The organism is Kitasatospora sp. NPDC127067 (genome assembly GCF_042724755.1).
Classification (GTDB): domain Bacteria; phylum Actinomycetota; class Actinomycetes; order Streptomycetales; family Streptomycetaceae; genus Kitasatospora; species Kitasatospora lactacystinica.
Map to the genome: position 1 here is coordinate 1 of NZ_JBHXEM010000032.1, position 57671 is coordinate 57671.

The 57671-nt window shown below is 72.9% G+C and carries 40 protein-coding genes and 2 pseudogenes (1 of these 42 running past the window's edge); 24 read left to right on the top strand and 18 right to left on the bottom strand.

Translation table 11 applies throughout. The features are described 5' to 3' along the window. Both ACFWJ4_RS16010 and ACFWJ4_RS16015 read right to left on the bottom strand, forming a co-directional pair. Positions 1-1031 (bottom strand): hypothetical protein (locus tag ACFWJ4_RS16010; RefSeq protein WP_380544075.1); only part of this gene is annotated, 1031 nt, incomplete at its 3' end. A 144-nt stretch (positions 1032-1175) separates the two neighbouring features. Beyond that, positions 1176-3044 (bottom strand): transglycosylase domain-containing protein, encoded by a 1869-nt coding sequence (locus ACFWJ4_RS16015; protein ID WP_380544078.1) that lies wholly within the window; start codon positions 3042-3044, stop codon positions 1176-1178. Between the two features lie 530 nt (positions 3045-3574). Between ACFWJ4_RS16015 and ACFWJ4_RS16020 the strand changes: the two genes are divergently transcribed. Continuing rightward, positions 3575-4705 carry a hypothetical protein gene (locus ACFWJ4_RS16020; RefSeq protein WP_380544081.1) on the top strand — a complete coding sequence of 377 codons (1131 nt, stop codon included), beginning with the start codon at positions 3575-3577 and terminating at the stop codon, positions 4703-4705. After that, positions 4696-4912: pseudogene (locus ACFWJ4_RS16025) on the top strand (GNAT family N-acetyltransferase); the annotation flags it as partial. The gene ACFWJ4_RS16020 and the pseudogene ACFWJ4_RS16025, both read left to right, overlap by 10 nt. Before the next feature lie 148 nt (positions 4913-5060). On the opposite strand, the gene ACFWJ4_RS16030 reads toward ACFWJ4_RS16025, so the two are convergent. From ACFWJ4_RS16030 to ACFWJ4_RS16045, 4 genes are all read right to left on the bottom strand, one after another. Beyond that, positions 5061-5960 (bottom strand): Gfo/Idh/MocA family oxidoreductase, encoded by a 900-nt coding sequence (locus ACFWJ4_RS16030; RefSeq protein ID WP_359901043.1) that lies wholly within the window; start codon positions 5958-5960, stop codon positions 5061-5063. 168 nt (positions 5961-6128) lie between these two features. Continuing rightward, positions 6129-6800 carry an O-methyltransferase gene (locus tag ACFWJ4_RS16035; protein ID WP_380544084.1) on the bottom strand — a complete coding sequence of 224 codons (672 nt, stop codon included), beginning with the start codon at positions 6798-6800 and terminating at the stop codon, positions 6129-6131. A 161-nt stretch (positions 6801-6961) separates the two neighbouring features. Further along, positions 6962-7627: a DedA family protein gene (locus ACFWJ4_RS16040; protein WP_380544087.1), complete on the bottom strand. Its 666-nt coding sequence runs from the start codon at positions 7625-7627 to the stop codon at positions 6962-6964. A gap of 208 nt (positions 7628-7835) precedes the next feature. Next, positions 7836-8642 (bottom strand): class I SAM-dependent methyltransferase, encoded by an 807-nt coding sequence (locus tag ACFWJ4_RS16045; RefSeq protein WP_380544090.1) that lies wholly within the window; start codon positions 8640-8642, stop codon positions 7836-7838. A 493-nt stretch (positions 8643-9135) separates the two neighbouring features. Between ACFWJ4_RS16045 and ACFWJ4_RS16050 the strand changes: the two genes are divergently transcribed. The 13 genes from ACFWJ4_RS16050 to ACFWJ4_RS16110 all read left to right on the top strand — a co-directional run bounded on the left by ACFWJ4_RS16050 (position 9136) and on the right by ACFWJ4_RS16110 (position 38014). Further along, positions 9136-10947: a glycoside hydrolase family 15 protein gene (locus ACFWJ4_RS16050; RefSeq protein ID WP_380544093.1), complete on the top strand. Its 1812-nt coding sequence runs from the start codon at positions 9136-9138 to the stop codon at positions 10945-10947. Continuing rightward, positions 10944-11408 carry a HEAT repeat domain-containing protein gene (locus ACFWJ4_RS16055; RefSeq protein ID WP_380544096.1) on the top strand — a complete coding sequence of 155 codons (465 nt, stop codon included), beginning with the start codon at positions 10944-10946 and terminating at the stop codon, positions 11406-11408. Before ACFWJ4_RS16050 ends, ACFWJ4_RS16055 begins: the two co-directional genes overlap by 4 nt. A gap of 276 nt (positions 11409-11684) precedes the next feature. Next, a complete protein-coding gene (locus tag ACFWJ4_RS16060) occupies positions 11685-12770 on the top strand; it encodes a response regulator (protein ID WP_380544099.1) in 1086 nt (361 codons plus the stop codon). Positions 12771-13111: 341 nt separating this feature from the next. Continuing rightward, the gene (locus ACFWJ4_RS16065) at positions 13112-13348 is read left to right on the top strand and encodes a DUF5988 family protein (RefSeq protein ID WP_380544102.1); all 237 of its coding nucleotides are present in this window, start codon (positions 13112-13114) and stop codon (positions 13346-13348) included. A gap of 134 nt (positions 13349-13482) precedes the next feature. After that, positions 13483-26679: a type I polyketide synthase gene (locus tag ACFWJ4_RS16070; protein WP_380544105.1), complete on the top strand. Its 13197-nt coding sequence runs from the start codon at positions 13483-13485 to the stop codon at positions 26677-26679. Further along, positions 26676-28970 (top strand): zinc-binding dehydrogenase, encoded by a 2295-nt coding sequence (locus ACFWJ4_RS16075; protein WP_380544108.1) that lies wholly within the window; start codon positions 26676-26678, stop codon positions 28968-28970. The genes ACFWJ4_RS16070 and ACFWJ4_RS16075 overlap by 4 nt, the downstream gene beginning before the upstream one ends. A gap of 138 nt (positions 28971-29108) precedes the next feature. Next, positions 29109-31985 (top strand): type I polyketide synthase, encoded by a 2877-nt coding sequence (locus tag ACFWJ4_RS16080; protein ID WP_380544111.1) that lies wholly within the window; start codon positions 29109-29111, stop codon positions 31983-31985. Between the two features lie 5 nt (positions 31986-31990). Continuing rightward, positions 31991-33118, top strand: coding sequence for a phosphopantetheine-binding protein (locus tag ACFWJ4_RS16085; protein ID WP_380544114.1), 1128 nt, complete (start codon positions 31991-31993; stop codon positions 33116-33118). A 30-nt stretch (positions 33119-33148) separates the two neighbouring features. Beyond that, the gene (locus ACFWJ4_RS16090; protein WP_380544117.1) at positions 33149-33580 is read left to right on the top strand and encodes an ester cyclase; all 432 of its coding nucleotides are present in this window, start codon (positions 33149-33151) and stop codon (positions 33578-33580) included. 6 nt (positions 33581-33586) lie between these two features. Then, positions 33587-34132, top strand: a complete 546-nt coding sequence (locus tag ACFWJ4_RS16095) for a heme NO-binding domain-containing protein (protein WP_380544120.1) — start codon at positions 33587-33589, stop codon at positions 34130-34132. A gap of 37 nt (positions 34133-34169) precedes the next feature. After that, positions 34170-36773 carry a response regulator gene (locus ACFWJ4_RS16100; RefSeq protein WP_380544123.1) on the top strand — a complete coding sequence of 868 codons (2604 nt, stop codon included), beginning with the start codon at positions 34170-34172 and terminating at the stop codon, positions 36771-36773. Positions 36774-37155: 382 nt separating this feature from the next. Then, on the top strand, positions 37156-37362 hold the full coding sequence (locus tag ACFWJ4_RS16105; RefSeq protein ID WP_380544216.1) for a cold-shock protein: 207 nt from the start codon (positions 37156-37158) through the stop codon (positions 37360-37362). Positions 37363-37432: 70 nt separating this feature from the next. Beyond that, the gene (locus ACFWJ4_RS16110) at positions 37433-38014 is read left to right on the top strand and encodes a hypothetical protein (protein ID WP_380544126.1); all 582 of its coding nucleotides are present in this window, start codon (positions 37433-37435) and stop codon (positions 38012-38014) included. An 87-nt stretch (positions 38015-38101) separates the two neighbouring features. On the opposite strand, the gene ACFWJ4_RS16115 is transcribed toward ACFWJ4_RS16110, so the two are convergent. Further along, positions 38102-38584, bottom strand: coding sequence for an SRPBCC family protein (locus tag ACFWJ4_RS16115; RefSeq protein WP_380544129.1), 483 nt, complete (start codon positions 38582-38584; stop codon positions 38102-38104). Positions 38585-38649: 65 nt separating this feature from the next. Here ACFWJ4_RS16115 and ACFWJ4_RS16120 point away from each other — a divergent pair, with 65 nt between their 5' ends. The 4 genes from ACFWJ4_RS16120 to ACFWJ4_RS16135 all read left to right on the top strand — a co-directional run bounded on the left by ACFWJ4_RS16120 (position 38650) and on the right by ACFWJ4_RS16135 (position 42096). Further along, positions 38650-39303: a helix-turn-helix domain-containing protein gene (locus ACFWJ4_RS16120; RefSeq protein WP_380544132.1), complete on the top strand. Its 654-nt coding sequence runs from the start codon at positions 38650-38652 to the stop codon at positions 39301-39303. A gap of 66 nt (positions 39304-39369) precedes the next feature. Next, on the top strand, positions 39370-40044 hold the full coding sequence (locus ACFWJ4_RS16125) for a hypothetical protein (RefSeq protein ID WP_380544135.1): 675 nt from the start codon (positions 39370-39372) through the stop codon (positions 40042-40044). A gap of 68 nt (positions 40045-40112) precedes the next feature. Further along, positions 40113-41387, top strand: coding sequence for a hypothetical protein (locus ACFWJ4_RS16130; protein ID WP_380544138.1), 1275 nt, complete (start codon positions 40113-40115; stop codon positions 41385-41387). Further along, positions 41326-42096: a hypothetical protein gene (locus ACFWJ4_RS16135; protein WP_380544141.1), complete on the top strand. Its 771-nt coding sequence runs from the start codon at positions 41326-41328 to the stop codon at positions 42094-42096. Before ACFWJ4_RS16130 ends, ACFWJ4_RS16135 begins: the two co-directional genes overlap by 62 nt. 27 nt (positions 42097-42123) lie before the next feature. Here the strand turns inward: ACFWJ4_RS16135 and ACFWJ4_RS16140 are convergent, their stop codons facing one another. From ACFWJ4_RS16140 to ACFWJ4_RS16155, 4 genes are all read right to left on the bottom strand, one after another. Then, complete coding sequence (locus ACFWJ4_RS16140) at positions 42124-42672, bottom strand: hypothetical protein (RefSeq protein WP_380544144.1); 549 nt, start codon at positions 42670-42672, stop codon at positions 42124-42126. A 269-nt stretch (positions 42673-42941) separates the two neighbouring features. Then, entirely contained in the window at positions 42942-43358 is a 417-nt protein-coding gene (locus ACFWJ4_RS16145; RefSeq protein WP_380544147.1) for a lipocalin/fatty-acid binding family protein, read from the bottom strand. Positions 43359-43415: 57 nt separating this feature from the next. Beyond that, positions 43416-43811, bottom strand: coding sequence for a hypothetical protein (locus tag ACFWJ4_RS16150; RefSeq protein ID WP_380544150.1), 396 nt, complete (start codon positions 43809-43811; stop codon positions 43416-43418). A gap of 119 nt (positions 43812-43930) precedes the next feature. After that, positions 43931-44287, bottom strand: coding sequence for a hypothetical protein (locus ACFWJ4_RS16155; RefSeq protein WP_380544153.1), 357 nt, complete (start codon positions 44285-44287; stop codon positions 43931-43933). A 272-nt stretch (positions 44288-44559) separates the two neighbouring features. Here ACFWJ4_RS16155 and ACFWJ4_RS16160 point away from each other — a divergent pair. After that, positions 44560-45114: pseudogene (locus ACFWJ4_RS16160) on the top strand (GNAT family N-acetyltransferase); the annotation flags it as partial. Positions 45115-45186: 72 nt separating this feature from the next. On the opposite strand, the gene ACFWJ4_RS16165 reads toward ACFWJ4_RS16160, so the two are convergent. The 3 genes from ACFWJ4_RS16165 to ACFWJ4_RS16175 all read right to left on the bottom strand — a co-directional run bounded on the left by ACFWJ4_RS16165 (position 45187) and on the right by ACFWJ4_RS16175 (position 49391). Next, positions 45187-45981, bottom strand: a complete 795-nt coding sequence (locus tag ACFWJ4_RS16165; protein ID WP_359901057.1) for a fused MFS/spermidine synthase — start codon at positions 45979-45981, stop codon at positions 45187-45189. A 107-nt stretch (positions 45982-46088) separates the two neighbouring features. After that, entirely contained in the window at positions 46089-47060 is a 972-nt protein-coding gene (locus ACFWJ4_RS16170; protein ID WP_380544156.1) for an alpha/beta hydrolase, read from the bottom strand. Positions 47061-47078: 18 nt separating this feature from the next. Beyond that, on the bottom strand, positions 47079-49391 hold the full coding sequence (locus tag ACFWJ4_RS16175; RefSeq protein WP_380544158.1) for a tetratricopeptide repeat protein: 2313 nt from the start codon (positions 49389-49391) through the stop codon (positions 47079-47081). Between the two features lie 109 nt (positions 49392-49500). Here ACFWJ4_RS16175 and ACFWJ4_RS16180 point away from each other — a divergent pair, with 109 nt between their 5' ends. Then, the gene (locus tag ACFWJ4_RS16180; RefSeq protein ID WP_380544161.1) at positions 49501-50904 is read left to right on the top strand and encodes a selenium-binding protein SBP56-related protein; all 1404 of its coding nucleotides are present in this window, start codon (positions 49501-49503) and stop codon (positions 50902-50904) included. 64 nt (positions 50905-50968) lie between these two features. Here ACFWJ4_RS16180 and ACFWJ4_RS16185 read toward each other — a convergent pair whose 3' ends face one another. From ACFWJ4_RS16185 to ACFWJ4_RS16200, 4 genes are all read right to left on the bottom strand, one after another. Next, positions 50969-52204, bottom strand: a complete 1236-nt coding sequence (locus ACFWJ4_RS16185; RefSeq protein ID WP_380544163.1) for a globin domain-containing protein — start codon at positions 52202-52204, stop codon at positions 50969-50971. Positions 52205-52491: 287 nt separating this feature from the next. After that, positions 52492-53022, bottom strand: a complete 531-nt coding sequence (locus ACFWJ4_RS16190) for a DUF6114 domain-containing protein (RefSeq protein WP_359900976.1) — start codon at positions 53020-53022, stop codon at positions 52492-52494. Positions 53023-53024: 2 nt separating this feature from the next. Next, positions 53025-53681 carry a DUF6230 family protein gene (locus ACFWJ4_RS16195; RefSeq protein ID WP_359900974.1) on the bottom strand — a complete coding sequence of 219 codons (657 nt, stop codon included), beginning with the start codon at positions 53679-53681 and terminating at the stop codon, positions 53025-53027. 189 nt (positions 53682-53870) lie between these two features. Continuing rightward, complete coding sequence (locus tag ACFWJ4_RS16200; protein ID WP_359900973.1) at positions 53871-54599, bottom strand: TetR/AcrR family transcriptional regulator; 729 nt, start codon at positions 54597-54599, stop codon at positions 53871-53873. Between the two features lie 564 nt (positions 54600-55163). On the opposite strand from ACFWJ4_RS16200, the gene ACFWJ4_RS16205 reads away from it, so the two are divergent. The 3 genes from ACFWJ4_RS16205 to ACFWJ4_RS16215 form a co-directional block, all read left to right on the top strand. Continuing rightward, entirely contained in the window at positions 55164-55832 is a 669-nt protein-coding gene (locus ACFWJ4_RS16205) for a Tat pathway signal sequence domain protein (protein ID WP_380544167.1), read from the top strand. A 185-nt stretch (positions 55833-56017) separates the two neighbouring features. Next, on the top strand, positions 56018-56890 hold the full coding sequence (locus ACFWJ4_RS16210) for a MoxR family ATPase (protein WP_359900970.1): 873 nt from the start codon (positions 56018-56020) through the stop codon (positions 56888-56890). Continuing rightward, a protein-coding gene (locus ACFWJ4_RS16215; RefSeq protein WP_380544170.1) for a VWA domain-containing protein crosses the window boundary here: on the top strand, positions 56887-57671 show its 5' portion. The gene runs 640 nt beyond the window's last position; 785 of the gene's 1425 nt are visible here — the first part of the coding sequence; the start codon lies at positions 56887-56889; the stop codon falls past the right edge of the window. Before ACFWJ4_RS16210 ends, ACFWJ4_RS16215 begins: the two co-directional genes overlap by 4 nt.

Consider the following 57671-nt stretch of genomic DNA (forward strand, 5'->3'; position numbering starts at 1 on the left):
CGGCGGGGGCCGCCGGGCGACCGCGCCCGCTGGGCACTCAGACGGCCGGCGTCTCCGGCCTGCACGGCACCGGCCTCCGACGGCACGGACCAGTTGTTCCAGTGCCAGTCGAAGTACTCCGCGCTCTCGGGCGTGTGAGCGGTGCACCGCCTGCCCTCGAGGGTCTTCGCCACCACGAGGAGGTCGGTGCAGGCCGCGCCCTTCTCCGACACCTCCACGACCCCTTCCGAGGACACCCGGATGAAGCCGTCCTCGAACAGGGCGTCGCAGCCGAGCACACAGGCGGCCATCACGTTCGCCAGGTGGGAGCGCTGCTCGAGGTTGCTCTGCGACCTCTTCCGCACGTGCGCCGCGCGAACGAGCCCCTGGGGCAGCTCCCGTCCACAGAGGTCACAGCGGATGGAGCTCCTGCCGTTGAACTTCTCGCGCCGAAGCCGGGCCTGCTCGCGGCGGGCGAGCGCGACCACGGGGCGGTCCAGGTTGTCGCCCAACTCCAGGTAGCGGTCCTGGTTCTGCGGCGAGCTCGGGCCGTGCCAGCCGACGACGGGCGCCGTCGCTCCGGGCGCGCCCGGCTGGTGCTCGATGGAGTCGACCAGCCTGGTCATCACCTCGGGGTCGGCCACCGGGACCGGGGCCCCCTGCTTGTTCGCGGAGAGCCGGAAGGCCTCCATCGCCGCATCGCCGAGCTGCCCTCCGGCGACGGTGGCCTCGAGGTCCAGGATGTTCAGGCGAACGCGCACCGGGTAGCGGTCGTCTGGCCAGACCTCGGCCTCGTCCTGGTACACGGCTCCGGTGACCTGGGCGACGGCCAGCTCGCGCAGGACCGCATCGGCCCACTGGCCCTGGGGGACACGGGCGTTCGGCCCCCGGTGGCCGAACAGGACGTAGTCACCCGGCTTCAGCCCGGCCAACACCTGTGGAGTTTCGGCCTTTGCCGCGGTGTCGTGCTTCCAACCCCATATGGACTCGCGCAGGCCGATCTGGAAGTTCCGCTTCGAAGCGGCTGGGACGTACACGGCAACGACGGACACGTCGTGCATCCTCCTCGGTTCGACTCCCTGCCGCGTGGGCCGGGGAGTTGCTTGGTTCGGACGGGCGGTGCCGCGTGTCCCGCGGTGGTGGGAGAAGACGGCACAGTGCCTGTCTATCAGACGGCACTGACAGACAGGCCCGGCCTACTGTCCGGCGGCCGTCTTCATGTAGGCGGTCCAGATCCGGGCCGGCACGGTGGCGTCGGAGGTGTCCGGGGTGGCGCCGCCCAGGCCTTCGAGGGAGAGGAGCTTCATGTCCTTCAGGTCCGCGCGGAACACGGTGACCGCCGTCGACAGCTGCCCGTTGTAGCCGACGAACCAGCCCGCCGTGCGGTCCGCGGTGGTGCCGGGTTTGGCGGCCAGGTTCGGGCCGGCCTCCGCCGCCGGCTTGGCGGCCCCGTCGCGGACGGAGCCCTTGAGTGCCGCGTCCACCTCGCCCGCGACCGCCGGGGTGAGTGCCTGGGTGGCGGCGGGCAGGCGCAGGGGGAGCTGGACGCCGTTGCGGGAGATCCTGAGCACCGAGTACGGGTCGGTGTGGGAGCCGCCGGCCGCGAAGGCGGCGTACGCGTCGGCGGTGCGCAGGGCGCTGGGGGTGGAGTTGCCGACGCCGAGGGCCGGGACGAGTTCGCCGAGGCTGTTGGGGAGCAGGCCGAGGTCGGTGGCGGTCTTCTGCACCTTGTCCAGGCCGACGTCCATGCCGAGCTGCATCAGCGGCCCGTTGACGGACTGTTCGACCGCGTTCCGCAGGGTGACGCTGCCCCAGTTCCGCTTGCCGTCGTTGGCGGTCTTGACGATCTTCCCGTCCCGTCCCCAGTACGGCCCTTCCGGGGTCATCACGTTCACCCCGTCGTCGCCGTTGTAGGTGGTGGTGGGCGCGACCGGGGTGCGGTCTCCGCCGCGCCGGCGCTGCACTCCCTCGCCGAGCCCGGCGGCGTACACCACCGGGGTGAAGGCCGAACCGATCGGCACCGTCGTGGTGTTGGCGTTGTTGAAGCCCTGCTTCAGGTAGTCGGGGCCGCCGTAGAGCGCGACGACCCGGCCGTCCGGGGCCAGCGAGGCGGCGCCGACCTTCAGGAGCTTGTCGGACTCCCGGTTGTCCGGGTCGATCCCCGCGGTGCCCTGCTGGACGGCGGCGACCAGGGCGTCGACCTTCGGCTTCTCGAAGGTGGTGCGGATCTGGTAGCCGCCGAGGTCGAACTGGGCCGGGGTGATGTCGCTGTGGCTCTCCACGTAGGCGCGGGCCGTGTCCACCAGGTACCCGATCTGGCCGCTCAGCCCCGCCGACTTCGGCTGCGGCTTGGGCTCGGGGAACACCGTGTACCGGGCGCGCTCGGCGGCGGACAGCTTGCCCACCTCCACCATCCGGTCCAGGATCCAGGACCAGCGCTCCTCGGCCCGTTCCCGGTTCCCCGCGCTGATCGCCGGGTCGTACTGCCCGGCGCCCTTCAACAGGGCGGCCAGGAAGGCGCCTTCGCTCGGGTCGAGCTGGGAGACGTCCTTGCCGTAGTAGGCGGCCGCGGCGCGCTCGATGCCGTAACTGCCGCGCCCGAACCAGCTGGTGTTCAGGTAGCCGGCCAGGATGTCCTGCTTGCTCATCCGGTCGTCCAGCTTGATCGCGATGGCGATCTCGCTGAGTTTGCGGGACATGTCCTGACGCTGGTTCAGGTAGATGTTCTTGACGTACTGCTGGGTGATGGTGGAGCCGCCCTGGGTGTCGCCGCCGGTGACCATCTGGACGACGGCACGGCCGATGCCGGTCACGGAGATGCCCGGGTCGGTGTAGAAGGTCTCGTTCTCGGCGGCCAGCACCGCCCACTGCACCGGCTCCGGCACCTGGGCGAGCGGCACCTCCTGCCGGTTGGTCGGGCCGATCCGCGCCATCTCGGTGCCGTCCGCCCAGTAGTAGACGTTGTTCTGCTGGGTGGCGAAGGAGTTGAGGTCCTCCGGGACGGCGGTGTTCGTGTAGAACCAGGCCAGCCAGCCCGTCAGCGCCGCCGCCCCGGTCCCGGCCACCAGCACCTGCTGCCGCCAGGAGGGGAGCCAGCGGCGGACTCCGCGCCGTCCGCGGCGCGGGTAGTCGATCCGCAGGAACCGGCGCAGGGGTGAACGCGGGGAGGCACCCGGCTCCGGGGACCGGCACGGGTCCGTCGACCGGCTCGGGGACGGGCTCGGGGAGGGGTCCGGGGACGGGCTCGGGGACGGGCGCCGCCCCCGGAGCGGGCGCCACGCCCGTAACGGCCTCCGACGCGGTGGGAAGCGCCACCGTCGCCGCCCGGGCTTCTCCTCTTCGGCGGCGCTGTCTTGCTGGGCACGCACAGTCCGGTCTCCGATTCGCTCGTGGGCGTGATCCTCCGTACACATAGACGCGGTGGGAACATCAGTACGTATGCCTCGCCTTGGTGTGATCATGGTCATACTCGGTGCGGTGAACCGGGGCGCCCGGTCCACGGACGGCGGGCGGACGGCAGGTGGACGGACGGCCGACGGCCGACCCGCGCGGGCACCGGTCCGCGACAGCCCCGGCCTACCGCCAGAATGACGCCATGAGGATGATCCAGACCGCCCTCGGCGCGACGCTGCTCCTGCTGATCGTCGGCAGCATCCTGCGCACGCTGGTCGTTCCGCGCGGGCTCTACTCGTCGCTGGTGATGCGGCTCTGGCGGATGCTGCGCGGGCTGCTGCGGCTGGCCGCCGGGCCGGGCCGCGGCTACCACGCGCAGGACCGGGCGCTCACCTGGCTTGCGCCGCTGGTGCTGCTGGGCATGCTCGGGGTGTGGCTCAGCTGCATGCTGACCGCCTACACCCTGCTGCTGCACGGCACCTCGGAGCTCAGCTGGTCGGTGGCCGTGCGCGAGGCCGGGTCCAGTCTGTTCACCCTCGGCTTCGCCAGCGGCGACCGGCTGCACCTCTCCGCGATCGACTTCCTGGCCGCCGCCAGCGGCCCGCTGGTGATCGCCCTCCAGATCTCCTACCTGCCGACCCTCTACGCCGCCTACCAGCGCCGCGAGACCGAGGTGACGCTGCTGCAGTCCCGGGCCGGCGAGCCCGCCTGGGGCCCCGAGCTGCTGGCCCGCCAGTCCCTGGTGGACACCGAGACCGCGCTCCCCCAGCTCTACCGGGACTGGGAGCGGCTGGCCGCCGACATCGGCGAGAGCCACTCCAACTACCCGGTGCTGCTCTCCTTCCGCTCCCCGCAGCCCAACCGCAGCTGGGTGGTCGGACTGATCGCCGTGATGGACGCCGCCGCCCTGCACCTGGCGCTCTGCCCGCGTTCGGCCCCGCCCGAGGCCCGGCTGGTGCTCCGGGCCGGCTTCACCGCACTGCGCGACATCGCCCGCTCGCTACGGATCGACTTCGACACGGACCCGGACCCGGACGTCCCGATCCGGCTGACCTACGCCGAGTACCTGGGCGCCGTCGCGATGATCACCGCGGCCGGTTTCCCGCGTGAGCGCCCGGTCGAGGAGGCCTGGGCGCACTTCCACGGCTGGCGGGTCAACTACGAGGCCCTGGCGTACGAACTGGCCCGCCGCAGCGACGCCGTCCCCGCGCTGTGGACCGGCCCGCGCGACTTCCGCGCCCCGGTCATCCCGCCGGCCCGCCCCGCCGACCGCCGGCCGTCCTCGGCCCCGCCGCCGGCCGGGCCGTCGCTGCCGCCGGTGCCGCCGGTCTGAGCGGTCCACTGCGCGCCGACGCCTCCTGGATCGAGGGCCTCTCCCTCGTCGCCGCCGACGAGCACGGCACCGCCGTCGGCCACGCCCTGCTGACCCGCTGCCACATCGGCGACGTCCCGGACGAGGCGCTGATGGCCCTCTCCCTGGACACCCGACCACCCGCTGCCCGCGGGCACCGTCCGCTACGCCGCGCCGTTCGGCATCTGACGGACGACGCCGGGCGGGGCACCCACGTGCCCCGCCCGGCGCCTTTCCGAACCATCGGTCCCTACCCGGCGTCCGTCCGAACCGCCAGTCCCTACCCGGCGTCCTTCCGAACCGCCGGTCCCTACCCGGGCCCGGCCGCGTCGACCGCTCAGACCTCCACCGGGCCGCCGCTCGCCAGCGAACGCTCGGCGCCGACCAGGATCTCCACCACCCGCAGCCCGAAGTCCGCCCCGCAGGGGTGCGGCTCGCCGGAGGCGGCCGAGGCCCGCAGCGCGTCCAGCGCCCGGTGCAGGGCCGCGACCGGGCCCTCGCCGCGCGGGGGCAGCTGCACCACGCCGTGCTCACCGCGCAGCTCCATGCCCGTCCCGCCCGCCGCGAGCGGCGCGGTCAGGCTGAGCGCGAGCGTGCTGGAGGCGCCGCCGGCGTGCCGCACCACCAGGTGCACGGTGTCCAGCGGGCCGGCCGCCGCCGTCACCTGGGTCGCGTCGCCCAGTACCGGCAGCAGCACGGACAGCGCGTGCGGGCCGACGTCCCACAGCGCGCCCTTCTCCACCCGCCACGGCGAGGCCGCGTACGGGCTGGTGCTGCCGGGCGCGAACACCGAGCCGAGCCAGTCCGAGCGGCCGGTGAACCAGCCGCCCAGCTCCGCCTGCCGCTCGATCCACGGGATCTGCTCGCCGCCGAAGCGCACGGTGAAGAAGACCACCGAGGCGACCTTGTGCTCGCGCACCGCCTCGGCCACGGCCCGGGCGTCCGGCACGGTCAGCGCGACCGGCTTGTCCAGCAGCAGGTGGCAGCCGGCCTCGGCGGCCCGGACCGCGAGACCCGCCTGCACGGTCGGGGGCAGCGCGATGGAGACCGCGTCCACCTCGGCCAGCAGCCGGTCGAGGTCCGCGTACCCGGGCACGCCGTGCGCGGCGCCCAGCGCCTCGGCCGCCTCCGGTCGGCGGCCCCAGACGCCGGTGAACTCCAGCCCGGGGTGCTCGGCCAGGACGGGCGCGTGCACCCGCTCCGCCCAGGGGCCGGTTCCCAGCAGTCCGATCCGCACGATGTCTCCGTTCTCCGGTCAGCGCGGGTGAGCGCGCGTGGTACAGGTGGGTGTGAGTGGTACAGGTGGGCGCGAACGGGCGCCGGTGATACGGGTGGGCCCGCGGACGCCCTGGCGGCGCGGGTCTCGGCCCTGGACTTTCAGCCCCGGACTTTCAGCTCCGGACTTTCAGCTCCGGACGCGGGCCAGGGTGAAGCCGTCGTAGCCCTTGCTGCCGACCGTCTGCACCGAGGTCGCGGTGACGCTCGGCTCGGCCGCGATCAGGTCGTGCAGCGCCCGGGTGCCGACCACCGCCGGGTCGGTGCCGGCCGGGTCGGCGACCGCGCCGCCGCGCACCACGTTGTCGACGATGATCAGCGAGCCCGGCCGGGTCAGTTGGAGCGCCCGGCGGAAGTACTCCGGGTTGCTCGGCTTGTCGGCGTCGATGAAGACCAGGTCGAAGGGGTCCGCGCGCTGCTCCACCAGTTCGGCCAGCGAGTCCGCGGCCCGGCCCACCCGCACCTCGGCGACCCCGGCCAGGCCGGCGGCCGCCAGGTTGCCCCGGGCGACCTCGGCGTGCCGGGGGTCCAGCTCCAGGGTGATCAGGGTGCCGTCCGCGGGCAGCGCCCGGGCCAGCCAGATGGCGCTGTAGCCGCCGAGCGTGCCGATCTCCAGGATCCGCTTCGCGCCCTGGGTCAGCGCCAGCAGGTGCAGCAGCTTGCCCTGGTTGGGGGCCACCGCGATGTTCGGCAGCCCGGCCGCGCGGGCGGCGGCCGTGGCCTGCTCCAGCACCGGGTCGTGTCCGACCAGCCGCTCGGAGAAGTAGGCGTCCACGGCGTCCCAGGTCGGCTGCGAAGACATCGGGCCCTCCGGAGTGCAAGATCGGCAGTACCCGACCGATGCTACTCCGAGGGCCCGAGGGCACCACGACGGTGGTGGTGGACGACCGGTCCGGGACCGGTCGGACGATCGACCGGCGCCTCGGCCGGAGGCCGACCGGGGGGCCGGCCGGCGGGGTGGTGTCAGTCGGCGACCGGCTCCTTCGCCGCGGCGGCGGCCTTGGCCGCCTCCTCCGCCTCGATCCTGGCGTGCGTCTTGGCGGCGCGGCGCTTCATGATCCAGGCCGACAGCAGGCCGATCACCAGCGCCGCCCCCAGGCCCGCCCACGAGAACCGGGCCAGCCAGGGCTCGATGCTCTTGCCGACCTTGTAGACCAGCAGCGTCGTACCGCCGGCCCAGACCACGCCGCCCAGCACGTTGGCGATCAGGAACTTCCAGTACGGCATCTTCAGCGCGCCCGCGAGCGGACCGGCGAAGATGCGCAGCAGGGCGATGAAGCGGCCGAAGAAGACCGCCCACATGCCCCACTTCTGGAACGAGCGCTCGGCGGTGGCCAGGTGGGAGGGCCCGAAGTGCTTGGGGAACTTGCGCCCCAGCTTCTCGAAGAGCGGCTTGCCCCCCTTGCGCCCGATCGAGTAGCCGATCGAGTCGCCGATGATCGCACCGGCGATCGCGCAGATGGCGACGCCCCACGGGCTCACCACACCCTTGACCGCCATGAGGGACGCCGTGACCAGGGCGATCTCGCCGGGCAGCGGAATGCCCAGCGACTCCAGCCCGATGATCAGACCGACAACGGCGTACACCGCCGTCGGCGGAATCCCCTCGATCCAGGCGTCGATGTGCAAGGCCAGTCCCTCCGTGACAGGACGGGACAGGCCGCCCTCCCCCTGGAGCAGCGTGCCCGTCCCGGCAAATTCGTCCGATGGCGGCACCCAGGCCGCTCCCCCAGAGCGAGCCTAACGTGCCGGGCGGCCTGTCCCCCCGGCCGATCACCCGTGGTTACGACGTACGCCCCGACACCATGGTTCCAGGTTGACCAGCGTTTCTTCAAGATTAGGCAAAACGCAGCGCGACCACGGACGGGCGCTGCTTGATCCGGCGCACGAGCGGCAGCAGGGTGCTCAGCGGCGGGCGTCCGCCCTCCGGGTACACCTCCCGCACGTCGACGACCCCCGGGTGCGCGGTGGCCAGCAGACCGCACTCGTCCGCGTCCATCCCGAACGGCATCGGCGGCGCCTGGTAGTACCGGTCCCGCAGCTTGCCCTCGACGGCCCGCCGGCTGAACCAGCGCGGCACCGCGTCCAGCACCATGGCCCCGCCGGGGAAGCGCTCGGCGCAGGCCGCGATCAGGCCGCGGACCTCCTGCGGCCGCAGGTACATCAGCACCCCCTCGGCGCTGATCAGCACCCCGTTCGCCGGGTCCACCCCGTCCATCCAGCCCGGGTCGGTGACCGAGTGGGCGACGATCCGGTGCCGCTCGTCCGGCGGCAGCAGCTGCCGACGCAGCGCGGCGGTCTCCGCCAGGTCCACCGACAGCCAGTTCGCCCGGCCGTTGTCGACCCGCCAGGCCTGGGTCTCCAGGCCGTCCCCGAGCCCGACCACGGTGCCGCGCGGGCAGCGGGTCAGGAAGTCGGACACCTCGCGGTCGAAGCAGGCCGCCCGCAGCGCCTGGAGCTGGCTCACCAAGGCGTTCTCCCCGAACCGCGTCGCGAACGGGTAGTCGATCCGGCCCACCAGCTCGACCGCCTTCGGGTCCGGCAGCACGGTGTCCGGCCGTCGCGCCTCCACCGCCCGGTGCCACAGCGTCCACAGCGCCGTCTCCGACACCTGTCCCAGCTCCGGCCGCACCCCGCCACTCATCGCTCGCTCCTTCGGACCTGGTCCCGTCGCGTCTCCGCCGTGGTCCCGCCACGTTCCGGCCGGTGTTCCGGCCGTGTTCCCGTCATGGGCATGAACCCGCCGATTCTGACACCCCGTCCGTCCCTCCCGTCCCGTCGACGCGCCGACGCGCCGACGCACCGGCGCACCGGCGCACCGGACCGGGACGGGAGGGTCGAGGCCCGGGTACGGTCCGCCTCCGTTGCTCAACCTCGTCGGCCCGGGCGAACAGCCGGGAGCGGGCGCCGGAGCGACCGGCGGCGGCCCGGGCAGGGTGGGCGGCGCGGGCAGGGTGGGCGGTCCGCGGGATAGCCCCCGGCAGCCACCGGTCCACCGTGGAGGCCGAGTTGTTCCACGCGGGGTACCGGCCGCGGAGCGGGCCCGGCCGCTGAAGGGGCGGCCGTACGGCTGGCAGCCGAGGTCCCGGCAGAGCATGATTGAATCATGTTCAGCTCGAAGCCAAACAGGAACCGGCATGAGCTACAAACCGATTGAGAGTTACGGGCTGATCGGGGACATGCACACGGCGGCCCTGGTCGGTACGGACGGTTCCATCGACTGGTGCTGCCTTCCCAGATTCGATTCACCGAGCGTGTTCGCCCGCCTGGTCGACGACCGGCGGGGAGGATATTTCAAAATATCGCCGACACTGCCGGGGCGCCGCCAGCAGATGTACATGCCCGACACCGCCGTCCTGATCACGCGTTTCCTGAGCACGGAAGGCGTGGGCGAATTGGTCGACTTCATGCCGGTCAAACGCTCGGATTCCGACGTGAAGTCTCATCAGATCGTCCGCATCGCCAAGGCGGTGCGTGGCAGCATGTCCTTCCGTCTCGATTGTCTGCCGGCCTTCGATTTCGCCCGAAAGGGACATGAAATCACCCAGGAGGGACGCGGAGCCGTTTTCCACGGCGGCGATTTCTCCATCGCCCTCACCAGCAGGTTCCCGCTCGCCACCGTGGACGACGGGGTCTGCGTCGAGTTCACCCTGCACGAGGGCGAGGAGGCCACCTTCCTCCTGCGCCAGGTGGAGGGCGCCGGCGGTGCGGGCGACCTGCTCGAAGCGCGGCTGACGGGGCAGGACCTCCTGCACCGCACCATCGACTACTGGAAGGCCTGGCTCGGCCAGTGCACCTACACCGGCCGGTGGCGGGAGATGGTGTGGCGCTCCGCCCTCACCTTGAAGCTCCTGACGCACGACCCGACCGGCGCGATCGTCGCGGCCCCGACCACCAGCATTCCCGAGGAGGTGGGAGGGGACCGGAACTGGGACTACCGCTTCACCTGGATACGGGACGCGGCCCTGACCCTCTCGGCGTTCATGCAACTCGGGTTCACCGAGGAGACCATCCGTTTCATGGGGTGGCTGGAGGAACGCGCGAAGGAGACCGGGGAGGGAAGTCCGCTGAAACTCATGTACCGGGTGGACGGGAGTTCCCGGCTCGACGAAATCGTCCTCGACCACCTTCAGGGATACCGGGATTCGCGGCCGGTGCGCATCGGGAACGGGGCGTCGCAGCAGCTCCAGCTGGACATCTACGGCGAGTTGCTCACGGCGATCGAGATCTTCGACGCACGTGTCTGCCACATCTCCTACGATCTGTGGCGACACCTTGAACGCATGGCCGAGTGGGTCGCGTCCAACTGGCACCGGCCTGACGAAGGAATATGGGAGATCCGGGGCCGGAAGCAGCACTTCGTCCATTCGAAGCTGCAGTGCTGGGCGGCCCTGGACCGGACCTTGCGGATTTCCACGCGCCGCGGTTTCCCGCTGGACAGCGGTCGCATGACGGCCGCTCGCGACGAGATCTTCAGGACGATCATGCGGGAGGGCTACGACGCCGAACGCGGCACCTTCGTGCAGTGCTTCGGGGCGAGCGCCCTGGACGCCAGCATCCTCACCATGCCGATGGTCGGCTTCATTTCACCGAAGGACCCGAGAATGCTGGGCACCCTGAGCAGGATCGTGGAGGACCTCTCGTCGGACAGCCTGGTGTACCGGTACGAGGTGAGCACGGCCGCGGGTGACGGCCTTCAGGGGAACGAAGGGACGTTCAACATCTGCACGTTCTGGCTCGTCGAAGCGATGGCTCTCGCCGGCCAGGTCGAACAGGCGAGGTTCCTGTTCGAGAAGATGCTCACCCACGCCAATCACCTCGGCCTCTTCGCGGAGGAGACCTCGGAAACCGGAGAGGGCGCCGGCAACTATCCACAGGCACTCACCCACCTGAGTCTGATCAGCGCCGCCTGCACCCTCGACCGGGCCCTGGGCGGAGGCACGGTATGAACGGGGACGAGCGTTCGGGGAGCGGCGAGTACCTGGGCCGGCCGACCGCATCCTGGGCAGCCCTCGCCCGGAGCGACGATCCGACCGAACGTCGGCTGGGCGTGTACGCGTTGGGAGAGACCGGTTCGGCCGACGCGGTGCCCCTGCTGGAGGCGGCACTGGACGACCCGCTCAGCTTCGTCCGGGTGTGGGCGGCGGCGGCTCTCGCGAGGGCGGATCCCGAACGGGAGGAGGACGTCGTCCGCGCCCTTTCGGCGGAGAGCTCAGACCCCGCCGGCTTCGTTCGCAGCCTGGTGGCCTGGTCCCTGGGCCGCCTCGACTATCAGCGGGCGGACAGCTCGGCAGCCGTTCGGACCCTTCGGCTCCTGCTCGACGATCCGGATGCCAGCGTCCGCGCCGAGGCCGAGCTCGCCCTGCACCATCTCGTCCGAAGTGCCGGCCGAGCGGATTCGGCCGACTGACGGCCGCCCGTCCCCGTCGCCCCGGGAACACCGAACCGGCCCGAACCGAACCGGCCAGGCCCACCGGCTCTGGCTTTGCGGAGGATTTCCGCAACAATGGTGATGGCAGGTTCATTTCGCACGACGACGAAACGGAACCGCCATCCGGCACCCGAGCCGCGCGGCGGATCGCAGGGCCTGCGATCCAGCGAAACGAGCACGGTGGCGGGCTATTGACCGGGCACTCGTACGCCCGGATCCTGCGGGGTGCCGAAATCCTTGCAGGGAGGCTTCGACATGAAATTTGACCAGCCATGCGTCCTGGTGGTGGACGACGATCCCGTCAACCGGATGCTCCTCACCAGGCTCGTCGAAATGGAAGGGTATCTGGCGATCACCGCGGAGGACGGCCAGGCGGCCTGCGACCTCCTGTCGACGAAAGACGTGGATGCCGTTCTGCTGGACATCGAAATGCCCGGGATGGACGGTTTCAGCGTGCTGGAGCACGTCCAGAAGGACGTCGCGACGCGCGATATTCCGGTCATCATGATTTCGGGGGTCGAAGACATGGACAGCATCGTCAAGGCGATCAGCCTCGGTGCGGCCGACTACATTCCGAAACCGGCCAACAAGGTCCTTCTTCGCGCGCGCATCGACGCGAGCCTCAACCGGAAGCGGCTGCACGACCTGGAGCAGGACCGGATCCGCGGGATGTTCGCCCGGTTCATCCCCCCGCCCATCGTCGACAAGGTCCTCCTGCAGGTCGACGAGGACCTCAGGCTGAAGGGGGAGAAGCGCACCGCGACGATCATGTTCGCCGACCTCCGCGGCTTCACCTCCTGGGCCGAGGACAGCGCTCCGGACCTGGTCATCAGCACCCTCAACCAGTACCTCGGCTCGATGAGCGACGTCATTCTCGACCACGGCGGAACCCTGGTGTCCTATCTGGGCGACGGGATCATGGCCGCCTTCGGGGCACCGATCGAGCAGGAGTTCCACGCCGACCTCGCCCTGGCGGCGGCCAGGACGATGGACCGGGACGCCCTGCCCGCCTTCAACGCGTGGCTGCGGCAGGAAGGACTGGGCACGGGGTTCCGCATCGGGATCGGCCTGAACAGCGGGCCGGTGATGTCCGGCACGGTCGGGTCCGCCCGCCGCCTGGAGTACGCGGCGGTCGGCGACACCACGAACACGGCCTCGCGTCTCGAACAGATGACGAAGGAGGCCTCGCACGCGATTCTGCTGTCCGGCGAGACCTACTCGATGCTGAGCAGCCCTCCGGACGACCTCGTCTTCGTCGGGGACCTGCCGCTCCGCGGGAAGCGGTCGACCGTCGGGGTCTGGGGCTGCCGCCGGAAAGAGGATTTCGGGCAGGACTCCTGAGGCACGGCGCCCCAGAACGGCCACCGGATGACAGAAGGAGAACACCTCCCCCCCCTGGCCCACCGCGAGCAACACCGAATGATCGTGTATTTTTCATCCATAAAACTTTCCATCCACCCCGGGCTCGCAAGTTCTTGCACCGACAGATCAGGCGTGCTGTACTTGTGACATATCGAGCAGTTTCCGCAGATTTGGTGCGTCAACAGAACGCAAAATCATGACCGAGGGTATCCACCGAGCCCGACCGGGCCCGGGAAACCCGGTCGGAGAACCTGGAACGATAACTCTTCGCAATCACTCGCCCTTGTCGGTCCAACATCCAGGATGGCCACAGAATGTCCATGCGAATTCATGTCACAGATTCCGGCGGAGCCGAGCGCGACGTCGTCCTGGAAGGGCGGCCGGAGATCCTGCCCAGCGCCTCGTCGGATCATTCGACGGCCATGTCCGGCGCCCAGGTGGTCGTGACCCGTTACGGGCAGCACCACCACTTCGAGCAGAACGGCGGAACCGAGTACGTGGACGGCCGGCTGCTGCCGGTGTTCAGCTGGACCTACAGCACGTCGATAGCCGAGTAGCACACCGACCGTCACACCGCGGCCGCGCGCCCGGGATCGACCCGTGCGGCATCCGTCGACCGCGGCACCCGTCGGCCCGATCCGGTGCGCCCCGGTGCGACCCGATGCGCCGCGGGTGGAGGAGCGTGATGTCCGTGGACGACAGAATCGCCGTCGTCGGGATGAGCTGCCGTTTCCCCTCGGCACCCGATGTCCGGTCCTACTGGTCCCTCCTGACCGGTGGCGCCAGTGCGATCTCCGCACCGCCCGACGATTCCCGGGCGCGGCTCCCGAACCGCCCCCGCTCCGGTGGATTCATCGAGAATCCGGCGGAGTTCGATGCCGACTTCTTCGGGATCTCGCCGAAGGAGGCGGCCGCGCTCGATCCGCAGCAGCGGCTGGCCCTCGAAGTGGCCTGGGAGAGCATCGAGGACGCCGGGATCCGGCCGTCCGCACTGAGCGGGCTCGACACCGGCGTCTACTTCGGGGCCATGCGCGACGACTACGCCGTGATCACACGGCGTCAGGGCGCGGGCGGCTACGGTCTGCACACCTTCGCGGGGCTCCAGCGCAGCATGATCGCCAACCGGGTGTCCTACGCGCTGCGGCTCGGCGGTCCGAGCATGACGGTGGACACCGGGCAGTCCTCGTCCCTGGTGGCCCTTCACCTGGCCTGCGAGTCCCTCCTGCGCGGAGACTCCGAAGCCGCCCTGGCGGGCGGCGTCAGTCTGCTGCTCGATCAGGACGGGGCAGCGGGAGCCGGGCAGTTCGGCGCCCTCTCGCCCGACGGCCGCTGCCGGCCGTTGGACAAGGATGCCAACGGCTTCGTGCCCGGCGAGGGCGCGGGGGTCGTCCTGCTCAAACCCCTGTCCGCGGCACTGGCGGACGGAGACCGGATCTACTGCGTCGTCCGGGGCAGCGGCGTCAACAACGACGGCGGCGGGCCGGGTCTGACGCACCCCAGCGTCGAGGCGCAGCAGGAGCTGCTGCGCCGGGTGAACGACCGCGCCGGGACCCTCGACTCGGTGCAGTTCGTGGAACTCCACGCCACCGGGACGCCGACCGGCGACGTGGTGGAGGCCCGGTCCGTGGGCGGCACGCTGGGCGCCGCCCACGACAGCGGACACCCGGTGGCGGTCGGCTCGGTCAAGGCCGCCATCGGTCACCTGGAGGCCGCGGCGGGGATCGCGGGCTTCATCAAGGCCGCTCTCTCGGTCTGGCACCGGGCGATCGTCCCGCAGCCGAACTACCGGGAGCCGTCCCGGCTCATCCGGCTGGGGGACCTGAACCTGCGGGTTCCGCTCGCCCTGGAGGACTGGTCGCCCCGGCGGGTGCCGCTGGTCGCCGCGGTCGACTCCTTCGGGCTCGGCGGCACCAACTGCCACGTGGTGGTGTCCGAGGCCCCTGGGACGGACGGAACGGAGCCGCGGGCGGAACGGGTGCGCTCGGAGCACGTCCATGTGCTGTCCGGGCGGACGCGGGAGGCCCTGCAGGCCCAGGCCCGTACGCTGCTCGGCCAGTTGACCTCGGCGGTCCGGGCCACCGAGGGCGTCGAGGCCACCGAGGACGTCAAGGGCGTCAAGGGCGTCGAGGATCCGGCCCCGGCTGCTTCGGGCGCCTTGTGGGGCACGCCGCCGGAATCGCTCGACGTCGCGTACTCGCTGGCGACGACCCGGACCCACTTCGACTGGCGCGCGGCCGTCGTCGCCGATGGGCAGGACGCGCTGCGGGAGGGACTGTCCCACGTCGCCGCGGGGAGCCCCTCGCCACTCGTCCGCACCGGCGAGACCTGCGGTCGGCAGGGCGTCGCCTTCGTCTTCACGGGACAGGGCAGCCAGCGTCCCGCGATGGGCCGCGGACTGCACCGGCACCAGCCGGTGTTCGCGGCGGCCTTCGACGAGGTGGCCGCGGCGTTGGACGCTCACCTCCCCCGCCCGCTGGCGTCCGTGGTGTTCGCCGACCCGGGTGGCGACGAGGCGGCGCTGCTGGACGACACCGCCTGCACCCAGCCGGCGCTCTTCGCGTTCGAGGTCGCGCTCCACCGGCTGCTGACCAGCTGGGGGATCCACCCGGACGTCCTGCTCGGCCACTCGATCGGGGAGCTGTCCGCGGCGTTCGTCGCGGGCGTGTTCTCCCTGCCGGACGCGGCGTTGCTGGTGGCGCAGCGCGGTCGGTTGATGAGCGCGCTCCCGGAGGGGGCGATGGCGGCGATCGAGGCCACCGAGGAGGAGATCGCCCCGCTGCTGGACGAGTGGAGCGGTCGGGTTTCGCTCGCCGCCGTGAACGGCCCCCGGGCCGTCGTCGTGTCGGGGGAGGCGAGCGGTGTGCGCGCGATGGCCGAGGCGTTCGGGCGCCGCGGAGCGCGCACCAGGATCCTCCGGGTGGCCAAGGGCTTCCACTCGCCCCAGGTCGACGAGGTGCTGGACGAGTTCGCGGAGGTCGCCGCGTCGATCCGGTTCCGTCCGCCGGAGGTGCCGGTGGTCTCCTCCCTGACCGGTGCCCCGGCGCGCGGGGAGGATCTGTGCACGGCCGGGTACTGGGTCGATCAACTACGGGGAACCGTACGGTTCTGCGACGCCGTCCGCGCCGCCGCCCGGAGCGGGGCCGCCCACTTCCTGGAGCTCGGACCCGACGCCACCCTGACCACGATGGCGGGGCGCTGCCTGGAGGCGGAGGGAGCGGACCACCGCGGCACGATCGCGCTGCTCAGCGACACGGTCCCGGAACCGGCCGCGCTGTCGGGGGCGTTGGCGGAGCTGTACGTCCACGGGGTCCCGGTCGACTGGTCCGCGGTCTTCGGGCACCTGCCCGCACGGCGGATCGCGTTGCCGACGTACGCCTTCCAGCGCAGGGACCACTGGCTGACGCCCGAGGGGGCCGCGGACGCCACCGTTCCCGCGGAGACCGGCCGCCCGCCCTCCGCAGCACCGACCGCACCGACCGAGCCTGCGGCCTCGCCCGCGGACCCGACGCACCTGTCACCGGGCCTCGCCGCCCTCGCCGGCCCGGATCCCGAACGGGCCGTCCTGGACCTGCTCCTGAGCCGCACCGGCGCCCTGCTCGGCTACCCGGCCGGCGAACGGATCGATCCGCGCCGCTCGTTCGCGGACCTCGGGATGAACTCCCTCACCGCCGTGCAGCTTTCCGTGGAACTCGGTACGGCCGTCGGGCGGACGCTGCCGGACACCCTGACGTACGACCACCCGACCCCGCGCGCCGCGGCGACCGAGGTGGTCCGGCTGCTGGCCGCCGGGGACGGGCGGACCTCCCGGGCCGAGGATCCGTCCGCCGGTCTCCCGGAGCAGGTCCGTGATCCGGTGGCCGTCGTCGCGCTCGGCTGCCGGCTGCCCGGCGGCGTCGGGTCCCCGCAGGAGCTGTGGGACCTGGTGCACGAGGGCCGGGACGCCGTCGCGGACTTCCCCCGTGACCGGGGCTGGGACCTCGACGGGCTGTTCTCCGACGACCCCGACGCGTCCGGGAGGACGTACGTGCGCCAGGGCTGCTTCCTGTACGACGCCGCGCAGTTCGACGCCGGCCTGTTCGGCATCTCCCCGCGCGAGGCGCTGGCGATGGACCCCCAGCAGCGCCTGCTGCTGGAGACCGCCTGGGAGACGTTCGAGCGCGCCGGCATCCCCGCCGATTCGCTGCGGGGCAGCGACACCGGCGTGTTCATCGGTGCGACCGCCCAGGAGTACGGCCCGCGGATGCGGCAGGCGTCCGGCGAGGGCGCCGGCTACGCCCTGACCGGGACCACCACCAGCGTGGCCTCCGGTCGGCTGGCGTACGCCTTCGGTCTCCACGGGCCCGCGCTGACCGTCGACACCGCGTGCTCCTCCTCGCTCGCGGCCGTCCACCTGGCCTGCCGGTCGCTGCGCTCCGGCGAGTGCGGGCTGGCGCTGGCCGGTGGGGTGGCCGTGCTCTCCTCGCCGGGCATGTGGATCGAGTTCTCCCGCCAACGCGGGCTGGCGCCCGACGGCCGGTGCAAGCCGTTCGCCGACGCGGCCGACGGCACGGCGTGGAGCGAGGGCGCGGCCCTGGTCCTGCTGGAACGGCTCTCCGACGCGCGCCGCCACGGCCATCCGGTCCTGGGGGTCCTGCTCGGCAGCGCCGTCAACCAGGACGGTGCGAGCAGCGGTCTCAGTGCTCCCAGCGGGCCCGCGCAGGAGCGGGTCGTCCGGCGCGCGCTCGCGCAGGCGGGTGTGGGTCCCGCCTCCGTGGACGCGGTCGAGGCCCACGGCACCGGGACGACGCTCGGCGACCCGATCGAGGCCCAGGCGCTGGGCCGGGCCTACGGCGAGGGCCGGGACGCCGGCCGCCCCCTGCTGCTGGGCTCGCTCAAGTCGAACATCGGCCATGCGCAGGCCGCCGCCGGAGTCGCCGGTCTGGTGAAGATGGTGCTCGCGCTCCAGCACGAGGAGTTGCCCGCCAGCCTGCACATCGACACGCCCTCGACCCGCGTCGACTGGGAGGCGGCGCGGGTGCGGCTGCTGACCGAGCGCGTCCGCTGGCCGCGGGGGCCGGTCCCCCGGCGGGTGGGTGTCTCCTCCTTCGGGATCAGCGGCACCAACGTCCACGTCGTCCTCGAAGAGGCTCCGGACGGCGTTGCGGAGGCGCCCCACAACGGCCCCGGCGACCGTTCCGACGACCACCGCCCCGACGGCTGCCCCGGCGCGAAGTGGGGCGCGTCCGCCCTCCCGTGGGCGCTCAGCGCCGCCGATCCGCGGGCGCTGCGCGCCCAGGCCGGGCGGCTGGCCGAGTTCCTGCGGGACGACCCGGGGGCGGACCCCCGGGACATCGGCTGGTCCCTGCTCACCACCCGGACCGCGCTCGACCACCGGGCGGCCGTGGTCGGCGACGACGCGCAGGCCCTGTCGGCGGCCCTGGACGCCCTGGCCCGCTCGGCCGACGCCGACGGCGCCGCCTCCCGGGAGGCCGTCGAGGCCGAGGCCCGGCCCGGTCACCGGACGGTCTTCGTCTTCCCCGGCCAGGGTTCGCAGTGGGCCGGCATGGCGCGCGGCCTGCTGGCCGCCTCGCCGGTGTTCCGCGCGCACGTCGACGCCTGCGACCGGGCCCTGTCCGCGCACTGCGACTGGTCGCTGCGGTCGGTGCTGGCCCAGGAGCCGACGGCCCCGTCCCTGGAGCGCGACGACGTGGTGCAGCCCGCCCTGTTCGCCGTCATGACCGGGCTCGCCGAGGTCTGGCGCGCGCACGGGGTGGCTCCGGACGCCGTGGTCGGGCACTCCCAGGGCGAGCTGGCCGCCGCCTGGGTGGCCGGTGCGCTGACCCTGGAGGACGCCGTCCTGGCCACCGTGACCCGGAGCCGGCTGGTCGGCACGCTGGCCACCGACGGGGCGATGGCCTCCCTGAGGCTGTCGGCCGCCGAGGTCGAGGAGCGGCTGCGGGACGGCTGTCCCGGCCTCGGCATCGCGGTGTACAACGGCCCCACGTCCACCGTGGTCTCCGGACCGCGCGACGAGCTGGAGCGCCTCCTCGCCCGGTGCGACGAGGAGGGCGTGCGCATCGCCCGGATCGCGGTCGACTACGCCTCGCACTGCGCCGACGTCGACGTCCTGCACGAGCCCCTGACCAGGGCCCTGGCCGCGATCGTCCCGCGGCCCGCGCGGATCCCGTTCTACTCGACCGTCACCGCGGACACGGACCCGGCCCGCCTGCTGGACGCCGCGTACTGGTTCACCAACCTGCGCAGCCCGGTCCGCTTCGAGTCCACCGTCCGGGCCCTGCTCGCCGCGGGGCACGACACCTTCGTCGAGATGAGTCCGCACCCCCTGCTGGCGGTCGGCGTCCAGGAGACCGCCGACAGCGCCGAGCCGCCGCCGGACGTCACCGTGCTCCCCTCGCTGCACCGGGACGCCGGGGAACCCGCCGACCTGCTGCTGGCCCTCGCACGGGCCTGGTGCCACGGCCTGCCGGTGGACTGGACGCCGGTGCTCGGCGGGGCCCGGCGGGTCGCGCTGCCCACCTACGCCTTCCAGCGGGAGCGCTACTGGCTGCCCGCCGTGCCGGAGGCCGCCGACGGCGCCCGGCCGGACGGGGACGGGGAGGAACGGTCGCTGTGGGAGGCCGTGGAGCGCCGGGACACCACCGCGGTGGCCGCCCTGCTGGGGCTGGCCGACGAGGCCCCGGTCCACGACGTCCTCCCGGCGCTCGCCGCCTGGCACGGCTCCCGGAACTCCCGGGCCCGCCTGGGCGACTCGTGCTTCACCGGCTCCTGGGTGCCGATGGCCGCCCAGCCCGCGTCGACCGCCCGGGGCGACTGGCTGCTGGTCACCCCCGGCCCGGACGCGGGGCCCTGGCCGCGGGCCCTGGCCACCGCCCTGGCCTCCGGCGGCGCCGACGTCCGCACCGTGGTGCTGCCGCCGGGCACCGACCGCGCCGGGGCGGCCCGCCTGCTGGACGGCGGGGCGGACGCCCCGCGGCCGGAGGCCGTCGTCTCGTTCCTCTCCCACCGGCCGCCCGAGCAGTCGCGACCGAGCCGTCTGCTGGCCGACACCGCCACCCTGCTCCAGGCCCTGGACGACCTGGGCGCGGAGGCCCCCGTGTGGTGCGCCACCCGCGAGGCCGTCCGCGTCGACGAGCGCGACCGCGTGGTCGACCCCGCCCAGGCGGCGCTCTGGGGGTTCGGCCGCGCCGCCGCCCAGGAGTATCCCGACCGCTGGGCCGGCCTGCTCGACCTCCCGCTCGGACCGGATCCGGAGAGCCTGCGCCGGGCCTGCGCCGTGCTGGCCGCAGCGGGCCCGGAGGACCAGATCGCGGTCCGCTCCCGGGGCGGCTACGTCTGGCGTCTGCGGCAGGCCGCACTCCCGCCGGGCCCCGGCTGGCAGCCCCGGGGAACGGTCCTCGTCACCGGTGGGACGGGCTTCCTCGGCTCCCACGCGGCCCGGGCCCTGGCCGCCGCCGGCGCCCCGCACCTGCTGCTGCTCAGCCGGCACGGCGCGGACGCCGCGGGCGCGGCCGAGCTCACGGCCGAACTGACCGCCCTGGGAAGCCGGGTGAGCGTGACCGCCTGCGACGTCCGCGACCGGGACGCGCTCGCCGCCGTCCTCGACGCCGTCCCACCGGACGAGCCGTTGACGGGCGTCGTGCACACCTCGGGCGTGCTGTCGACCGCCATGATCGACCAGCTGACGCAGGACCACCTGGAGCAGGTGCTGGCCGTCAAGGCCCAGGGGGCGCAGCACCTGCACGACCTCACCGAAGGCCGCGACCTCGATGCCTTCGTCCTCTACTCCTCGGTCCTCGGCACCGTCGGCATGGGCGGCCACAGCGCGTACGGCGCGGCCAACGCGTACCTCGACGCGCTCGCCGAGGCCCGTCGGGCCCAGGGCCTGGCGGCCACCTCCATCGCCTGGGGCTACGCCCCCGGCGGCCTCGGTGCCGGACACGGCGACTGGATGACCGAGCGCGGACTGCTCTCGTTCACGGGCGAGTCCACCGCGGCCGCGCTGCCCGCGCTGGCGACCGGCCGCGAACCGCGGATGGTCGTGTCCCGCTTCGACTGGCCGGTGTTCCTGGCCGCCCGGGCGGCCGACCGTCCCAACCCGTTCCTGGACGACCTCGCACCCGTCCAGCGGGCCCGGCAGGAGCGGAGCGAGGACTCCGGCCGCGCCGCCGCGGGACTGCCCGCCGACTATCCGCAGCTGCCGTCCGCCCGTCAGCGGCAGGTGCTGGCCGACCTCGTGCGCTCCACCACCGCGGCCGTCCTCGGCCACCGCACGCCCGACTCGATCGCTTCGAACCGGCCGTTCAAGGAGCTCGGCCTGGACTCCCTGGCCGCCGTCCAGCTGCGCAACCGCCTGGCCCGCTCGACCGGCCTGCGCCTGCCGACCGGCCTGGCGTTCAGCCATCCGACGCCCGCCGCCCTGGCCTCCCACCTGCACGCCCGGCTGGACGGCGGCGAGGCACCGGGGAAGGCCGCGGACCGGACGGCCCGGCAGGTCCCGGTAGCGGTCACCGAGCCCCGCTCCGCCGTCGAGCCGATCGCCGTCATCGGCATGGCCTGCCGGCTGCCCGGCGGGGTCGACACCCCGCAGGAGCTGTGGACGCTGCTGGAGGCCGGCACCGACGCCATCTCCTCGTTCCCCGACGACCGCGGCTGGGACCTCGCCGGACTGTACGACGCCGACCCCGCCGCGCACGGCAAGAGCTACGTCACCACGGGCGGGTTCCTCACCGGCGCGGCCGACTTCGACGCCGAGTTCTTCGGCGTCTCGCCCCGCGAGGCCCTCTCCATGGACCCCCAGCAGCGGCTGCTGCTCGAAACGTCCTGGGAGGCGCTGGAGCGGGCCGGGATCGACCCCTGGTCGCTGCGCGGAAGCTCCACCGGGGTGTTCGCCGGCGCCGTCTACCAGGACTACGGCTCCCGCTCGCACGAGGCGCCCAAGGAGATGCAGGGCTACCTCACCACCGGCAAACCGCTGAGCGTGATCTCGGGGCGGGTCGCCTACGTCCTCGGGCTCGAAGGGCCCGCCGTCTCGGTCGACACCGCCTGCTCCTCGTCCCTGGTGGCCGTGCACCTGGCCTGCCAGTCGCTGCTCCTGGGCGACAGCGCCCTGGCCCTGGCCGGCGGGGTCACCGTGATCGCCTCGCCCGGGCTGTTCATCGAGTTCTCCCGGCAGCGGGCGCTGTCCCCCGACGGTCGCTGCCGCTCCTTCGCGGCCGAGGCCGACGGCACCGGGTTCGCCGAGGGCGCGGGAACGGTCGTCCTGGAACGGCTCTCCGACGCCCGCCGCAACGGCCACCCGGTCCTGGCCGTGATCCGCGCGGGTGCCGTCAACCAGGACGGCGCCAGCAACGGCCTGACCGCGCCCAACGGGAAGTCCCAGGAGCGCGTCATCCGCCAGGCCCTGGAACGGGCCGGGCTGAGCAGCGGGGACGTCGACCTGATCGAGGCCCACGGCACCGGCACCACCCTGGGCGACCCGATCGAGGCCGAGGCCCTGCTGGCCACCTACGGTCGCGACCGCGCCGCCGACCGGCCGGCCCACCTGGGCTCCCTCAAGTCCAACGTCGGCCACACCCAGGCCGCCGCCGGCGTCGCCGGGCTGATCAAGAGCGTCCTGGCGCTCCAGCACGCCGTCCTGCCCAGGACCCTGCACGCCGCCACCCCGACCCCGCACGTCGACTGGGGCACCGGCGCCGTGCGGATCCTCTCCGAGAGCATCCCCTGGCCGGACACCGGCCGACCGCGCCGCGCCGCCGTCTCGGCCTTCGGGGTGAGCGGCACCAACGCCCACCTGATCGTCGAACAGGCCCCGGCGGAACCGGAACCGGCCGCCGCCCCGGCCGCCGCCCCGACCGTCCGGCCGCCCGTCCTGGCGCCACCCGTCTGGCTGGTCAGCGGGCACAGCGAAGCCGCCCTCAGGGCCCAGGCGGAGAAACTGCGCCGCCACCTCGACGCCTTCCCGCCCTCCTCCGCCGAAGCCGTCGGCCACGCCCTGGCCACCGGCCGCGCCCGCCTGGCTCACCGGGCCGCGATCACCGCCCCCGACCTGGACGGCTGCCTGCGGGCGCTCGGCGCGCTCGCGAGCGGGGCCACCGACCCGGACCTGGTCACCGGACGGGCCGCCGAGGGCCGGACGGTGTTCGTGTTCGCCGGCCAGGGCTCGCAGTGGCCCGGCATGGCGGCCCGGCTGATCGAGGAGAGTCCGGTCTTCGCCGACAGCATCGCCCAGTGCGCCGACGCGCTGGCGCCGTACACCGACTGGTCGCTGCGGCACGCGCTCTCGCCGGGGGCCGGCGCCGAACTGCTGGACCGGGTGGACGTGGTCCAGCCCGCGCTCTTCGCCGTCCAGCTCTCCCTCGCCCGGCTCTGGCACGCCGCCGGGGTCAGGCCGAACGCCGTGGTCGGGCACTCCCAGGGCGAGATCGCCGCCGCCTGCTTCGCCGGTGTCCTCTCGCCGACCGACGCCGCCCGCGTGGTCGCCCGGCGCAGCAGCGCCCTGACCCGTCTGGAGGGCGACCACGGCCTGCTCGCCCTCCAGCTCTCCCACGAGGACGCGCTGCGACGGCTGGAACCGCACCCCGGGCTCACCGTCGCCACGGTCAACAGCCCCCGGGCCGTGGTGGTCGCGGGCCCGGCGGACGAGCTGGATGCCCTGCGCGAGGAGTGCGCCGCCGACCGGGTCAGGGCACGCCGGATCCCGGTCAGCTACGCCGCCCACTCCCCCCAGGTCGACGAACTGCGCACCGAGCTGGTGGAGTTGCTGGCCCCGGTGGCCCCCGCCGCCGGGGAGCTGGACTTCTACTCCTCGGTCACCGGCGCCGCGGTGGACGCGGCCGAACTGGACGCCGCCTACTGGTACCGCAACCTCCGCGAACCGGTCCGGTTCGACCTGGCCGCCCGGGCCCTCCTCCAGGACGGCTACCGGTTCTTCGTCGAACCCAGCGCCCACCCGCTGCTGTCCAGCGCGGTGCTGGAGATCGCGGACGAGGCGGACCGGCCGGCCACGGCCCTGCCCACCCTGCACCGCGGCGAGGGCACGCTGCGCCACGTCACGGCGGCCGTCGCCCGAGCCCATGTCGAGGGGGTCGCCGTCGAGACCGCCGCGCTCAACCCGCACCACCCCGGGCAGCCGTCGGACCTGCCGACCTACGCCTTCCAGCGGCGGCGCTTCTGGGTCGGCACCTCGGGCGGCGACACCCGGCAGGAACGGGCGGCCACCCTCGGCGCGGCCTCCACCGACCACCCGGTCCTGGACATCAGCCTGCCCGACCCCGAGAACGACGGCCTCGTCCTTACCGGCCGGGCCGGCCCGGCCACCCACCCCTGGCTGCGCGACCACGCCCTCCACGGCGCCCCGATCCTGCCCGGCACGGCCTTCGTCGACCTCGCCCTGCACGCGGGCCGGGAGTCCGGCTGCCCGCAGCTGACCGAGCTGACCCTCCTCACCCCGCTCCACCTGGGCGAGGAGGACGGCACCCAGCTCCACCTCACCGTCGGCGGCCCGGACCCCACCGGCCGGCGGAGCGTCACCGTCCACTCCCGGCCGCACACCGCCGTCACCGGCGAACCCTGGACCCTGCACGCGCGAGGCGTCCTCGCCCCCTCCGCGCCGCCGCCCGACGCGCCGGCGCCCGAGTCCTGGCCCCCCGACCACAGCGTTCCGCTGGACGTGGACGAGTTCTACGCCGGCGTCGGCCTGCGTGGCTACGACTACGGCCCGGCCTTCCGGGCGCTGACCGGGATCTGGCGGCGCGGCCAGGACATCTTCACCGAGGCCCGGCTCCCCGACGCCCTGGCCGCCGAGGACCCCGCCTTCGCCCTGCACCCGGCCCTGCTCGACGCGGCCCTCCAGGGCCTGCTGGTCCGCCGCCCGGCCGGCGTCGAACTCCCCTTCCACTGGGGCGGTGTCCAGCTCCACCGGCCCGGCGTGCGAACACTGCGCACCCGCATCCGGCCGCTGGACGAGCGGAGCGTCACCGTCGACGTCCGCGACGGGGACGGCAACCCGGTGCTGCGGATCGAGCGCCTGGTCATGCGGCCGGCCGGCGCCCGGGCTCCGCGCCGACGTCTCGGCGGCGAGGGGCTGTACCGCCTCTCCTGGAAGCCCGTGGCCTCCGCCACCCCGTCCGGCCGGCAGCCGGGCGCGGTGTGGCTCGGCGCCGCTCCCGGGCCCCGGCCGGACGGCGGCTGGCCCCCGCCGCTCCATCCGGACCCGGCGGCCCTCGTGGCGGACCTCGGCTCCGCCCGGCCCGCCCCCGACCTGGTGCTGCACCCCCTGCCGACCGGCGACCCGGGGCCGGAGGGCCTCGCCCCCGCCGTCCACGCCGCCGTCCGGCGGACGCTGGAGCTGCTGCGGAGCTGGCTCGCCCAGGAGAGCCTGGCCACCGGCCGGCTGGTCGTGCTCACCCACCGGGCCGTCGCGACCGTCCCCGGTGAGACGCCCGACCCGGTCGCCGCCGCGGTCTGGGGCCTGGTCCGCTCCGCGCAGAACGAGGCTCCGGGGCAGTTCACCCTCTTCGACGTCGACGACTTCGGCCGCGTCGTCGACCCCGCGACCGGACAGCCCGACGCATCGGCGCTGGCCACGCTCCCGCTCGACACCGAGCCGCAACTCGCCCTGTGCGAAGGCGTGGTGTACGCACCCCGGCTCACCCGGGCCGCCGTCCCGCCGCCCACGCCACTGCCGTACGGCCCGGACGGCACCGTCCTGATCTCCGGCGGCACCGGCACCCTCGGCCGGCTGCTCGCCCGCCATCTGGTCGCCGAGCAGGGCGTGCGCCACCTGCTCCTGCTCAGCCGGGGCGGCGAGGCCGCCGCCGGCGCCGAAACCCTGCGGGCCGAACTCACCGACCTGGGCGCGGACTGCACCATCGCCGCGTGCGACACCGCCGACCGCGCGCAGCTGGACGCCGTCCTCGCCGCCCATCTCGGCGACCGGCCCCTCACCGCCGTCGTCCACGCCGCGGGCACCCTGAACGACAGCACCGTGGCCAAGCTGACGGACGAGCAGGTGACGGCGGTGCTGCGGCCCAAGGTCGAGGGCGCGATCAACCTCCACCTGGCCACCCTGGCGCACGCCCCGGCCGCCTTCGTCCTGTTCTCCGGCGCGGCCGGGGTCTTCGGGACCCCCGGGCAGGCCCACTACGCGGCGGCCAACTCCTTCCTCGACGCGTTCGCCGAGTACCGGCGCGGCCTGCACCTGCCGGCCCTGTCCCTGCCGTGGGGCCTGTGGGCGGAGCGCAGCGCCATGACCGGCCACCTGGACGCCACCGCGCTGCGACGGCTGGAGCACCTGGGCATCGCCGAACTGCCCGCCCCCCACAACCTCGCGCTCCTCGACGAGGCACAGCGCCTCGACGAGGCCGTCCTGCTGCCCCTGCGGCTGAGCGGCGTGGCCCTGCACCACGACGGCGCCGCGTCACCGCTGTTGCGCGACCTCGTCCGGCCCCGGCAGCAGAGCGCGCAGGCCGTCGAGGCCACCGAGGCCGATGAGCGGACCCTGCCCCGCCGGCTCGCCGACGCCGATCCGAAGGAGGCCGGGAGGATCCTCACCGACCTGGTGCGCAGCGAGGTCGTCCAGGTCCTCGGCCATTCCTCGACGGACGACATCGACGCCGACGCGCCCTTCGCCGACCTGGGCTTCGACTCGCTCACCGCCGTCGAGCTGCGCAACCGGGTCAACCGGGCCGCCGGGGCCGCGCTGCCGATCACGGCGGTCTTCGACCACCCCACGCCCGGGGCGCTCGCCGCCCGCCTCCTGGCGGACCTGCGGCCCGTCTCCGCCGCCGAGCCGGCGGAAGGGGCCACCGAACCGGAGCCGGCGACCCACTGGGCCGAGACCGCCGAGGACGCCGCGCTCTTCGCCGCCATCGACGGGATCCAGGAATGACTGCCACCGCCCCCCGCACCCTGCCGTTCAACGGCCTCGTCCGGGCCACTGCCGGCCGGGACGGAGCCCCGGGCCGCGACCCGTCCTTCGCGCAGATCCGCTGGGACCCCGCCCCGGCCGGCGCCGCCCCCTCCGCCTGGGCGGTGCTGTCCCCTACCGCCGGGCCCTCGGCGGCCGCCGAGGAGGTGCGCGCGGCCCACCCGGACGTCCCGCTGCTGACCCCCGGTCCGCGGGCCGGGCTGCCGACGGGGGTCCTGGTGGTACCGGCGGCCGGCGCGGCCGACCGGACGCTGGCCCTCGTCGAGGCCGCCCTCGCCCTGCCGCAGGAACGGGCGCCCCGCCTGGTCGTCCTCACCCGGGACGCCGTCCTGGCCCGCGACACCGACCGGGTGACGGATCCGCGGCAGGGCGTCCTGCGGGAGCGCGTGCTGGCCTCGGCCGGCGCACGGCCCGGCCGGTTCGCGCTGGTCGACCTCGACGGGCACCCGGCCTCCCTCCGGGCCCTCGCCGCGGCGCTCGGCTCCCCGCGTTCCCAGCTGGCGATCAGAGCCGGCGAGGTCCTCGCGCCGGAGTCCGTTCCGGCCGCACTCCTGCCCCTCCCCCCGGGACACGTCCGGCTCGCGCTGCCCGGCCCACCGCCCTGGCGGCTGAGCCTGATCGGCAAGGGGACCCTGGACTGCCTCGCCCTCGACTCCTGCGAGGAGGTCGGCGCACCCCTCGTGGGCAGCCAGGTTCGGGTGGCGGTGGAGGCCGCCGGGATCAACTTCCGCGACGTCCTGGACGCGCTCGGCCTCTACCCCGGCGACCCGGGACCGCTGGGCGCCGAGGGGGCCGGCACGGTGCTCGACACCGGCCCGGACGTCACCCGGCTGAAGCCCGGCGACCGGGTGATGGGCCTGCTCACCGGTGCGTTCGGCCCCGTCGCCGTGACCGACGAGCCGCTGCTCGTCCCGGTGCCCCCGGGCTGGCCGGCCGCCCGCGCCGCCGCCGTCCCGGTGGCCTTCGCCACCGCCTCCTACGGGCTGTTCGACCTCGGCCGGCTGACGGCCGGAGAACGCGTCCTGGTCCACTGCGCCTCCGGTGGCGTCGGCAGTGCCGCCGTCCGGCTCGCCCGCCACGCGGGCGCCGAGGTGTTCGGCACGGCGAGCCCGCCCAAGCACGCGGCCCTGCGGTGGCTGGGTCTGGACGACGACCACATCGCCTCCTCCCGGGACACCGGCTTCGAGCGGGAGTTCCTGGACGCCACCTCCGGCCGGGGCGTCGACGTCGTCCTCAACGCCCTCGCCCGCGAGGCGACCGACGCCTCCCTGCGTCTGCTGCGTCCGGGAGGCCGGTTCGTGGAGATGGGCAAGACCGACCCGCGCGACCCCGACGACATCGCCCGGGACCACCCCGGCGTCTCCTACCTGCCCTTCGACCTCCGGGAGGCGGCCGGACCGCCGCAACTCGCCGGAATCCTGCACGACCTGCGGGAGCTCTTCGCCACCGGAGTGCTCCACCCGCCCACCGTCCACGTCTTCGACGTCCAGGACGCCATCGCCGCCTTCCACCACATGAGCCGGGCGCGGCACACCGGCAAGCTGGTGCTGCGGATCCCGCCGCCCGAGGACGCGCGGGACGGCGTCCTGCTGGTCGGTCCGCTCGCCGACACCGTGCCGCTGGCCGACCACCTCGCCACCGGCCGGGGCTCCCGGCACATCTGGCTCCTCGCACCCCACGACGAGGACGACGAGGGCCTCGCCCGGCTCCGGTCGCGGTTGGCCGGCCGGCCGGCCGAGCTCCATCCGGTGAACGCCGATCCCACCGACCCGGACGCCGTGCGGCAGGTCCTGGCGGACGCCTCGGCCGTGGCCCCGCTGACCGCCGTCGTGCACACCACCGCCGACGACCGGACGGCGCCGGACGGCGACGGACCGGACGGCGACGAACGGGCGGCTGGCGAACCGTCCGGCGCCGCCGCGATCCTGCACCGGTCGACCCTCGAACTCCCCCTGGAAACCTTCCTGTTGATCGCCACCGCGGGCCCGAACGGCCCGGCCCGCTCCCCGGACGACCCGGTACGGGGCCTCGCCGTACTGGAATCGCTGGTCGCTCACCGACACTCGTTGGGGCTCGCCGCCACGCTGGTGGTGCTGCCGTCGACCCCCGACCCGCACCGCTCCGCCCTCCTCGCCCGCCTCTACGAGACGTCCCGCCACACGGACGCCCCCGTCCTGACCACGGCCGAGGCCGCGCCGGACACCGGACCCGCCGAGTCCGCGCCGGACACCGGACCCGCCGAGGGCGGCTGAGCCCCTTGCCGTGCCGTCACCGCCCGTACCGTCACCGCCCGTACCGTCACCGCCCGTACCGGCGGCGGGCCCGGGCTCCGGCCGGCCCGGCGCACCCCCGGCCCCTCCCCCCACCCACGCGAAAGGCAGGACCGAACCATGGCGGAACAGGAGGAGATCCGCACCTACCTCAAGCGCGCCGTCGCCGAGATCGACAGGCTCCGTGACCGCCTGAAGGCCGCCGAGGCGGGCTCCGGCGATCCGGTGGCCGTCATCGGGTGCGGGTGCCGGCTGCCCGGCGGGGTCGACTCGCCCGCCGGGCTGTGGCGGCTCGTCGACGAGGGCCGCGACGCCGTCGGCGCGTTCCCCGACGACCGGGGCTGGCCGCTGGACGAGCTGTACTCCCCGGACCCCGACCGCTCGGGCACCTCCACCACCACGCACGGCGGGTTCCTCTCCCGCCCGCAGGACTTCGACGCCGGGTTCTTCGGCATCACCCCGCGCGAAGCCCTCGCGATGGACCCTCAGCAGCGCATCCTGCTCGAAGTGGCCTGGGAGGCCCTCGAACGCTCCCGCATCGACCCCGCCGCACTGCGCGGCACCGACACCGGCGTCTACGCCGGGGTGTCCTGGCAGGACTACGGGGAGGCCTGGTGGGACGACAGCCGGGTCGAGGGCCACCTCGTCACCGGAAGCGCCACCAGCGTCGTCTCCGGCCGCATCGCCTACCTGCTCGGGCTGGAGGGCCCCACGCTCTCCGTCGACACCGCCTGCTCGTCCTCGCTGGTCGCGATCCACCTCGCCCGTCAGGCCCTGCGCGCGGGCGAGTGCGACCTGGCGCTCGCCGGCGGCGTCACGGTGATGGCGACACCGCGTCCCTTCATCGGGTTCTCCCGCCAGCGCGGCCTGGCCGCCGACGGCCGGTGCAAGGCGTTCGCCGACACGGCCGACGGCATGGGCATGGCCGAGGGCGCCGGCCTGCTGGTCCTGGAGCGCCTCTCCGACGCCCGCCGCCACGGCCACCCCGTACGCGCCGTGCTCCGGGGCAGCGCCGTCAACCAGGACGGCGCCAGCAACGGCCTCACCGCGCCCAGCGGTCCGGCCCAGCAGAAGGTCATCCGACGGGCCCTGGCGGACGCCGGGCTCACCCCCGCGGACGTCGACGTCCTGGAGGCGCACGGGACGGGCACCAGACTGGGCGACCCGATCGAGGCCCAGGCCGTACTCGCCACGTACGGCCGCGGCCGCCCGCCGGACCGGCCGCTGCTGCTCGGCTCGCTCAAGTCCAACCTCGGCCACACCCAGGCCGCCGCCGGCGTCGCCTCCGTCATCAAGATGCTCCTCGCGATCCAGCACGGCACCGTCCCCCGCACCCTCCACGTCGACCGGCCGAGCAGCTACGTCGACTGGGACTCCGGCGCCGTCGAGCTCCTCACCGGCCCGAGACCGTGGCCCGACACCGGACGGCCCGCGCGCGCGGCGGTGTCCTCCTTCGGCATCAGCGGCACCAACGCCCACCTCGTCCTCGAAGCGGCTCCCCCCGCCGGGAGCCCGCCCGCCGAACCGCCCCACCGCGACGGTGCGGTCCCCTGGCTGATCTCCGCCGGCAACGCCGCCGCCCTCGAAGCCCAGGGCGCGGTCCTGGCGGCGTACACCGAGGCCCACCCGGGGCTGCACCCCGCCGACGCCGCCCACGACCTCGCCACGACCCGCGCCCGGCTGCGCCACCGGGCGGCCGTCGTCGCCACCGACCGCACCCGGCTCCTCCACGCCCTGCGCGCGCTCGCCGAGGGCCGCCCGCACCGGCACCTGGTGTCCGGCACGGCCGCCCGCAAACCCGGTGGCACGGTCTTCGTCTTCCCCGGCCAGGGCGCCCAGTCGTCGACCGCGGGACGGCAGTTGCTCCACGACTCGGCCGTCTTCCGCGAGGCGTTCGAGGCCTGCGACCGGGCCATGCGCCCGCACACCGGGCGCAGCCTGTCCGACCTGTTCGGCGACGCGGCCACCACGGCGGAACTGGAGCGCCCGGAGCTCGTCCAGCCGCTGTTCTTCGCGACCTCGGTCGCCCTCGCGGCACTCTGGCGCCACCACGGCGTCGAACCGGATCTCGTCATCGGGCACTCCCAGGGAGAGATAGCCGCCGCCCACGTCGCCGGCGCCCTCACCCTCGACGACGCGGCCTCCCTGGTCGCCCTGCGCGACCGGGCCCTCGGCCGGATCGCGGGCACCGGGGGCATGGTGACCATCCCGCTGTCCGCCGAGCGCGCCGCGGAACTGCTCTCGGCGCTGCACGCCCCGCTGTCCGTCGCCGCCGTCAACAGCCCCTCCTCCGTGGTGGTCGCGGGCCCCGACGACGCCCTGGAGCAGCTGCTCGACCACTGCCGGACGGAGCGGATCGCCGCGCACCGGCTGCCCATCCGCGTCGCCGCGCACACCGGGGCCGTCGAGGCCGTCCGCTCCGACCTGCTGGCCGCCACCGACCTCCGCCCCCGCAAGGGACGCATCCCGCTGCACTCGACCGTCACCGGCGAGCTGATCGACCACCAGCTCCTGGACGCCGGCTACTGGTACGCCAACGTGCGGGAGCCGGTCCGGTTCGACGAGTGCGTCCGCTCGTTGCTGGCGGCGGGATACCGGCACTTCGTCGACCTCGGCCCGCAGCCCGTCCTGGTCCCGGCCATCACCGAGAACCACCAGGCGTACCGCGGCGGCGCGCCGTCGCCGGGCGAGGCGTCCCCGGGCGCGCCGTCGCCGGGCCAGGCGGCCACCGTCACCGTCACCGTCACCGGAACGCTCGGCCTCGACGCCGACGAGCCCACCTCGTTCCTGCTGTCCCTCGCCGCCCTCTGGGTGGCCGGGGCCCCGGTCGACTGGACGCCCGCGCTCCCCGGCACGTCCGCGCTCCCGGCGGACCTCCCGACCTATCCGTTCCAGCGCCGCGGCTACTGGCTCACTCCCGGGCCCGGGCCCGCACGCCCCTCCGCTCCCACCCCGCCGGACGGCGGCGCACCACCGTCCCCCGATCCCACCGGATGACGACCATGAACCAGGAATCCGCCACCGCTTCCCCCTCGTCCCCCGCCTCCGCTCCCCCGCGGCTCGAACCGATGATCGCGCTGGTGAAGGAACACGCCGCCGCGATCTCGGACCTGCCGGTCGAGGAGATCGACGACGACCAGCTCTTCCAGGAGCTCGGCTTCGACTCACTGATGACCGTCCGACTGGTCAACGGCCTCGAAAAGGCGACCGGCCTCGAATTCGAACTCGGCGTGGTCGGCGAGAACCCCACCCCGGCCGACCTCGCCGCCTTCCTCTGCGCCTCGCTCGCCCGGCAGGACCAGGAGGCGCCGTCCACCGCCCCGCCCGCGGCCGACGGCATCGGCGACATCTTCCGCAGGACCGTCGAGGAGGGCAGAGCCGTCGAAGCACTCGACTTCCTGGCCGCCGCGGCCCGCCTGCGCCCCCGCTACAGCGGCGCCGAAGACGCCGGCCCGCCACCGCCCCCGGCCCGCCTCTCCCGCGGACCGGAGAGCAGGAAGATCATCTGCCTGGACTCGCTGGGGCCGTTCCTCGGCAACTTCACCTACAGCCGCTTCGCCAAGCGCTTCCTCGGCCTCCACGACGTCCACGCGCTGCGCTACCCCGGCTACGCCCGCCCCGACGCCGTCCCGGAGTCGCCCGCGGCCCTGGGCCGGGCCATGGCCCCCACGGTGGAGCGCTGCGCCGACGGGGCCCCGTTCGTGCTCGTGGGGTACTGCTCCGGCGGCTGGGCCTCCCTGCTGGTGGCCGCCGAACTGGAGTCCCGCGGCGCGGGGCCGGAGGCCGTCCTGCTGATCGACACCCCCGTCCCCGAGGACCTGTCCGACGAGGTCTTCAACGGCGGCACGAAGTCCCTGCTGGAGTCCTGGCCCGACATCGTCTCGCTGGAGACCCCCGCGCTCACCGCCTTCGGCTGGCACTACAGCATGCTGCGAGGCCACCCGCTCCCCGGCACGGCCGCCCCCACCTACTCCATCCGCGCCACCGAACCGCTCCCGTACACCGACGGCGTCCGGCTGAACAACCACTGGCCCGACAGCGTCGAGAGCGCCGACGTGGCGGCCGACCACTACTCGGTCATGGTGGCCCACGCGGCCGAGGCCGCGGACATCGCCGCCCGCTGGATCTGACCGCCGCCCACGAACCCGGAGGGAACCCCGATGACGGACACCAAGGTCTTCGCGCGACTGATCGACGCCGTCAACCGGAAGGACGTCGACGGAGCGGTCGACTGCTACAGCCGGGACGTGCACTACGCCGAACCCGCCATCGGCTGCGAACTGCACGGCCGCGACCAGGTCCACCGGATGTACACGTCCTGGATGACCAACGCCGACCTGACGGCCCGCCTCGACGACGCGTTCTCCGCCGGCGACCGCGGCGCGTTCGTCTTCACCATGACCGGCACCGTCGTGAACGAGGTCGCCGGCATGTGGAACGCCGACGCCGTCGGCCGGACGTTCTCGGTGGCGATCGCGGTCATCGCCAGGCTGGACGCGGACGGCCTCATGTCCGAGGCCGTCTACTACTGGGACGCCATGGCCATGCTCGCCCAGCTCGGACAGCTCCCGGCCGACGGAAAGCAGAGGTGAGGCACGATGAAGGGCGTCGTCTTCGACCTCCTCAACGAGGTGGTCTCCCGGCGGTACGGGCTGCTGGCCTGGGGGGAACTGATCGACGCCTCCGGCGTCGACGGAACGTACACCTCGCTCGGCAACTACCCCGACGAGGAGTTCATGAGCATCGTGGCCGCCGCGGCGCCCATGTTCGGGAAGTCGGAGACGGAGGTCGTCCGCTGGCTGGGCCGCGAAGCCCTGCCGATCTTCGCCGAACGGTACCCGATGTTCTTCGCCGGGCACAGCTCCGCCCGGACGTTCCTGCTGACCCTGGAGGACATCATCCATCCGGAGGTGCGGCGCCTGTATCCCGGAGCCGCCGTGCCCAGCTTCAGGTTCGAGACACCCGCCAGCGGTGTCCTCGTCATGAGCTACAGCTCGCAACGGCAGCTGTGCGCGTTCGGCGAAGGACTCATCGAAGGGGCGGCCGAGCACTTCGGGGAGGACGTCAGGATCGACCAGTCCAGCTGCACCGGACGAGGAGACCCGGAGTGCGTCTTCGAGGTCACCCTCACGCGACAGGGGTGAGTGCGCAGTGGAGCAGCAGCGGGATGCGGATCGGCACGTGACCCTCCTGGAGGACCTGCTCCGGAAGGAACGCGACGCCCGGCGGCAGGCCGAGCTGATATCGGAGGAGATGATTCGCAAGCTGCACGACGCGAAGGAACAGGAGCTCAGGAAGCAGCGCGGCCTGGAGCTGCTCGAATCCGTCGCCGCGGCCTGCAACAACGCGGTCGACATGAACGGCCCGCTCCTCGCCGCCGTGAAGGGCGTCTGCGCCTTCGCGGGATTCCCGGTCGGCCACGCGCTGTCGCTCGTCCCGGACCACGGGGTGCTCGCCTCGCATCCCCAGCACTGGTGGGCGGCCGACCCCTGGCAGCTGGGCTCCCTCCGGGAGACCGGCACCCCCACCGTCCCGCCGGGACACGGGCCCGCGGGCCGCGCCCTGCTGACCCGTGACATCGCGGCGGGCGAGATCGGCGCCGGGGACGACGGAGTCGACTACCTGGCAGCCTGCCGCGATCTCGGCATGACCCGCTTCCTCACGCTTCCGGTGTCCGACGAATCGGACGTCCTCTTCGTGCTCGAATTCTTCTCGCCACCGGGAACGGCCGGTCAGGACGACATCCTGCCGGCCCTGCTGAGCCAGGTCGGCGCCCAGGTGTCACGGGTGGCCGCACGCCTGCGGGCGGAGCAGGAACTGCAGAACGCCCGCCTGGTCGCCGAGACCGCGGCCCGCAGCAAGACCGAGTTCCTCGCCACCATGAGCCATGAGATCAGAACCCCGATGAACGCCGTCATCGGCATGACGGAACTGCTGCTGGCCACCGCGCTGACGCCCGAGCAGCGGAACTTCGCCGAGATCATCAACTCCAGCGGCGAAGCCCTCCTCGGCATCATCAACGACGTCCTGGACTTCTCCAAGATCGACGCCGGCGGTCTGGAACTGGAGAGCAGGCAGTTCTCGCTCCGCGACACCGTCGAGTCCGCGATCGACGTCATCGCGGCCCGCGCCGCGGAGAAGGGCCTCGATCTCGCCTGCCTGGTGGCCCCCGACATTCCGGACTGCGTGGTCGGCGACGGGATGCGCCTGCGGCAGATCGTGACCAACCTCCTCTCCAACGCGGTCAAGTTCACGGAATCCGGCCATGTCGTCCTCACCGTCAAGACCGCCGAGGACCGACCGGGCGACCCGACCGTGGCGAGGCTGCACTTCGCCGTCTCGGACACCGGCATCGGGATCCCCGAGGACCGCATGGGCCGGCTCTTCAGGAACTTCAGCCAGGTCGATTCCTCCACCACGCGCAAGTACGGGGGAACCGGGCTGGGCCTGGCCATCAGCAAACGTCTCGTGGAGATGATGAACGGGAACATGGAGGTGAAGAGCGAGGTCGGGGTGGGATCGGTCTTCGGCTTCACCATCGACCTGGGCGTCGGCGCGGTCGACCGGCCGCCCTCCGTCGAAGAGCCCCTGCGGCTGAAGCGCCTGCTGATCGTCGACGACACCGACCTGAACCGCGAGGTGATCCGGCGGCACGCCGACTCCTGGAACATGATCTCCACCGAAGCGTCCGCCCCCGAGGAGTCGCTGCGGATCCTCACCTCGAACGACCCGTTCGACGTCGCCGTCCTCGACATGATGATGCCGAACATGGACGGCGTCGAACTGGCCGCCCGGATCCACCGGATCCCCGGCCGTCAGCGGCTGCCGCTCATCCTGGCGACCTCGCTGGCGACCTCCCGGCACGCGATCGACGACCGGGAGTTCTCGGCGGTCCTGACCAAGCCCCTCAGGGCTTCGCAACTGCACGACACGCTCCTGTCCGTGGTCGTGGGAGAGCGGGCGGCCCGTACCGCGCCGCCCTCCCCGGTGAACGGGGAGCCGACCGACCTGCGGATCCTGCTCGCCGAGGACAACGCGGTGAACCAGCAGCTCGCCGTACTGCTGCTGAAGAAACTCGGCTACGTCGCCGAGATCGTCGAGGACGGCAGCCAGGCCGTCGACGCCGTCCGGGACGGCGACTACGACGTGGTGCTCATGGACGTCCAGATGCCCGTCATGGACGGCCTCGAAGCGTCACGAAAAATCAATCAGGTGATCGAATCCGGTCGTCGCCCCTACATCATCGCCATGACGGCGAACGCCATGCAGGGCGACCGCGAAGCCTGCCTCGCCGCGGGAATGGACGACTACCTGGCGAAGCCGATCAAGAGCGACGGCCTGGCCGCGGCCCTGAGCCGCGCACCCGCCGCCGGAGGGACGGCGGTCGCCCCCGCCGAAGCCGCCCCGCCGGCCGCCTCCGTCACTCCGGACGTCCTGGCCAGACTGTGCGACGAGATCGGCGGGACGTCATCGGTCGTGGAGCTCGCCCAGCTGTTCGTCGACGACGCCCCGGGGCTGATCTCCACCATCGCGCACGGACTCCCGAACGAAGCCCTGCGGGCCGCCCACACGCTCAAGTCCAGTGCCCGGGCCCTGGGAGCCGGACCCCTGTCCGGCCTGGCGGAGGACATCGAGAAGAGGGCCCGCGCGGGAACCACCGAGAGCTTCGACGTACAGGACGTCAACGACGAGTTCCTGCGGGCGAAGAGCCAGCTGTTCGGCGTCCTCGCCGACCTGGAGGGCCGGTCCGGCAGCGCGGACCGGGGCACCCGGCCGGTGGAGTGACGGGGCCCCGCGCACACCGGCCCGCGCACACCGTGCGCGCCGGTGCCGCGTGACCAGGCTCACCTACCCGCTGACCGCTGGCCGTCGTCGTCCTGACGGCGTGTCCTCGGGCGCGTGTCCCGATCGGCCGGTCCCGCCGTGCTCCACGCCCCGCCTCGCACGCCCTGCCGGCACACCTACTGCCCGGACGATCCTGGACGCCGGTCGACGACTCGCGAGGAGGTCCCCGATGTCACGTTCCGTCCCCGTCCCCGTCCGTGGCCGTGGCCGTGTGACGGCCCTGGTGTGCGCCCCGCTCCTCGCGCTCGGCGCGCTGCTGGCGGCCGCCGCCCCGGGGTGGGCGGCGGCGGCCGGGCCGCCGGCCGCGACCCACCGCGCCCTGATCAACTTCGGCACCGTGAAGTGGTTCAACGCCGAGAAGGGGTACGGCTTCATCGTGCCGGACGTTCCCGGTCCGGACGTGTTCGTCCACTACTCGGCCATCGTCGGGACCGGGTACCGCACGTTGCGGGAGGGCGAGCGGGTCGAGTACCAGGTCGAGCAGACCGCCAAAGGCCCGCAGGCCGTCCTCGTCATTCCGCTCGACTGAGGACCTGCCGATCCGGCGGGTGTCCGGGGCGCGCTCGACCAAGATCGCTCCGTAGCCCTGTCCTGGCGCGATGCCCGACACCACAAGCCCGACCCTGCTCTTCGTCATCGGGCCCGCCGCGGTCGGGAAGATGACCGTGGGCGAGGCCGTGGCCGCGCGCACGGGGTACAAGCTCTTCCACAACCACCTGACCATCGAGCCGCTGCTGCGGCTGTTCCCCTACGGGTCGCCGCAGTTCCAGCGCCTCAACCACGACTTCCGTGAGCAGATCTTCGCCGAGGCCGCTGCCGGCGACCTGCCCGGCCTGGTGTTCACCCTGGTCTGGGACTTCGACGACCCGGACGACGCCGCACTCGTCGAGCGCTACGCGGCCCCGTTCCGCGAACGCGGCTCGCGCCTGCTGTTCCTGGAGCTGTCCGCCGACCAGAGCGTGCGGCTGGAGCGCAACGCCGGGGAGACCCGCCTGGCGGAGAAGCCGTCCAAGCGCGACCTGGACTGGTCCAACGGCAATCTGCTCGACATGGACGCCAGGTACCGGCTCAACTCGGTCGACGACTTCGCACACATCCCGGGTGCGCACCTGCTGATCGACAACACCCGCCTGGAGCCCGACGAGGTCGCCGAACGGGCCGTCGAGCACTTCGGACTCTGACCCGCCGGGGCCGGCTCACGGCGGCCCCGGCTCCGCGGAACTCACCTGTCCGGGCTGCGGGTTCGGCGGACCGGCCCGGGCCGGCGATCAGCGAACGATCGCGCGCAGCAACCGTACGTACGGGCTCCACCGCGCCGGGCGGGCCACCGTGCCCGTGCAGGCCCTCTCCGCGCGATCCAGACTGTCCTCCAGAAGCGCGTCGTGGAGCGGCCGCCAGGCGAGCGGCCAGCCGAGTCGTGCCGGGCCGCGGGCGGTCAGGACGAGCGTGTGGCGCAGCAGGGTGTGCCACTCGTCGACGGCCGTGGCGGTGAACTCGTGGAAGCCGTGGAAGCCGCGCGGCCCGGTGAAGCCGAAGCGCACCCATGTCGCGGGGACGTACGCGTCGACGGTGTAGCGGACCGGGCCGTGCCCACCGACGGCGCCCACGGCGAGTGGACGGTCGAACCGCATCGGGGGCCACGTGTCCTGCGGCCACAGCAGGTCGCCGGTGCCGGCCAGGGTGTCGATCAGCGCCCCCACCTCGGTCTCCTTCGCGGGCAGCAGGCGTTCGTGCACGTTGTGGACAGCCATCGGCTCACCTTCCGGGCAGTTATAGAGACTGCTCTCTAATTATTGTGGAGAGTACCCTCCAACTCATGGCGAGACCACCCCGCTTCGACTCCGACCAGCTTCTCGACGCCGCCGTCCGGCTGGCCGCCGAGTCCGGCCCGGCCGCGGTGACCATGGCCGCGGTCGCGGGAGAGGTCGGAGCCCCGAGCGGCTCGGTGTACTACCGCTTCCCGGGACGGAGCGCCCTGCTCGCCGAACTCTGGCTGCGGACCGTCGACCGGTTCCAGCAGGGCTACCTCGCGGCCTTCGGCACGGTGCTCGGCAAGGACCTCGACCCCGTGCCGCTCGCCACGACCGCCGACGCGCGGCAGACCGCGCGGGCGGCGGCCCGCCAGGTGGTCGCATGGGCCCGGGCCCACCCGCAGGAGGCGGCCCTGCTCCTCTACGGCCCCGACGACTTCGGGCGCGCGGACTGGTCGGAGGAACACCGGCTGCGCGCGGATCTCGGCAACCGGACTGTGCACGGCGCGCTCGCCGCCCTCGCCGCACTGCTGGGGGCCGGGTCGCCGACCGAGGACCCCCGGTCCGTCGAACGCGTGGTGCTCGCCCTCATCGAACTCCCGCTCTCGCTGGTCCGACGCCACCTGCGGGCCGGCGCGCAACTCCCCGAACACGCCGAGGAACTCGCCGAGGAGTGCGCCGACGACCTCCTCGCCCGGCTCGGCCCCCACCGTCCATGACGCTCGGCGCTACGAACACCGCATAGACTCCCGGGGATCGAACGGGCCGGGCGAGAAGGGGGCGTCATGGGACCCGTACCGGGCGCACGGGAAGAACTGGACCGGCTGGGCCGGGCCCTGCTGGCCCAACTGGTCGAGCTGATCGACGACTTGGCCCCCGGCAGCGATCTCGGCCTGCCGCTGCTCGACACGCCACAGGTCGTCGACTGGCATGAACCGCCCCGCTACCGGTACTCGGCCAGCGGCAGCACGGGGAAGCGCCCCGCGAATGCCGGCGCCGCCGACACCGCCGCTCGCGCGGCCGCGCTGCTCCACTCCGCGGGCTGGACGGTCGCGACCTCGCAGGAGGACGCCAAGGGAACGCCCCGCATCGTGGTCACCGGCCGCCGCGACGGCTGCACCATCGAGATCCGTACGGTCGACCACACCTCCACCGTGTGGTTCAGCGGGCAGACACCGGCGATGGCCCTGTACGAACCGGAGGAGTTCCGGCGGCCCGAGCCGGTGCGCACGGCCGAGACCGTCACGGCCGGATTCGTGCTCTGCTACGAGTGCGAAGGCCTGGGCTGGTGCTACGACTGCGGGGGACGCGGCTGGCGGCCCGACGAGACCCGCGGGCGGGTCAACTGCCCCGCATGCCACCGGCGCCGCGTCTGCGTGATCTGCCGGGGCGAGGCAGAGCTCGTCGTCTCCCGGCTGTCGACCTACCAGCGCGGCTACTACCCCGAATTGAATGAATGAGTGCGGGCCATGGCCATGTCCACGGTTTTGAGAATCCACCAGGATCCGCGAATGACAGGTACCGTTTGATGCACACGACAGAGCCGACGGAAGCCCGCATCGAGGATGCGGGCAACATCCTGGTCGCACCTTCGATGTCGCAGGACAACGAGGTGATCAGGGACTTCTTCGGGTCCACGATCACGCCGGAGGAGCTTGCTTCCGGCTCGCCCGACCTCGCCCGGAGGACGGTCTACCTGTGTGGCGACGTATCCGGGATCGGTGGCCGTCAACTGCAGGCGGCTGCACGGGTATTCGTCATCCGGGAGCTGTCGCACGGCTACCGCGAGGACGTCGACGAGCCCTGGACCCTCGTCGACCTCGGCCGGGTCCCCGTCCGCGTACACGGCGTCGGCGTGTACTACCGCCGCTTTTTCGGACTCGGCGACGATCATTTCGGGCGGATCCGCACGGAGCACGCGTTCCAGTCCCTGACGGAATCCACCAAGCCCGGCGCGGCCCATCGCAGCGGGATCTATCTGACGCCCGTCACGCGCAACGGTGACGAACTGCATTTCCGCCTGCTCCGGTGCTCCACGAATCTCTCGGGACCGACCGAGAGCTTCCGCCCGACCGACACGCGCATCGTCGAAGCGCTGAACCGCGAGGCCGCCGCCGTCTTCCGGAACCAGGCACCGCTGAATCACGTCCTCGCGCAGATCTACCACAACACCCTTGCCACGGCCGAGCGCAAGCAGTCCAAGGCGAAGATCTCGGCCCATGCCGACAAGACCAAGGACATGCCCGCCAACGGCATCATGGCCTTCTGCACCTTCTACGACCGGCTCGACAAGCTGCAGCCCCTGGCCGAGGACGCCTACGACTTCGGAGTGAAGGGCGCCAGCGGGCTGACCAGGCTCCACTTCCGCCTCAAGGAGCGGACCGCAGAACTCGACGGGGTCGCGCTCCCCCCGCAGTTCACCGTCACCCTCCACCCCGGCTCCGTGTTCTTCATGCCACTGTCCACCAACCGCCTCTACACCCACGAGATCCGGCCCTCGTCGCTGGACGCCGAGCTGCTCCCGACCCGCCTGGGCTACGTGGTGCGCTGTTCCAACACCGAAGCCGTCCACAAGGACGGCCGCACGTTCCTCAAACGGGACGGAGAACCGGTGGAACTGGAGCCGCCCACACCGGCCGGCATGGACGAGCTGCGCAGGCTGTACGCCGAGGAGAACAGGACCTCGTCCTTCATGGACTACGGCGACGAATTCCTCTTCAGCATGAACACGGGAGACTACCTTGCCCCCCGCATCCAGGATCTCGGACGAGATCCTTTCGTGCACACTGCCCACCGAGGGTAACCTCTTCGCGGAACTGTCCGCGTCGGCCCGCCTGGAAGACGTGGGAAAGGGCCGCCGAGGCGCCGTGCTCGCCAGGATCGACGAGGCAGGTGATGCGCCCCTCGTACGGACCACCACTCGGTACAGCAGCCCGACGCAGCGCTTCCGGGCGGTGCACGAACGGCTGGCACGACAGGTTCAAGAACGTGCGGCGCTTTCGGTCGGCTTCAACAACGCTCTCATCGAGAGCTGCACGAACGCCTACGCAACCATGGGCAGCCACTCCGACCAGGCCCTCGATCTGGCCGACGAGTCGTTCATCGCCCTCTTCTCCTGCTACCAGCACCCCGACGCGAGCCCGCCGAGGAAGCTGATCTTCGAATCGAAGGGGCCCGATGGCGAGAAGTTCGAGATCCCCCTCACCCACCACAGTGTCGTCGCGTTTTCTGTCGACACGAACCGACGACTCAGACACAAGATCGTCCTGGACCCGCCCGCACGCACGGCGGACAACCAATGGCTGGGCGTAACCTTTCGAACGTCAAAAACACTCGTCCGGTTTCGCGACGAACAGGCGCACCTCCCCCAGGGTGAGCGCCTCATGCCGGCCGACGACGAGCAGAGGCACGAGTTCTACCGACTGCGGCGCCGTGAGAACACGGAAACGGACTTCGTCTACCCCCCGCTCACGTACACCATCAGCGAGAGCGACCTGACGCCGCCCGTCTGACCTCGAAGGCTCGGCTCACTCGTGCGGTCAGCCGAGCGCGTTGGACCAGTCCGCCAGTCGGGCGAAGTCCTGGGCCGTCAGGCCGACCTTCGGGTCGACGTGGTGGAGCAGTGCCGGGCCCGGGTGGTGGGCTTCCACCCAGGCCCGGTCGGCGTCCGTGATCAGGTCGTCGACCCAGGCGAACGGGCGGCCCTTCGCCCAGGCGACGATCTGCGGGGTCTTCCAGAACACCCCGCCTCCCGGCTCGGGCCGCGGCTCGGACCAGGGGATGTACGGCAGGGCAGGCAGCCCCAGCAAGGGGCCGATGAAGGCGTTGGCCTCCTCCTGCCACGTCGTCGCCCACGCCAGGTCGAAGGGCAGCGCCGCGAGGGCCGGGCCGTGGGCCGGGTTGAGCCAGACCCGCAGGGGCTTCGGCGCCTTGTGGGGAAGGCCCCAGGCCGTGAGCCGACGGCGCTCGGCCACCTCCCAGCTTGGTGTCATCAACCGGTGGGTCTCGTAGCCCTCGGGCCGCCGGTAGGGCTTCGCCGCGCACGGGTTCAGCGGTCCGTCGACGTCCACCAGCAGCAACGGCCGCATCGCCTCGCCTCCTCCGGGATCGTCCCCGCACGCTACCCGGGCGGAAGGAGGAGGCCCACCGGTTTTCCGACCGCCGAGCCTGCGGGGCCTGGGCTCAGCCGATGCTGAACGCGCCGTCCGGTGGGGGCGGGGAGTCGGTGGCCTCGGCGTCGGTGACCGGGGCGGTCCGGCCGACCAGGTCCGCCAGAAGGCGCCTGGAAATGGCCGTGCATGCGGAAGCGGGCCCTCGGCATCGCGCCGGGGACCCGCTTGGCTGAGACGGTCACGCGTCAGCCAAGGCGCTTGTACCTGCGCTTGGCGACGACGTTGTTGACACCGGTGAAGTTCACGTCGAGGCCCTCGTCATCGATGCTGCGGATGACGGTGAACTCGATCTTGCCCATACCCCGCTGGTCGATGATGCGGTTCCCGTCGCGGCGGCAAATCCCCTTGAACTGGCGACCGTCGTCGAACGCCTCGACGAACTCCTGGGCGAGAGTGAACTGTGTGACGGTCGTCCTCGTGGGGACGGTGGTGGTCAGCGTGTAGTGGTCGCCCTCCTGCTTGATCTTCACCGTCTGCTCGGCCGATGCCATGACCTTTCGGTTGGCCAAGTCGACACCGATGGACTCCAGGAACTCCTCGTACCCCTCGCTGGTGGCCAGCTCGTACATGCCGGAGAAGTCCATGAAAGCAGGGTTGACCATGCGATCTCCTTCATAGTGACCATCAGAACGCGACTCCCCGAGCGGTCGCCGCACTTCTCATGATCTACGAGAGCGACCATCGGCCGGGCGGCGGGGAGGGACATCAGAACCCTCCTCTGGTCTGGAGCTGTCCGGGCTGTTTCGGGAGCTTGAGCGCTTGCCGCTCTCCATGAGGCGTGGCAGGGCGATCCAGCCCTTGAGGCGGCGCAGCGTGCCGGACTCGAATGTGAAGCCCCGGCCCCAGGTCTCGGGATCGTTGGGGTCCTCCGGTACGGCGTCGTCGCGCAGCTCGTACCAGCGGGCCAGGATTCGGCACTGCTCGGGGGTGTACTTCCAGTCCGGCCGGGACGCATGGGCGCTCCAGCGCAGCAGCTCGCTGGCCAGGGTGCGGTGCGGGTGGGGGACGGTGTCCGGGATCGTGCGGACCGGCTCGTAGGTGAGGGGGTGGTTCATGGATCACCTCCTCGGCTCAGTCGCACACAGCCCGTGTTTCAGGCGAAGGCGGGGCAACGTGACGCGCCCCGAACCGGCACACGGCCGGTCCGGGGCGCGGGAAGAGAAACCCTGAGCCGTTACACGTATTCGAGGAGCCAGCCGACCGGGTTGTCGTCCGCCACGTCGCTGCCGCTCTTCTTCACCCGCCCGACGTGAATCTTCTGAATTCCCTTGGGAAGCTTCTCTGTGAGACGTGCGTCGCCCTGGTTGACGTCCCAGTCCTTGGCAGGCAGCCAGGTCGTACCGTTGTGGTACTGCACCTTCAACCGCACGTCCACCCAACTGGACCCGAGGCTGAAGTAGGCATCGCCCCACACGCCGGTCTGGTTGGGCTGAGGGATGGGCAGGAGAAGTCCGTACCTGTAGTGAATGAGCCCACCGCTTTCGTTGAAAACGAAGCCGGTCGGAACGTCACCGAGCTGGAAGTTGGCCATCTGCACTCCTCAAGCGAACTGTAGGCGGTGTCCGTTGATGTACGGCGCTTACGCTATGAGCGCGTTCCGTGACCTTCGCAGCATCGGATTCCAAACCACCCGTACAGGTGAGACAGAAGTACGAGGGCGCGACTTCTGGCTGGCGAGGCTTCTGCACTCCGTCCGCGGCCACGGGCGACCCTTACACCCGGGCTGCCTCCCTGCGGGCGCGCCCCTCCAGCAACTGGGCGACCTCCACGGAGACATGCTCACCAGCTGCGAAGGGCGAGTTCATGTCGTGGGCCCACAGTTCGCGGGCGAGGCGTTCGGGACCTTGCGGTCCAAGCACGCCTGGTAGTGGACAATCGTCCGGGCAATGCGCAGCGACTCGCCGCCCCCGACGAACGGCCCACCGCCGCCGAACTCGTGCAACTCATCGAAGCGGTGGACGGGTGATCGGGCTGCGGGAGCTGGGCCCCGGCGACGCCGAGGCCCTGCTGCGGATCTACAGCGCCGAGTCGACCAAGCACCTGGGCCGGGCACCCATGGACGCCGACGAAGCCCGCCACTGCCTGCGCGACATCATGGCGGCTGCGGCACAGTCGCCACGCACGCTGTACGTGCTCGGCCTCGACGTCGACGGTGACCTCCTCGGCGTCGTCAAACTCCACCGCGACCGCCCCATCGCCGCCATCAGCTACATCCTGCGCGCGGACGCCTGGGGCCATGGCTACGCCACCGAGGGAGTACACAAGCTCCTCGCCCTGGCCTTCGGCCACCTCGGCCTGCCGGAGGTCCGAGCCAAGCACCGCCCGGACAACCCAGCCTCCGGCCGCGTCCTCCTCAAGGCCGGGTTCGAACCGACCGGCGAGCACAACGGATTCATGACCTACGCCGTACACATCCCCCGATCACGGCCCTCAGCCGATGCTGAACGCGCCGTCCGGTGGGGGCGGGGAGTCGGTGGCCTCGGCGTCGGTGACCGGGGCGGTCCGGCCGACCAGGTCCGCCAGGTCGTCCCCGTCGGTGAGCCGGGCCGGGAAGATGTCGCCGGCGAGCAGCCGGGTCAGCTCGGCCACCGGCAGGGGCGCCGTCGAGCCGGCCAGCAGGATGTTGCCGTACCGGCGGCCGCGCAGCACCGGCGCCTCCGCCACCAGGCAGACGTACGGGAACACCGCCCGCACCGTCGCGGCCTGCGCCTTGGCGAAGGCCAGCGGCGGGCCGTCCGCCAGGTTCGCCGCGTAGCAGCCGCCGGGGCGCAGCGCGGCGGCGGCCAGCCGCAGGAACTCCACGGAGGTGAGGTGGGCGGGGGTGCGCGAGCCGTGGAAGACGTCGGCGATCACCAGGTCCTGCGAGCCGGCCGGGGTCTCGGCGAGGGCCTCCCGGGCGTCGCCGACGGTCGCGGTGATGTCCGCGCCGGGGCCCTGCCAGGGCAGCTGTTCGGCGACCAGTTCCAGCAGCGGTCCGTCCACCTCCGCCACCCGTTGCCGGGAGCCCGGTCGGGTGGCGGCCAGGTAGCGGGGCAGGGTGAGGGCTCCGCCGCCGAGGTGCAGCGCGTCGAGCGGCTGTCCGGCGGGGGCGAGGGCGTCGGCGAGGTGGCCGAGGCGCCGGGTGTACTCGAACTCCAGGTGGGTCGGGTCGGCGAGGTCGACGTAGGACTGGGGGGTGCCGTCCAGGGTGAGCAGCCAGCCGCCGTCCCGGTCGAGGTCGGGCATGAGCTTGGCGAAGCCCAGGTCGGTCCGCCGCCCGACGGGCACCGGCTCGTCGTGCTCGTCGTCCTCGGCCTGCTCGTTGTGCTCGGCACCCTCGTGCTGCGGGAAGGTCACGCGTGCTCTCCGACGGGCTCGACGTCGAGGTAGGCGGCGAGCCAGCGGTCCAGTTCGGCGAACACCTCGGCGCGGGCCTCCGCACCGGACAGCACCAGGTCGTGCATGCCGCCCTTGATCCGCACGACGGTGACGTGCCGGCCCAGCCGCGGCGCCTGCGCGGCGATGTCGTCGGCGCGCAGCACGGCGTCGGCGTGGTGCAGCGCGTTGTGCCACTTGGTGGTGGAGATGGACCGGGTCGAGGCCATCAGCAGCACCGGCACGTCGATGCCCAGTCCCCGGTGCAGCCGCCGGTGGCCCTGGTGGATCGCCGACAGCCAGCCCGCGTACAGCGGGAAGCTCTCGGGCCGCTTGAGGGTGAGGTCGAAGTCCCACTCGCCCTGGTGGTCCTTGTGCAGGCTGTGGGTGTAGTGCGGGTTGAGCGCGGACGGCAGGACGCGGGTCGGTGCCAGCCGCCCGACCGCCGTCACGGCGGGCCCGCCGAGTGTGCGGACCGCGGGCCCGGCCGGCATCGACAGGAACGGGCTGTTGAGGAACAGCCCGTCCACCACCCCTCGCCCGGCCCGCCGGCCGGCCCACAGGGCCCCGATCAGCCCGCCGGTGGAGTGCCCGTTCAGCAGCAGCTGCCGGTGCCCGTCCACTTCCCGGATGATCCGGACGGCCTCGTCGATCTCCTCGTCGTACTCGGTGAGGTCGCGGACGAAGTTCGGCGACTGGTGGGGGCGCAGCGAGCGGCCGTACTTGCGCAGGTCGAGGGCGTAGAAGGAGAAACCGAGCGCGGTGTAGTGGTCCGCGAGGTTGGTCTGGAAGAAGTAGTCGTTGTACCCGTGGATGTACAGCACGGCCCGCTCCGCGCCGGGCACCGGCCGGCGGACGAGCGTCGCGCAGACCGCCCCCTCGTCGTCCGGCCGCAGCGTCAGCTCGGCGGCCTCGTAGGGGGCACCCAGGATGTCTTCACGGAACTCCATGAGGGTGACTGTACTGGCTCAGCCGTTGTCGACCCCGGTATCTCCGACCTGGCGCGATGTGATGATCGCAATGCTTTCGGAGAGCGCTGCGTGGGCGTCGTCGATGGCACGATCGGCCTGCCGACGGGCCTCCTCGGCTTCCTCGTGCCGGCCGAGGTCCTCGAACACGGCTCGGAGAGCGATCCAGGTGCTGCCCTCACCGGTGCGGTCGCCGAGTTCCTGACAGACGGCCAGGGACCGCCGGTGGGCCGCCAGGGCTTCGTCCGCCCTCCCGACACGCCGCAGAGCGATGCCGAGGTTGCGCAGGCTGAGGCTCTCCCCCTGGCGGTCACCGGTCTCCCGCAGCAGGCGGCCGGCCCGCTCGTGGGCTTCCACCGCTTCCCCGACCCGGCCCGCCCGGACGAGGGTGACGCCGAGATCGCCCAGCACCAGCGCTTCGTTGTGCCGGTCACCGGCCTCCTGGCAGACGATCCGCGCCCGCTGATGGACCTCGATCGCCTCGTCGTAACGACCCCGGCGGCTGAGGATCTGGGCGACGCAGCCCCAGGACATCCCTTCACCGCTCCGGTCACCGAGGTCCCGGAAGACCGTTGCCGTCCGCCGGAACGTCTCGTCGGCCTCGTCCAACCGTTCCGCGTCGATCAGCAGGATGCCGAGGTTGAACGACATCCGGGCCTCCCACCGCGGGTCGTCCCGGCCGTGCACCAGGGTGAGGGCGTACCGGATCGCGTCGATGGCCGCCTGCCGCTGGTGCAGGCTCGCCAGGACCTCGGCGAGGTTCGCGTGGGCCGAGGCCTCCCCTTTCCGGTCGCCGACCTCCTGGAAGATCTCGCCGGCGGTCAGCAGGGCCTCCATCGCCTCCCCGAACCGTCGGGCCCGGCCCTGCGCGAAGCCGAGGTTGTGCCATGCCGTCGCCTCCTCGGACCTGATCCCGACGGCGAGGGCGGCGGACAGCGCCGCCGTCGTCATCGCGACGGCGTCGTCGTTCCGGCACCACCGGACCAGATGGCCGACCAGCGACGAGGACAGCGGCATGGCCACCAGGGGAAGGCCGATCGCCGCCGCCAGACGCACGGTCACGACCAGGTTGGCCCGCTCGCACTCCAGCCACCCCAGGGCCTCGCCCCGGTCACGGAACCGACCGGGGCCCTGCCTTCCGGGAAGCGCCTCGATCTCCTCGTCGGCGGCCACGGCCGTCTGCGCGTAGTGCACCAGCAGGCGCTGCAGGGCGCTCCCGCCGGCCGCCCGGTGGCGACCGGCCTGTTCGAGCGCGTAGTCCCGGACCAGGTCGTGGAGGTACCAGCGGCCGCCCGCCGTCTGTTCGACCAGGGCGCTGCCGACGAGCCGGGCGAGCCGGGAGCGGGCCTCGCGGACCTTCGCGTCGGCCAGGGCGGCGGCGGCGTCGGTCGAGATGTCGGGGCCGGGGTTGAGTGCCAGCAGCCGGAACAGCTCCGCCTGCGGCTCGGCGAGCCTCCGGTACGAGCGGTCGAGCACGATGCGGATGCCGACCTCACCGTCGTCCAGGAGGTCGAGCCGGGCGGCGTGATCGGCCAGGTCCGTGGCGAGCTCGTCGGAGCGAAGGTGCGGGTCCAGGACGAGCTGGGCGGCGGCGAGCCGCAGGGCCAGCGGGAGGTGGCTGCACAGTTTCGCGACGCGCTGGGCGGCTGCCGGGTCGGCCGTGACGCGCTCGTCGTCCGCGCGGGCGGCGCGGACGACGGTGTCGAGGAGGGCGACGGCCGTCTCGGGTCCGAGGACGCCGAGGCGGTGGAGGCGGGCGCCGAGGCCGGGGAGGGTCTCGCGGGAGGTGACCAGGAGGCGGTGGCGGGTGGACGGCGGCTGGAGGAGGCGGACCTGGTCGGCGGCGGAGGCGTTGTCGGCGACGACCAGGACGCCGCCGTCGTGCTGCTCCAGCCGGGCGCGGTAGAGGGCGGCCCGGGTCTCCGGGTCCGGGGGGATGTGCTCCGCCGGGACGCCGAGGGCGCGCAGCAGGGTGTCGAGGGCCTGCCCGGCCTCGACCGGGGTCCCGTCGTAGCCCCGGAGGTCGACGAGGAAGGCTGCGGAGAAGTGCTCGGCGTCCAGGAGGGTGCGGCCGACGGCGATCGCCAGCGTCGTCTTGCCGATGCCGCCGAGGCCGGTGACCGTCACCGTCGACGGGCCGTCCGTGGTCAGCAGGGCCCGGAGCTCGGCGAGGTCCTGCTCCCGTCCGGTGAAGGCGGAGGTGAGCGGCGGGAGGCCGGCGATGGTGGGCGGCCGGGGGGTGACCGTCACGTGCGCGGTGTCCGCCTGGACGACCGGGCCGTGGAAGTTCCCCCCGCGAATGCTGTTGTGCACCCGGTCAGGGTAGCCGCCCGCGCCTCCCGGCCGCTTCTCGTGCGCCTCCTGTGCGCCGGTGGTTCTGTGGAACGCTTCCCGGACAGACCAGGCGAGTTGGGGAGTTTGCATGCAGCACGGGCATACCGATCCGTCGCTCTACCGTTCGGCCGCCGAGGCGATCGCCGCTCCGCCGGAGAAGCTGGCGTACGTGGCCGGGTTCGACCGGTCGGGGCAGCACCCGGACGCACTGCTGAGCGTCGACACCGATCCGGACTCGGCGAGCTACGGGAAGGTTCTGAACTTCGCCGAACTGCCCACGCTCGGCGACGAGTTGCACCACTTCGGCTGGAACGCCTGCTCCAGCGCCCTTGCCCACGCCTGCCACGAGAACCCCGAGCGGCGCTACCTGCTGCTGCCCGGGCTGCGCTCCTCCCGGCTGCACGTCATGGACACCCGGCCCGACCCGGTCCGCCCGCGCCTGGTGAAGACGATCGAGGCCGAGGAGCTGGCCGCCAAGGCCGGCTACTCGCGTCCGCACACCCTGCACTGCGGCCCCGACGGCGTCTTCCTCTCCTGCCTCGGCGGCGCCGACGGCGAGGACGGGCCGGGCGGGGTGGCGCTGCTCGACCACACCACCTTCGAGGTGCTGCGCCCCTGGGAGACCGAGCGCGGTCCGCAGCACTTCGCGTACGACGTCTGGTGGCACCTGGGCACCAACGTGGGCATCACCAGCGAGTGGGGCACCCCGTCGATGGTCGAGGACGGGGTGGTGCCGGACCTCCTGCTCGGGCGCAAGTACGGCCACGCGCTGCACTTCTGGGAGCTGGACTCCGGGCGCCACCTCCAGCGGGTGGACCTCGGCGACCAGTACCAGATGGTGCTGGAGCTGCGCCCGGCGCACGATCCGCAGGCGGAGTGGGGCTTCGTCGGCGTCGTCACCAACGTCGAGGACCTCTCCTCCTCGGTGTGGCTCTGGTACCGGGACGGGCCGGCGTTCACCGCGCGCAAGGTGATCGAGATCCCCGCCGAGCCGGCCAAGGCCGAGGACCTGCCGCCCGCGCTGCAGCCGTTCGGCGCGGTGCCGCCGCTGGTCACGGACATCAACCTGTCGGTGGACGACCGCTGGCTGTACGTCTCGGCGTGGGGCACCGGGGAGCTGTTCCAGTACGACGTCTCGGACCCGTTCCACCCCCGCCTGGCCGGCTCGGTGCGGCTCGGCGGGATCGCCGCCCGCACCCCGCACCCGGCGGAGCCCGGCCGTCCGCTGAGCGGGGCGCCGCAGATGGTGGAGATCAGCCGGGACGGCCGGCGGCTGTACCTCACCAACTCGCTCTACGGCGCCTGGGACGACCAGTTCTACCCGGAGGGCATCGAGCCCTGGATGGTCAAGCTGGACGCCGACCCGGAGGCCGGCGGGCTGAGCATCGACGAGCGCTTCTTCCCGCACGGCGCCGACTTCCGGGGCCTGCGCGTCCACCAGACCCACCTGGCGGGCGGCGACGCCTCCTCCGACTCCTACTGCTACCGCTGACCCACCGACGGAGCGGACGGCCGCCCGGTCGGCGGCCGCCGGTCCGACGGCCGTCCGGCCGGCGTCACCGGTACAGCGCCTGGTCGAACCGCACCTGCGTGGACGGCAGCCCGGCCGCGGCCAGCCGGGTGCGGACGGAGCCGACCATGCCGATCGGCCCGGTGACGCAGGCCAGGTGCTCGCGCCAGTCGCCGGCCGAGGCGACGGTGTCGGCGAGCTCGCCGACGGTGACCGGGGTGACCGTCAACCAAGGCTTGTGCAGGCCGAGTTCGGCCAGCGACTGCCAGTCGTAGAGGTCCGCGCGCTCACGGGCGCCGACGAACAGGTGGACCCGGCGGCCGGTCGGCCGGCGGGTGGTCTGCTGCTCGATGATCGCCTTCATCGGGGCGAGGCCGGTGCCTCCCGCGACCAGCAGCAGGTCGCGGGCGTCGTCGTCGGGCAGCAGGCTGCCGCGCGGCGGGCCGAGGCGCAGCCGGTCGCCGACGGCGATGTGCTCGACCAGGGCGGCGCTGACCCCGCCGGGGCCGGTGCGGCGGACGTGGAACTCCAGCTCGTTGTCGGCGCGCGGGGCGCAGCCCATCGAGTACTGCCGCCAGGTGTGCGGCAGCGCCGGGTGCTCGACGGTGCCGTACTGCCCGGCCCGGTACGGGTACGGCTCGCCGGTGCGCACCCGCAGCACGGCGAGGTCGGGGCGGCGGCGTTCGTGGCCGGTCACCACGGCGTGCCAGTACGGGGGCTCGGTGAGCGCTGAGTCGGCGCCGGCCACCATCGCGCCGACGGCGAAGCGCAGCATCCGCACCCAGGCGCCCTCCAGGTCCTCGGTCCAGCGCTCGCCGGCCCGGTGCCGGACGGCCGCGCACAGGGCCTCCTCGAAGGCCTCGTAGTGCACCGGACGGACGCCCAGCTTCCGGTGGTCGCGGCCGAGTTGGCGGAGTGTCTGCTCCAGTTCGGCCGGGCGGTCGAGGTTGTCGATCAGGTGGTGGAAGATCCGTTCCAGGTGGAGCTGCTGGAACTCCATCGAGGCGGGGAAGAGCGGTCGCAGATACGGGCGACGGCTGAACATCACCGCGTAGAGGTGGTCGATCAGGTCCGCGAGCGGGGAGATCAGGTCGAGGTCGCGCCGGATCAGGTGCTGGTCGGCGGCGCCGTCGTAGCCGCCGTCCTCGCCGTACGCTCCGTATCCGAAGTCGCCGCCGCCCGAGGAGGACGGGGCGAGGAGTTGGCGTCGCAGGCGCATCGCGTGATGGCGGGCGATCAGGCGGTCGTACTCGGCGGTGGCGGTGGCGGTGCCAGTGCTCATGCTGCTGTTGTCCATGTCCCGCCCAGTCAACTGCCGAGCCGCCGAGCGCGAGAAGGGCCGATCGCCCCGGAGGAACCCGGGACCATCGACCCCTTGCGTTGGTACGTGTGGACCGGGATGGTTTTCGGCCACCACGGACCGGACCGCCCGGATGGGCCGGTGCGGCCCCGGAAGGACAGCCGCCGAAGGACACGCGCGGCAGGACGCCCGCGAAGGAACGGGTGCGACGGGCTGGTGCCCCACGCCCCGGTGCTCTCCCACCACCAGGACCCGGGGCACCGCCGTCGTCAGACCCCTGCCCGGTGCGTCTCCCGGCGCTCCAGCCGCCGCTGCCGGCCCTGGCGCAGCGGCTGTTCGGGCAGCCACCCGAAGGTGAGACAGGCGCCGACGACTCCGAGCAGCATCCCGATCACGAAGCCGCCCAGGTTGGAGGTGAGCCAGCTGGCCAGCGAGGCCAGCACGGCGAGGATGGAGTAGAACAGCCGCTGCGCCGGATTGAACAGGATCAGCAGGCCGCACAGCATCATCACCGCCGGCACCAGGTACCCGGCCAGCCCCTGCATCCCGATGTGCAGGATGACGGGCAGCGGGGCCTTCAGGGTGAACAGGATCTCGGCGCCGCCGAGCGTCACCAGCAGCCCGCCCCAGAACGGTCGCTTGCCCCGCCAGTCGCGCTTGGTCGGGCGCGCGGTCGGCTCGGCGGCGGTGGCCGCCGCGGCCTGGGCGGGCGCGGCCGCCGTCCCCTCGGCGGCCACCCCCTCGGCCCGTGCCGCGGTGCCCTCGCCGGTGCCGGCCGGCTCCGGTACGGACTCCGTCATGGTCAGCAGCCCGTGGAGCTGAAGCTCAGCCGCAGGTTGGGCAGCTTGAACCCGACGGCGGTGCTCGCGTAGTTGTGCTGGTTCAGGTGGGTCAGGGTGACGTGGTCGGCCTGCTGGCCGAAGACACCGGCGCCGCCCTTGCCGACCGGGCCGGCCTTGGTGTAGGTGCTGGCGTCGCCGCCGATCTCGATGTTCTTGAACTCCGCGTCGCCGGAGAGCAGGTCGGAGTCGGTGGTGAGGTCGGAGGCGGTGACGGGGGTGCCGCCGTCGCCCGCGTGGATCACCAGGTTGATGCCGCCGAGGTCGACGCTCTGGCACAGGTTGGTGATCTCGGCCTTCTTGATCGCCGACACCGCGACCAGCACCTGACCGCCGGTGGAGCCGGCGTTGGGGCTGTCGGGGATCATCGAGTCCAGCGCGCCGAACTGGGCGAAGCCCTCGCCGTCCAGCTTGTCCGCGGTGATGGTGAACGGCATTCCGGAGATGGAGAACTGGGCGGCGAGCACGCCCTGGGCGGTGAGCGCCATCAGGACGCCCCCGGCGGCGACGGCCGGGACGGCCATCAGGGCGGTGCGCTTCAGCCGGACCCGTCCTCTTCTCGGCCCGCTCGGCGTCTGCGGGGTCTCGGCCGCCGTGGCGGCGTCCTCGGACATGGCCATGTGTGTGCTCCCTGTGGGTGGATGGGTCTGCAGGCACTTGGCACGTTGTCCTGGCGCGGACAGCGTTCCCCGGGCGCGACCGGGCCGTCCGCCCCTCGGCAGCGGGGCGGGTCCGGTCAGCACGCGGTAAGTAACTGGGAAGCTACTGCCCGGTATTGGCCGGGTCAATACGGGTGCGCGAAGGGATCTTCACCAATCGGCGACCCGCTTCGGCCAGTCCCGCACCCCCATCCTCTCGGCCGCTTCCGCCGGACCGAGGAACGGCGACAGGCAGAACATGCTCAACACCGGTAGCAGTTCCATCAGTTGTTCGGTCCGGCCGGAGTCGATCCATCGGTAGATCGCGCTGTAGACGCCGCCCACCACCGAGTCCACCATCTCCTTCGAGTCGACCCCGCCCGGCAGTTGGGGCACCTCGTCGAAGAACGCCCGGAACCTGGTCAGCAGTTGGGCCCGCTCACGTCGGCCCGCCGGGCCGACCGCCTCGACCTCGATCACCGCCATCGTGGCGAACGCCGGTGTTCCGGCGAGAAGTTGGAGCATCGCGCCGAGCGCCTTCCGGATGCCCCGACACCAGTCGGATTCGGCCGTGAAGGCCGCCGCCATCCGCCGGATCACCACACCGGTGCCGTGCCGGTGCGCGGCCAGGAAGGCGTCCTCCTTGCCGCTGAACAGCTCGTAGAAGACCGGCCTGGTCACGCCCGCCGCGCGGCAGATGTCGCTGATCGTCGCGTGCTGGTAGCCGCGCTCGGCGACGGTCCGCACCAGACCGTCCAGCAGCCGCTCGCGCTGGGTCGCGGCGACCACGCCGGCGGGCAGCCGGCGCGGCCCGGGCTTGATCGAGCGGGCCGGATCGCGGCCGGTCCGGGCGCCCGGCAGCAGGACCACGTCGGCTCCACGGAGGTTCTTCCGATCCATCACCAACTCCTGTGTCCTGTATTGACATTGATGGAACACCGGGTTTACAACACTGACAGGTTTCCAACCGGTGGGCCAGCAGGCCCCCACCGGCCGGACCTCCCGGGGGCTCCGAGGAGCCCGGGCGAACGCCCGGGCCACGGGACCACGGCGGAGACGGGGCGCGACGGCGGCAGCCGTCGACGTGCCCCACGGCACCGCACGTCCCCGACCGAACGGCGCGGTGCCGTTGGTGTTCCACGCCGCCGTCCGTACGCACGACCGTGCCACCGCACCACCACCGCAGGACCGTGCCACCGCAATGCCGTACCACCGCACCGCCGTACGCCCACCCTTGCGTACGTCCGCACCGCCGTACCGAGCGGGCGGGCCCGTGGCGCCGGGCCCGCCCGCACGCCGGCCGGTGCCGAAGCCCGCGGGACGTCGCCCCGGCACCGGGCCACCGGCGCCGAACCACCGGTACGAAGCCCTCCGGTACGCCATGCACCTCCCCCGTCGTGCACACCACCACACCCGCACGCGGGGATTCCCCCACCCGTCCGTCGGACGGAGAGAGGCACCCTCATGCGCATCAGCCGCACCCTCGCCACCGCCGCCCTCGCCGCACTCGCCCTCACCGGCGCGGCCGTCGCCCCCGCCCAGGCCGCCGGCGCGGTCCTGACCACCGGCAGCCCGACCGGCCCGGCCGTCGCCGTCGGCGACGTACTGACCGCCAACCTGGTCTCCGGCACCTCCGCGACCTTCTACAACAGCGCCACCGGGACGACCGGCGTCAAGTGTGCCGCCTCCTCCTTCTCGGCGACGGTGACCTCCAACCCGGCCGCGCCGGGCAGCGCCACCGAGCAGCTCAACACCCAGACCTTCGGCTCCTGCACCTCCAACGTCATCGGCGTCACCGGCGTCAAGAGCGTCACGGTCACCAGCCTGCCGTTCACCAACACCGTCAGCGACGGCCCCGGCAACCCGGTCAAGCTCACCCCCGGCGCGGCCGGCGTGATGGGCACCACGGTGGTGCTCAACACCATCCTGGGCAGCATCAGCTGCAACTACCAGAACACCACCGGGATCAACGGCACCACCTCCAACACCGGCAACACCATCGGCTTCACCGGCCAGCCGTTCGCCCTGGCCTCCGGGCCGAGCCTGTGCTTCGCGACCGGCTACTTCAGCGCCACCTACGGCCCGGTCCTCGACACCTCGGTCGCCGGCAGCCCGGCCCTCTTCGTCAACTGACGCCAGGGCCCTCCCGGCCCGTCCCGACGGCGGCGGCGTACGGCACCCTCACCGGGCCGTGCGCCGCCGCGCCGACCGGCCCCGCGGCACGCCCCCGGACCCGGTCGCCCACCCCCGGGACAGCGAAGTGACCGGCCGGTAGGGTGGCGCCGCACGGAGACGGCGAACCGGAACGGGGCGAGCGGATGAGCGACAACGGCACGGGTTTCTTCACCTCGGTGGCGGACGCCGCCGAACAGCTGGCCGCCACCGGCTACCTGGCCTCCACGGCCGTGGCCACCACCGTCTTCCTCGCCGACCGGCTCGGCAAGCCGCTGCTGGTCGAGGGCCCGGCCGGGGTCGGCAAGACCGAACTCGCCAAGGCGGTGGCCGCGATCGGCCACGCCCGGCTGGTCCGACTCCAGTGCTACGAGGGCATCGACGAGGCCCGCGCGCTCTACGAGTGGAACCACGCCAAGCAGCTGCTGCGGATCACCGCCGGCCGCGACGAGGGCTGGCAGGAGGCCCGCACCGACATCTTCGGCGAGGAGTTCCTGCTCACCCGCCCGCTGCTCACCGCGATCCGCGGCGAGGAGCCGACGGTGCTGCTGATCGACGAGATGGACAAGGCCGACGTCGAGGTGGAGGCGCTGCTGCTGGAGGTGCTCAGCGACTTCCAGGTCACCGTCCCCGAGCTCGGCACCATCACCGCCACCCGCCGCCCCTTCGTCCTGCTCACCTCGAACGCCACCCGCGAGCTCTCCGAGGCGCTGCGCCGCCGCTGCCTCTTCCTCCACCTCGACTACCCCGAGGCCGAGTTGGAGCGCCGGATCGTCCGCCTCAAGGTGCCCGGCCTGGACGGGACGCTGGCCGATTCGCTGGTCCGGGTCGTCGGCGCGCTGCGCGCGATGGAGCTGCGCAAGGCCCCGTCCGTCGCCGAGACCATCGACTGGGCCCGCACCCTGCTCGCCCTCGGCGCCGACACCCTCGACGAGACGGTCGTCCGGGAGACCCTCGGGGTGATCCTCAAGCACCAGGACGACGTCCGCAAGGCCGCCCAGAAGCTCACCCTCGCATGACGACGCCCCCGCGGGCCGACACCGCCGCCCGCCTCACCGGCCTGGTCCGCGCCCTGCGCGGGCACGGCCTGCGGATCGGCCCGGCCGAGACGGTGGACGCCGCCGCCGTGCTGGAGGTCCTCGGTTTCGCCGACCGCGAGCAGATGCGGGCCGGTGTGGCCGCGGCCCTGCTGCGCTCGGAAGGCCAGCGGAGCGTCTTCGACGCCACCTTCGACCTGTTCTTCCCCCTCGGCGTCGGCACCCCGGAGGCCGTCCGGGCCGACCCGCCGCCCGTCCCCGACGACCCCGAGCCGCCGCGCTTCGGCCGCCCCGACCCGCTGCGCGAGCAGCTGCGCGAACGCCTGGCCGCCGCGCTGGCCGACGACGACCGCGCCGCCCAGGCCCGGCTGGCCGGCGAGGTGGTGGAGGCCTTCGGCCGGTACGGCGCCGGCGGCACCCCGGGCTCGGACGGCTGGTCCGCCCAGCAGGCGCTCGGCCGGCTCGCCCCCGAGACGCTGCTCGCCCGCGTCCTGGCCGCCCTGCGCGAGCGGCGGAGCGCCCCGGACCTCTCCGACCTGGTGCTCGCCGACGAGATCCGCCGCCGCATCCAGGACTTCCGCGCCCTGGCCGCCGGCGAGGCCCGCCGCCGGGTCGCCGAGCTGCGCGGCCCCGAGCGGATCGCCGAACGCGCCGTCGCCCCCACCGCCGACCTGGTCGACTTCCTCTACGCGGGGCGCGGCCAGGTCGCCGAACTGCGCCGCACCGTCCACCCCTTGGCCCGCAAGCTGGCCACCCGGCTGGC

Bases quoted from the DNA above. Each gene is read 5' to 3' on its own strand.
- ACFWJ4_RS16190 (WP_359900976.1), bottom strand. From the start codon at position 53,022: ATGACGGAGTCCGTACCGGAGCCGGCCGGCACCGGCGAGGGCACCGCG.
- ACFWJ4_RS16150 (WP_380544150.1), bottom strand. From the start codon at position 43,811: ATGAACCACCCCCTCACCTACGAGCCGGTCCGCACGATCCCGGACACC.
- ACFWJ4_RS16210 (WP_359900970.1), top strand. From the start codon at position 56,018: ATGAGCGACAACGGCACGGGTTTCTTCACCTCGGTGGCGGACGCCGCC.
- ACFWJ4_RS16155 (WP_380544153.1), bottom strand. From the start codon at position 44,287: ATGGCCAACTTCCAGCTCGGTGACGTTCCGACCGGCTTCGTTTTCAAC.
- ACFWJ4_RS16110 (WP_380544126.1), top strand. From the start codon at position 37,433: ATGCCCGACACCACAAGCCCGACCCTGCTCTTCGTCATCGGGCCCGCC.
- ACFWJ4_RS16200 (WP_359900973.1), bottom strand. From the start codon at position 54,599: ATGGATCGGAAGAACCTCCGTGGAGCCGACGTGGTCCTGCTGCCGGGC.
- ACFWJ4_RS16165 (WP_359901057.1), bottom strand. From the start codon at position 45,981: ATGCCCGACCTCGACCGGGACGGCGGCTGGCTGCTCACCCTGGACGGC.
- ACFWJ4_RS16145 (WP_380544147.1), bottom strand. From the start codon at position 43,358: ATGGTCAACCCTGCTTTCATGGACTTCTCCGGCATGTACGAGCTGGCC.
- ACFWJ4_RS16195 (WP_359900974.1), bottom strand. From the start codon at position 53,681: ATGGCCATGTCCGAGGACGCCGCCACGGCGGCCGAGACCCCGCAGACG.
- ACFWJ4_RS16085 (WP_380544114.1), top strand. From the start codon at position 31,991: ATGAACCAGGAATCCGCCACCGCTTCCCCCTCGTCCCCCGCCTCCGCT.
- ACFWJ4_RS16050 (WP_380544093.1), top strand. From the start codon at position 9,136: ATGAGCTACAAACCGATTGAGAGTTACGGGCTGATCGGGGACATGCAC.
- ACFWJ4_RS16125 (WP_380544135.1), top strand. From the start codon at position 39,370: ATGGGACCCGTACCGGGCGCACGGGAAGAACTGGACCGGCTGGGCCGG.
- ACFWJ4_RS16140 (WP_380544144.1), bottom strand. From the start codon at position 42,672: ATGCGGCCGTTGCTGCTGGTGGACGTCGACGGACCGCTGAACCCGTGC.
- ACFWJ4_RS16205 (WP_380544167.1), top strand. From the start codon at position 55,164: ATGCGCATCAGCCGCACCCTCGCCACCGCCGCCCTCGCCGCACTCGCC.
- ACFWJ4_RS16120 (WP_380544132.1), top strand. From the start codon at position 38,650: ATGGCGAGACCACCCCGCTTCGACTCCGACCAGCTTCTCGACGCCGCC.
- ACFWJ4_RS16170 (WP_380544156.1), bottom strand. From the start codon at position 47,060: ATGGAGTTCCGTGAAGACATCCTGGGTGCCCCCTACGAGGCCGCCGAG.
- ACFWJ4_RS16060 (WP_380544099.1), top strand. From the start codon at position 11,685: ATGAAATTTGACCAGCCATGCGTCCTGGTGGTGGACGACGATCCCGTC.
- ACFWJ4_RS16115 (WP_380544129.1), bottom strand. From the start codon at position 38,584: ATGGCTGTCCACAACGTGCACGAACGCCTGCTGCCCGCGAAGGAGACC.
- ACFWJ4_RS16185 (WP_380544163.1), bottom strand. From the start codon at position 52,204: ATGAGCACTGGCACCGCCACCGCCACCGCCGAGTACGACCGCCTGATC.
- ACFWJ4_RS16065 (WP_380544102.1), top strand. From the start codon at position 13,112: ATGCGAATTCATGTCACAGATTCCGGCGGAGCCGAGCGCGACGTCGTC.
- ACFWJ4_RS16035 (WP_380544084.1), bottom strand. From the start codon at position 6,800: ATGTCTTCGCAGCCGACCTGGGACGCCGTGGACGCCTACTTCTCCGAG.
- ACFWJ4_RS16045 (WP_380544090.1), bottom strand. From the start codon at position 8,642: ATGAGTGGCGGGGTGCGGCCGGAGCTGGGACAGGTGTCGGAGACGGCG.
- ACFWJ4_RS16095 (WP_380544120.1), top strand. From the start codon at position 33,587: ATGAAGGGCGTCGTCTTCGACCTCCTCAACGAGGTGGTCTCCCGGCGG.
- ACFWJ4_RS16180 (WP_380544161.1), top strand. From the start codon at position 49,501: ATGCAGCACGGGCATACCGATCCGTCGCTCTACCGTTCGGCCGCCGAG.
- ACFWJ4_RS16020 (WP_380544081.1), top strand. From the start codon at position 3,575: ATGAGGATGATCCAGACCGCCCTCGGCGCGACGCTGCTCCTGCTGATC.
- ACFWJ4_RS16080 (WP_380544111.1), top strand. From the start codon at position 29,109: ATGGCGGAACAGGAGGAGATCCGCACCTACCTCAAGCGCGCCGTCGCC.
- ACFWJ4_RS16130 (WP_380544138.1), top strand. From the start codon at position 40,113: ATGCACACGACAGAGCCGACGGAAGCCCGCATCGAGGATGCGGGCAAC.
- ACFWJ4_RS16090 (WP_380544117.1), top strand. From the start codon at position 33,149: ATGACGGACACCAAGGTCTTCGCGCGACTGATCGACGCCGTCAACCGG.
- ACFWJ4_RS16075 (WP_380544108.1), top strand. From the start codon at position 26,676: ATGACTGCCACCGCCCCCCGCACCCTGCCGTTCAACGGCCTCGTCCGG.
- ACFWJ4_RS16055 (WP_380544096.1), top strand. From the start codon at position 10,944: ATGAACGGGGACGAGCGTTCGGGGAGCGGCGAGTACCTGGGCCGGCCG.